Consider the following 56,884-nt stretch of genomic DNA (forward strand, 5'->3'; position numbering starts at 1 on the left):
CACGATCCAGCTGCCCGAAGGCGTCGAAATGGTGACCCCGGGTGACACCGTCACGATCCACGTGAACCTCATCGCCCCGATCGCCATGGAAAAGCAGCTCCGCTTCGCTATCCGCGAAGGTGGCCGTACTGTTGGTGCTGGCTCCGTCACCGAAATCATCAAGTAAGGAATAATCATGGCTGGTGAACGCATCCGTATTCGCTTGAAGAGCTTCGACCATCGTATGATCGACCGCTCCGCTCAAGACATCGTGAATACAGCTAAGCAAACGGGTGCCCGCATTGCGGGACCCATCCCCCTCCCGACGAAAGTCCAGAAGTATACGGTGCTCCGCTCTCCGCATATCGACAAGACTTCTCGTGAACAGTTTGAATCCCGTACGCACAAGCGTCTGATCGACATCCTCGATGCTACGCCGCAAACTGTTGATTCCCTCATGAAACTTGACTTGCCGGCTGGTGTCGAAGTCGAAATTAAGGTCTAATACAATGAACGGTATTCTCGCAAAGAAGTTGGGAATGACCCAAGTGTTCACGGAACAGGGCGAATGCGTCCCTGTAACGGTTCTCGAAGCCGGTCCGTGCGTGGTCGTTTGCCACAAGACAGAAGAAAAGGACGGTTACACTGCCGTCCAGATCGGCTTTGGTCTCAAGAAGGAACAGCGTGCCAACAAGGCTGAAATCGGCCATTTCAAGAAGGCTGACGTTGCTGTTCGTGAACACCTCGCCGAATTTGACGTAGCTGATCTCGAATCCTGGCCGGTTGGCAAGGAATTCGGTGCCGCTGACTTCGCCGATGCAAAGATGGTGAACGTTTCCGGCATTTCCAAGGGTCACGGTTTCTCTGGTGCCATCAAGCGCCACGGTTTCCACAGCGGTCCCCGCTCCCATGGCACGCACAACATGCGTGAACCGGGCGGTACCTCCGCTCACTCCTATCCGGGCCGCGTGTTCCCGGGCAAGCGTATGCCTGGTCAATACGGCAACAAGAAAGTGACCGTCAAGCACCTCCAGGTCGTCAAAGTTGATGGCGACCGCAACCTGATCTTCGTCCGCGGCGCTGTCCCGGGCCCGAAGAACAGCATTATCGTGGTGAGGAAAGACTAATGGCTAGTGCAAAGCTTTTCGCCGCAACAGGCGATTTTAAGAATGATATCCAGCTCCCGGCTATGTTCGACCAGGAAGTCAACAAGGTCTGCATGTACCTTCACATCAAGGCTATCCTGAACAACAACCGCCAGGGCACCGCCAAGACCAAGACCAAGGGTGAAGTTAGCGGCGGTGGCCAGAAGCCGTGGAAGCAGAAGGGTACTGGTCGCGCCCGTGCCGGTCAGAACACCTCCGCCGTGTGGGTGCGTGGTGCGAAGGCTCACGGTCCGAAGTCCCACGACTACTTCGAAAAGGTGAACAAGAAGGTCAAGAAGATCGCGTTCCGTTCCGCCCTCGCCGACAAGGCCAAGGAAGGAAAGGTCCAGGTGTTCGAAGCCCTCAGCTTCGATGCCCCGAAGACCAAGGACCTGCTCGCCGTTCTTACCAAGTCCGGTATCGAACAGCGCAACGTTCTCTTTGTCGTGAGCGTGAAGGATCAGAACCTTTACCTCTCCTCTAACAACATTCCTTGGTGCCGTTGCGCCCGCGTCGAAGATGTCAACACCTACGACATCGTCCGTGCAAACAACGTTGTCATCTCTCAGGCCGCTCTCGCGGAACTTGAAGGAGGCCGCTAATGAAGGAAATTCACGAAATCCTCATTGCTCCGCACGTGACCGAAGAAACCATGAAGAACATGGTGAATCCGCGTAACGATGTGCACAAGTATGTTTTCAAGGTTGCCTTGGACGCTAGCAAGGACGACATCAAGGCCGCTATCGAAAAGCGTTTTGATGTGAAGGTCGCTTCGGTCAACACGTTGATCAACCGCGGCAAGATTGTTCGCAGGCGCATGGCTGCTGGCAAGAAACCCAACTGGAAGAAGGCCTACATCACACTGAAGGCCGGGCAAAAGATTGCCGAGTTCGAAGGAGTATAATCATGGGTCTGAAATCTTATCGCCCGCTTACCCCGACTCTGCGTTACAAGCAGATTGGTGACCGCAAGGAAATCACTGCGGAAAAGCCGTACAAGCCCCTCACTGAGGGCATCAAGAGCAGCTCCGGCCGTAACAACGTCGGTGAAATCACTTCCCGCCGTCGCGGTGGTGGTCACAAGAAGCTGTACCGTATCATCGACTTCAAGCGCAAGTTTGCGGGTATCCCCTGCACTGTCGAGACGATCGAGTACGATCCGAACCGTTCCGCACGTATCGCCCTGGTCAAGTACCAGAACGGCAAGCGCTGCTACATCGTCGCCCCGGCCGACATCAAGGTCGGCGACGTGCTGAACTCCGGCGAAGGTGCCGAGTTCCGCATCGGTAACGCTCTCCCGATCCGCGATATTCCGCTGAACACCATGATCCACAACATTGAGCTCAAGCCCGGCAAGGGTGCACAGCTGGTCCGCTCCGCCGGTGCCGCTGCCGAACTCGTTGCCAAGGATGGCAAGCTCTGCCAGGTCAAGCTTCCGAGCGGTGAAGTTCGCTTCATCTCCGAAGACTGCCTCGCTGTCGTGGGCCAGGTTTCCAACATCGACCACATGAATGAATCCTCGGGCTCTGCCGGTCGTTCCCGCTGGCTCGGCAAGCGTCCCTCCGTCCGCGGTGTCGTGATGAACCCGGTCGACCACCCGCTCGGTGGTGGTGAAGGACGTACCTCTGGTGGTCGTCATCCGTGCTCTCCCTGGGGCAAGAACTCCAAGGGTGCCAAAACTCGTAACAATAAGCGTACCGATAAGTACATCGTGCGCCGTCGTCAGAAGAGGGCCTAATTCATGTCGAGATCCCTTAAGAAAGGTGCGTTCGTGGATTCCCACGTTCTCAGCAAAGCCCAGGCTATGGCTGGCTCCGACAAGAAGCAGCCGATCAAGACCTGGTCCCGTCGTTCCACAATCGTTCCGGACATGGTCGGACTTACGTTCTCCGTGTACAACGGCAAGCAGTTCCTGCCGGTCTATGTCTCCGAAAACATGGTTGGCCATAAGCTCGGCGAATTCGCTATGACTCGTACGTTCCGTGGCCATCGCAAGACCGAAACTGCTGGAGGCAAGAAATAATGCAAGCTGTTGCTAAAGTGAAAAACGTCCGCTACGGCGTTCGCAAGCTCCGTCGCGTTGTCGACCTCGTCCGTGGCAAGTCCGTCGACGAAGCCTTCGCGATGCTCTCCATCCTGCACACGCAGACCAAGGGTGCCCCGCTCGTCGAGAACGCCCTCAAGTCCGCTGTCGCCAACTTCAAGCAGAAGTCTGCCGCCCCGGTTTCCGCCGAGGAACTCGTGGTCAAGACTATCACTGCCGATGGTGGCACCATCATGAAGCGTATCCACCCGCGTTCCCAGGGTCGCGCCTTCCGCATCGAGAAGCCGCTCTCCCACATCACCGTCGTCGTCGCAGACAAGGAGAAATAACAATGGGTCACAAAACTCATCCCAATGGTCTTCGTCTTGGCGTTATCCGCGGTTGGGAATCCAAGTGGTATGCCGAAGACAACTTTGCCGATCTTCTCTATGAAGACATCGTGCTCCGTCGCTACCTGATGAAGCGTTTCGAACATGCCTCCCTCTCCAAGGTCGGCATCGAACGCACCGTCAAGAAGGTGAACGTGAACCTCTTTACCGCCCGCCCGGGTATCGTCATCGGTAAGAAGGGCGAAGAGCTGGAACGCGTCAAGGGCGAACTCCAGTTCCTCACCGGTAAGGAAATCTTTATCAGCGTCCACGAGATCAAGCGCCCGGAAACGGATGCTAAGCTCGTCGCCGAAAACATCGCCCGTCAGCTCGAAAAGCGTATTTCCTTCCGCCGCGCCATGAAGCGCGCCATCCAGAGCGCCATGCGCATGGGTGTGGAAGGCATCAAGGTGCAGTGCGGTGGCCGCCTCGGCGGTGCCGAAATCGCCCGCGTCGAGAAGTATGCCGAAGGCCGCGTGCCTCTGCACACTCTCCGTGCCGACATCGACTACGCGACTTCCATTGCTAAGACCGTCTATGGTGCCATCGGTATCAAGGTGTGGATCATGCACGGCGAAAAGATCGGCAAGGATGTCATGAACGACAACAAGAGAGAGAAGTAATATGCTGAGTCCTAAAAGAACATTACATCGTAAGCAGATGAAAGGCCGCATGAAGGGTGTCGCTTCCCGCGGCAATACCATGGCCTTCGGCGAATTCGGCATTCAGGCTCTTGAAAAGTGCTGGCTGACGGCTCGCCAGATCGAAGCGGCTCGTATCGCCATGACCCGTAAGATCAAGCGCGGCGGTCGCGTGTGGATCCGCGTGTTCCCCGACAAGCCCATCACCCGTCACCCTGCCGAAGCCCGTATGGGTAAGGGTAAGGGCGCCGTGGAATTCTGGGTCGCCGTGATCCTCCCGGGCCGTATCATTTTCGAAATGGGCGGTGTCGAACGCGAACTCGCCATGGAAGCCCTCCATGTCGCCTCGCAGAAGCTCCCCCTCAAATGCAAAATCATCGAAGAATCGGAGATCTAATGAAAGCACGTGAATTGAAGGAACTGGGCGTTGACCAGCTCAAGGAAAAACTGGCTCAGTTGAATCTCGATTTGTTCAATTACCGCATGACTGCGAAGCTCGGTAATTTGGAAAAACCCTCTGTGATCCGTGCGACCCGCAAGGACATCGCCCGTATCAAGACCATCCTCAGCGAAAAGGCCAAGGCATAAGCCGGCAGGAGCAGGAAATGGATAGAAACCTTCGTAAAGTCAAGCAGGGTGTTGTTTCATCTGACAAGATGGACAAGACTATCACGGTTGTGGTCGAAAACCGCAAGCGTCACCCGATGTACAACAAGATCATGACCACCACCAAGAAGCTCAAGGCCCACGACGAAAACAACGAAGCGGGTGAGGGCGACCTGGTGGAAATCATGGAAACCCGTCCGCTGTCCGCGACGAAGCGCTGGCGCCTCGTCCGTATCGTGGAAAAGAAGAAGTAAAATTCTGGAGTAAGGCGAATTATGATTCAAGAAGAAACCAGACTCGTCGTGGCTGACAACAGTGGAGCCAAGGAAGTCGCCTGCATCCGTGTTTTGGGTGGCACCAACCGTCGCTATGCTAGCATCGGTGATGTCATCAAGGTAGCCGTTAAAGACGCTATCCCCCAGAGCAAGGTGAAGAAGGGTTCCGTGGCCGACGCCGTCGTCGTGCGCACACGCAAAGAAATCGCTCGTCCGGACGGAACGTTCATTCGTTTCTCGGACAACGCTGTGGTTCTCATCACCAAGGATGGTGAACCGCGCGGAACCCGTATTTTTGGACCGGTGGCTCGTGAGCTCCGCGAAAAAAATTACATGAAGATCATCTCCCTCGCACCTGAGGTTCTCTAATGGCTAACATCAAGAAGAATGATAACGTCAAGGTGATTTCCGGCGCCCACAAGGGCAAGACCGGCACCGTGATCAGTGTCAAGGATGGCAAGGTGACCGTTTCGGGCGTCAACGTCTGCAAGCGTCACGAGAAGCCGTCCCAGACCAATCAAACTGGCGGCATCATCGAGAAGGAAATGCCTATCGCCATTTCCAACGTGATGCTCCTCGAAGGCAACACGCCTGTCCGTACCCGCATCGTCCGCGAGAAGGGTAAGAAGGGCGTTCGTACCAGTGTCAAGACTGGAAAGGCTGTGTAACCATGAACCAGATGAAGCAATTCTATCTCGAAAAAGTCGTTCCGGCCTTGCAAGCAAAGTTTGCCTACAAGAACGTAATGGAAATCCCGCGTCTCGAAAAGATCGTGGTGAACATGGGCGTGGGCGCCGCTGCCCAGAACCGTAAGATTCTGGACGAAGCTGCCGACACTCTCACTGCCATTACCGGTCAGAAGGCCGTCGTCACCACCGCCAAGAAGGCTATCGCCAACTTCCACCTCCGCGAAGGTCTGGGAATCGGCGCCAAGGTCACCCTCCATGGCGACAACATGTGGGACTTCCTCTTCCGTTTCATCAACATCAACCTCCCGCGCGTCCGCGACTTCCGTGGCCTCGCCCGTCGTGGTTTCGATGGAATGGGCAACTTCACCCTCGGTATCAAGGAACAGACGATCTTCGTCGAAATCGATATCGATAAGGTTTCCCGTACTTTCGGTATGGACATCTCTTTCGTCACCTCCGCCAAGACGGACGACGAAGGCCGTGCCCTTCTCGAAGAACTTGGACTCCCCTTCAGGAAGTAAGGTAATACCATGGCAAGCAGAAGAATGATTGAAAAATGCAAGCGTACCCCGAAGTATACCGTTCGCGGGTATAACCGTTGCAAGCGTTGCGGTAGGCCGCACGCCTTTATGCGCCGCTTTGGCCTTTGCCGTATTTGCTTCCGCGAAATGGCACTCGCCGGCGAAATCCCCGGTATCACAAAGTCGTCCTGGTAAGGAGAGTATAAAATGGCAATGACAGATCCTATCGCCGATATGCTCACCCGCGTGCGCAATGCCTGCAAGGCAAAGCTCCCCGTGGTGGACATCCCTGCCAGCAACCTGAAGCGTGAAATCGCTCGCGTTCTGCAGGAAAAAGGTTTCATCAAGAAGTTCGTCGTCGTTGAAGACGGCAAGCAGGGCATGCTCAAGATCCTGCTCCGCTACACCAACGGCGTTCCCGCAATCCAAGGCATCCAGCGCATTTCGTCGCCTGGTCTCCGTCACTACGTTGACGTGGCCAAGCTTCCGCGCGTCCGCAATGGCCTCGGCTTTGCTATCATCTCCACATCTAAAGGCGTGATGACCGACCACGAAGCCCGCGAACAGAAGGTGGGTGGCGAAGTCGTCGCGAAGGTCTGGTGAGGTAACGATGTCCCGTATCGGAAAAGCTATTATCAATATCCCGGCTGGCGTGAAAGTCGCCGTCAATGGTCAGAACATCAAGGTGGAAGGCCCGAAGGGCAAGCTCGAGACGAACGTCCACGAACTCATTTCCATCAAGCTCGAAGGCAACCAGCTTTCGTTCTCCCGTCCTGATGATCAGAAGTTCACCCGCGCTATCCATGGCACCACCCGCGCCCTCGTCAACAACATGGTCGAAGGCGTCACGAAGGGCTTCCAGAAGACCCTCGAAATCGTGGGCGTTGGTTACCGTGTGGAACAGAAGGGCAAGGACCTGAACCTTGTGCTCGGTTTCTCGCACCCGGTCATTTTCAAGGCTCCGGAAGGCGTCGAACTCAAGGCTGTCGACCCGCTGAAGATTTCCATCTCCGGCATCGACAAGCAGAAGGTCGGCCAGGCTGCAGCTGAAATCCGCAAGTACCGTAAGCCTGAACCGTACAAGGGCAAGGGCATCAAGTACGAAGGCGAAATCATCCGCCGCAAGCAGGGTAAGAAGACAGGTAAATAAGGGTAAACTATGACTGCAATCGCTAAAAAAAGAATCCAGTCCAGAATCGCACGCCACGAACGTGTGCGCAAGTCTGTTGTCGGAACTGCAGAGTGCCCTCGTTTGGCCGTTCGCCGTTCCTTGTCTCACATGGTCGCCCAGATTATCGATGACGCGAACAACAAGTCTCTCGTGCAGGTTGCAACGACTGCGAAGGAATTCCAGAGCAAGTTCGGCAGCATGACGAAGTCGGAGCAGGCTAAGCAGCTCGGTCTCCAGGTCGCTGAAGTCGCTAAGTCCAAGGGCATTGAATCCGTGGTCTTCGACCGCGGCGGTTACATCTATCACGGTCGCGTTCAGGCTCTCGCTGAGGGAGCTCGTGAAGGCGGACTCAAATTCTAGTGAGGTACACTTTGGAACGCGAAGCTCAAGTTTCTGAATTTGAAGACAAGGTTGTACACATCAACCGTTGCGCTAAGACCGTCAAGGGCGGTCGCCGTATGTCCTTCTCCGCTCTCGTTGTCGTTGGCAACAAGAACGGCAAGGTGGGCGTGGGTCTCGGCAAGGCCAAGGAAGTTTCCGAAGCCATCCGCAAGGGCACTGAAGCTGCCCACAGGAACATTGTCGAAGTCCAGCTGCTCGACGGCACCATCCCGCACGACATCGAAGTCAAGAACGGCTCCACCCGCATCCTCCTGATGCCGGCTGCTCCGGGTACTGGCGTTATCGCCGGTGCTGCTGCCCGTGCCGTTCTCGAGCTCGCCGGTGTGCGCAACATCCTCACCAAGATTCACGGTTCTTCCAACCCGAGCACTGTTGTCAGCGCTTGCCTCGAAGGCCTGATGTCCCAGATGAACAAGCAGGACTGCGCCAAGCTGCGCGGTTTTGAAGCCTAAGGAGTAATACACCATGAAGAAAGTTCGTATTACTTTGATCAAGGGTACCGTCCGTCGCCTTCCGGTGCATCGCGCCAACGTGAAGGCCCTCGGTCTCCGCAAGATCGGACAATCTGTTGAACACGTTTTGACCCCCAGCATCCAGGGCATGATCAATGCCGTGCGTGACATGGTGAAGGTCGAGGAGATCTAATAATGGAACTCAATACTCTCAATCCTGGCAAAGCCAAGGTCGTCAAGCGCAAGCGCATTGGCCGTGGCCCGGGTTCCGGTTGGGGCACCACCGCTGGTCGTGGCCAGAAGGGTGCCGGCGCTCGTAAGAGTGCCAAGGCCGGCCGTGTCGCTTTCGAAGGCGGCCAGATGCCGATCCACCGTCGCATCCCGAAGCGTGGCTTCAAGCACGCCGGTATCGAATTCCAGATCGTGAACCTGAAGCGTCTCGCAGCGGTCTCCGCTACCGAATTCGACGCCAAGGTCCTCTTCGACCTCGGATTCATCCGCAACATCGAGAAGCCGGTCAAGGTTCTCGCGTTCGGTGCTATCGACAAGGCTATCAACGTAAAGGTTAACGCCATCAGCGAGAAGGCCAAGGCCCTCATCGAAGCTGCTGGCGGCAAAGTCGAGATCGTCTAATGGAAGCTCTCAAGAAAGCCATAGATGCGTTCATCAATGCGTTCAAGATTGAGGACCTGCGCAAGAAGTTGCTCTTCACGCTCGGTATCCTCATCGTGTACCGCATCGGTGCGCACATCACTATCCCCGGAGTAAACGCCGCGGTCCTCGCGGAGTACTTCAAGAACTCGAACAACTTGTTCGGCATGTACGACTCCTTCACGGGCGGTGCGTTTGCGAAAGCGACGATTTTCGCCCTGGGTATCATGCCCTACATCAGCGCATCCATCATCATCCAGTTGATGGGCTCTGTTATCCCGGCCATCCAGATGCTACAGAAGGAAGGTCAGGAAGGGCGCGCCAAGCTGAACCAGTACACCCGTTACTTTACGGTGGTTCTTGCCGCTTTGCAGGGATGGGGCATTTCCGTATGGCTTTCCTCCCTTAAAGTGGGTTCCGCCGCTGCCGGTACAGGCATTTCCGTCCTCGCGGACGACTTCGCTACCGGTGCGGGGAACATCGGCTTCCGTTTACTTGCTACCCTGACCTTCACCGCAGGTACGGTGCTCGTGATGTACCTGGGCGAACAGATTACTTCGCACGGTGTGGGCAACGGTATTTCGCTTATCATTTTCGCCGGTATCGTCGGAGGCCTTCCGCGGGCTTTCTTTGCCGAACTGGAAATGTTTAGAGAAGAGATCCAGCCGCTCGCCATCGAGATTTTCATCCTGGCGATCGTGGTCGTGATTATCGGCTTTATCGTTTTCGTCGAGCAGGCGAACCGTCGCATTCCACTCCAAAGTCCTCGCAGGACTGTCGGAAACAAGGTCATGGGCGGTCAGTCCAGCTATTTGCCCTTCAAGGTGAACACCGCTGGCGTGATCCCCGTTATCTTCGCTTCGTGCATCATGTTCATTCCGGCCATGATCGCGTCGTGGTTCCCGAACGTCTCCGCGATGCAGTCCTTTGCTGCCATGTTCATCCCGGGTCACATTTCTTACAGTGTGATTGACGCTCTCCTCATCATATTCTTCACCTACTTCTACACGGCAATCCAGTACAACCCTAACGACATTGCCGAAAACCTGAAGAGGTCTGGTGGGTTTATCCCTGGTGTGCGTCCCGGTAAGCAGACGGCAGAGTACATTGACCATGTGTTGACCCGAATTTCTCTTCCGGGCTCGCTGTTCCTCGCTCTAATCAGCGTCGGACCGCTTCACCTGAAAGACGCGCTCAATATGAGTTTCTATATTGGGGGCACCTCGGTACTCATCGTGGTCGGTGTGGCGTTGGACACGCTTCGTCAACTCGAAGCCCAACTGCATACCAAGAATTATGAAGGTTTCTTGAAACATGGCCGCATTCGCGGCAGGATGGCGTCCTAGTGGCTAAAGAAGAAGGAATACAGGTAGAAGGTGTTGTGTTGGAAGCTCTTCCCAACGCGTTCTTCCGTGTGAAACTTGGAAATGACCACGAGATTCTCGCTCACGTTTCAGGAAAGATGCGTCGGCATTTCATCCGAATTTTGCCGGACGACAAAGTGTTGGTAGAAATTTCTCCCTACGACCTCAATCGTGGGAGAATCACTTACCGTTACAAGTAATAGGTATCAAAAGAAGGTCTAACCTATGAAACTCAAAGCCTCCATCAAACCCAGGTGTGAAAACTGCAAGATCATCCGTCGCAAGGGTGTATTGCGTATCATCTGTTCGAAGAACCCCCGTCACAAGCAGAAGCAGGGATAAGGAGATCGTATGGCACGTATAGCTGGTGTCGATTTGCCGAAGAACAAGACTGTCGAGTACGGTCTCACGGCAATCTATGGTGTCGGTCTGTTCACCGCAAACAAGGTCTGTGCTCAGCTGGGCATCGACAAGAACAAGAAGTGCGATGACCTCACCGAAGAAGAACAAGGTAAGATTCGTCATCTCCTCGAAGACGAATATTCCGTGGAAGGTCAGCTCCGCGCGGAAGTTACCCTGAACATCAAGCGTCTCTTGGATATCGGTTGCTACCGTGGTATCCGCCACCGCAAGGGCCTGCCGGTCCGCGGTCAGCGTTCCCGTACCAACGCCCGTACCCGCAAGGGCCCCAAGAAGACTGTGGCTAACAAGAAGAAGTAAGGAGATTCGTCGTGGCTGAAGAAGAAATCAAGGAAACCGCTGCCGCTGCCGAAGCTCCGGCCGCAGCCGCTACTGAAGAAGTTAAGGTCAAGAAGGGCAAGAAGCGTATCGACATCCAGGGTATCGCCTGCGTCAACGCTACCTTCAACAACACAATCGTCTCTATCACCGATGCCCGCGGTAACGTCGTGGCTTGGGGTTCCCCCGGAAACTCCGGTTTCAAGGGTTCCCGCAAGAGCACTCCGTTCGCCGCTCAGCTCGCTGCCGAAACTGCCGCCCACAAGGCTTTCGACCTCGGCATGCGCAAGGTGGACGTCCGCGTGAAGGGTGCCGGTGGTGGCCGTGAGTCCGCCGTCCGCGCTCTCAAGAATGCGGGCCTCGAAGTTCTCTCCATTCGAGACGTGACGGGCATTCCGCACAACGGTTGCCGTCCTAAAAAGAAGAGAAGAGTCTAATCCAAAGAGGTATCGCCAATGATGTGGAAATCACTTCAGATGCCGCGTAGCTTCCAGAAAGTGGAAACTAGCGAAGACGGTCGTAAAGCTAAGTTCGTTGTCGAGGCCTTGGAAAGAGGCTGGGGCATCACGCTTGGCAATGCGCTCCGCCGTGTGCTCCTTTCCTCCCTGCAGGGTGCGGCAATCGTCTCCGTGAAAATCGAAGGCGTTGAAAAGGAAATGTCTACGGTCCCGGGTGTGAAGGAAGATGTCACCGACATCATCCTGAACCTGAAGAGCATCCGCGTGAAGCTCCTTTCCGACCATGACGAAACTTTGCACCTGGATATGTCCGGTGATGGCGAAGTCACGGCCAAGGATTTCATGGACAATCCGAACGTGGTCATCCTGACCCCGGACGTCCATATCGCGACCCTGAACGGGAACGCATCGCTTTCCATGGACGTGAAGGTCTCCTGTGGCCGCGGATTCGTCCGTGCCGACGAATTGAAGGACAAGGACGCTCCGATCGGCGTTATCGCCACGGACGCGAACTTCAACCCGGTGCAGCAGGTGGCTATGCACATCAGCGATACCCGCGTTGGCCAGAAGACGGACTACAACCGTCTGGAGCTGGAAATCACGACTGACGGTTCCATCGATCCCGAAGACGCTCTCGCCTACGCTGCGAAGCTCCTCGTCGATCACCTGGAAATCTTCATCAACTTCGAAGGCGACCTCGAGAGCCCCGAAGAGCTGGAGATGGACGAAGAACGTCAGCGTATTGCCACCCTCCTGCGCACTCGCGTGGACGAACTCGAACTCTCTGTTCGTTCCAGCAACTGCCTCCGTATGGCGAATATCCATACCGTTGGCGAACTTGTGCGCAACAAGGAAAACGATATGCTCAAATACAAGAACTTCGGTCGGAAGTCCTTGGTGGAACTTAACGAGGTGTTGACCTCCATGGGCCTTTCCTTTGGCATGGACGTCGATGACTACTTGAAGGATTAACAATGAGACACGGTGTAAAAAACAAGAAACTGGGTGTTAACGCCCAACACAAGCGTGCCATCCTCCGCGCCCTTACCACCTCCATCATCGAGAAGGGTATGGAAGCGGAGCAGTCCGCCCGCTACGTGCGCACGACGCTTCACAAGGCGAAGATTGTCCGCTCCAACGTGGACCGCATGATTACCTACGCAAAGAAGGGTGACCTTTCTGCACGTCGCGAAGCTGCACGCTTCGTCACGAGCCCGAAGGTTCTCCAGGACCTGTTCGCTACCATCGGACCGCGCTACGCTGGCCGCAACGGTGGCTACACTCGCATCATCAAGCTCGGCCCGAACCGCGCTGGTGACGCTGCCGAAATGGCCCTCATCGGCCTCGTCGAAGACGAGATCGTTGCCAAGGCCAAGAAGGCTGCCGAACCTGCCAAGTCCGATGCCGTGAGCATGGTCGAAGGCGAGAGCAAGTCTGCCAACTAGTCTTTGCTGTGAGAAAAACGGGGCCCGACGTTTGTCGGCCCCGTTTTTTTTGATTTTTCCTTTTTTGGTGGTGTCTATTTTTGTATCTTATGGAAACATGCAACGTCTTATTGCTCTTATACTTCTGACAATCTCGCTTGCGTTTTCTGCAGGTGAGATGGATCTTTTTTCCGGCTCGGCGATTGGTGGGAACCACGGGCCGTCTTCGCGCAGTTCCGTCGCGTTGACCCCGGCCTATGCGGAAGCTACGGTCGATTCCAGCTATATCCTTGGCCCCGGTGATTTTTTGGACCTGATGCTGGAAAATGCCTACTTGTCGGTCCAGGTTTATCCCGACGGTTCTGTCGCCATAGAGGAATGCGGTTCCGTGAATGTCGGCGGAAAGACTTTTGCCGAGGCCCGTGAACTGATTCTGGATCTTGCAGCCAAGCGCTTCAAGCGCGAGGAATGCTTCGTCCAGCTTGCCGCACTGAAAAAATACAAGGTGAATGCGATGGGTGCACTGATGAATGTCGGACAGCACCTCCTGGAGCCCCAGACGCGCCTGAGCTATTTCCTCCGCCAGGTGGGCGGTTTCGTTTCGCGTGCGAATCTTGAGGACGTGATGATTATCCGCCACGGCGACACCCTGCACGTGAACTACAACGACGTCTCGGTGAAGGGTGACTTTGCAAAGGACGTGATGCTGATTCAGGGAGACCAGATCTATGTCCCGTTCGTTCCGATGGGCGAGAACGTCGTCATGGTTTTTCCGGGATTCAGGACGAGCGTCACCTACAAGGAGGGCCGCACCCTGCAGGAGTACTTTGAACTTGCCGGCGGGGAACGCCTGCACAATTTCGGGTACAAGGCCGCCTGCGTGAAGGAACAGGGCAAGACGCCGCGCTGGATTCCGCTTGAAGAAATGAAGAGCACGGTTGTCTCGCCGAATACGGAAGTGGAGTTTTCTGCAGAAGAGATGGCCGTCTATGTCGGCGGCGCGCTCAACCATATCGGGAAGGTGGACTACAATCCTTCCTGGCATGCCATCGACTATATCGCTGCGGCGGGCCTGAATACGATTTCGGGTTCCTGGAACCAGGTCAAGGTGTGGCGTGGGAAATCCCCGGAAGCGCTCAGCCTGAGCGTCACGGAGGATCCGATCAATCCCGGCGACTACATCGAGGTGCCGAAGAGCCGTTACGAGTCCTTCAAGGATTTTACCCTTTTCCTCGCTTCGCTCCTCACGGTGGTATCGTCCGCATTCATCATTTACGTCAATTACAAGTAGCTTCGTATGGAAAAACAGGATTCGGTAGGATTTGTCGAGATTTGCCTTCGTTTGCTGAACGGCGACTTGAAGCATTTCAAGCTGTTCGCCTTTATTGTGCTCTTGCCGACGCTTACGGCCTTTGTCCTGGTGATGTGGGTCATCAAGCCGACGTATGTCGCGCAGGCGGTCGTGACTCCGCCCAAGTCGACACAGGGCTCGCTGGATGGACTGAGTTCCATGATCGGCGGCATGTCCGGGGTCTCCTCGATTCTGGGGCTGTCTTCGAACAACGATGACGCGAACGCGGTGTGGACTATCCTGAATTCGTGGGAGCTGCACAACCAGGTCATCGACGAGTTCAACCTGGCGGAACATTACGAGTTCGACGGCAAGTTCCATGCGGACCTGTTGAAAAAGTTCCGGAAGAATTTCGGGATCGAGATGAACAAGGAAGACATGTTCGCGATTTCGGTCGAGGACGAGGATTACAGGCTCGCGGCGAAGATGGTCTCGTTTATCCTCACGAAGGCGGATTCCGCGTTCAACGTGTTCAAGACGTCCCAGGCGCGGCAGTCCAGGATTTATTTCCAGAGCAGGCTGGATTCTTGCGAACATGCGCTCGATTCGCTGATGAAGGAATTCGTGAAGTTCCAGGTCGAGAACAACTTCTATGATCCCGAGGTGCAGCTGGAATCGACGATCAAGTACCTGAGCGCCTTGCAGGCGAAGCGCGAGGAGGTGTCCATCGAGATGTCCTTCGAGAAGGCTGACCGTGGCAAGAGCAAGCGTTACGAGGAACTTTCCAAGCGCTACCAGGGAATTAACGCGGCGCTGAACGGGACGCTGAAGGGCAAGCACGAGAAGGTGGGCATGGTCGCCTTGCAGAAGTCCTCCGAGCTTGGCGCCGAATACATGCGCCGCGAAAACGAAATCCGTGTGCAGGAAGCCATGTATAAGCTGTTGCGGCAGCAGAGCGAGCAGATGCGGCTCGAGGAGGCCAAGATGCTTACGAACCTGCATGTGCTCGAACCGCCCTGGGAAAACGACAAGAAAGTGTTCCCGAGGCGCGGCATTATCCTCATGTTCACGGCGTTCATGTCCTTTTTGCTGGCGACGCTCCTGTGCAATTTCCTGGAGTTCATGCGTTCCGAGAAGGAGAAGAACACGGGCACTTCCGCGGAATGGGCCAACTTCGTGCATGGAATCTGCTTCTGGCGCAAGTAGCATCCTAGGCGGTCCATCATGGATATCAACTTGGCGGTGTGTCCGGAATCCTGCGTGATGTTCTCGCTGGCCGCTATTGTCCTGCTTGTGCTTTCCACGCGCAGGAGCGACTACTTCCGCCCGGCGGTTCTCTATTTTCTGGTCCAGATGGTGATGCTCGGGGTCGCCTACCTCAAGCTTGTCCCGGCCATGACCGATTTCAGGTATACCACGTGGCTCGTGTGGGGTGGCGGCATGGCTGCCTTTATCGGGGGCGCCGTCCTTGCGGAGATGGCGTGGACATCGAAAGGCGGCGCGCGCATGCCCGAGACGCTGTCGCTGCAGGGGAAGTATAGCTGGCCCACGCATTTCTGTTTAAGCTTCCTTGCCTTTGCCTATTTCTTCATAGGCGTGGCCGGCGTTGTCTCTGTCGCGGGAAACCTTGTGCTCCTGACGGGCAACCCTTCGTTCTGGCTTTCCGGGGATAGCCCGGCGCTCAAGTACGCGGACTATTTTACATCGGGCGCCATGGTGGTCGGGCTTTTCGGTGTCGCATCGTTCAAGTCGATAAACTCGGTGCGGTGGGTCCGCTATGCGTCCAGGGGAATGGTGGCTTTCACGATTGTGCTTAGTTTCTTGACATTCCCGAGCCGCGGCATCAACATGCTCTGTATCGGCTTCATCTTCTTGCTGTATAACTATCTGCACAGGCGGTTTTCGTGGAAGCTGATCATGGTCGCGGTCGCCTTCGTCCTGGTCTTCTTTGTGGCCGTGGCGTCCCTGAAGGGGCAATATGGCGGCTCGTCGACGGACGACCTCATGAATAACGGGATGGTAAAGACGGTGGCGTTGCTCCCGTACATGTACGTGGCGAACAACTATTGGAATCTCGACTATGCGTTCAACAAGCCGGTCGATGCCGCGGAACATGAGTGGACCTACGGCATCGACGCCTTCTACGGCATGACGCACCTGTTGCAGATAGGGGACGGCCTGCAGCAGAGTTTCGGCTGGGATACACCCTTCAACGAGAGCGTGGTCAAGATCAAGAGCCTGAACACGATTCCCTACCTGTGGGATGCCTACAAGGATTTCGGCCTGGTCGGGCTGTTCTTTTTGCCGTTCTTCTTCGGGATCTTTTTCTCGTGGAACTACCGCTACATGGCTACGGCCAAGACTCCCATGCCTGTCCTGTTCATGTGCATGTTCATGATGTGGATTATCCTCTGGAACTTCACGACGGGATACAAGCAGAGCATGTACTGGGTCTGGGGATTCTTCTTTGCGCTGGTGTGCCTGCTTAGCAGGGGGCGTGGCGTGCTACCAGCGAAGAGTTCCCTTGCGGATGTAGTAGCACAGGAGAATGACGGTGATGACGACGTCGCCGGTCAGCGCGAATAGCGGGATGTAACGGTTCGCGAGGAACGCTCCCGCGAGCGAGCATGCGACGACGTTTGTTGCCCCTGCCGCACTCACGATGATGGCGTAGGTCCATGTCGCCTTGTTCTTGAGCAGGGTGGATATCATGGAGAGTCTCGCTGCCTGGAAAAGGAGCGAGAAGGAAAGTATTTTCAGGATCGACGCGCTGCATTCGAGTGAATCGGGAGTCCAGTGGACGGCGAAGAAGAGGATCTGCAGGAACTGGCGGGGGAACAGCCACAGCGGCGAGGAACAGGCGGCGATGAATGCCGTGAATATGGCGATTTCCTTGACATGGACGAACTTGTCGTTGGACATGTGCTGGGCGACCAGGTTCGACGAAATGAAGTGGACCATGATTCCCGAGCAGAGGACGAGTATCTTGTGGCCGAAGTTGTATGAACTCAGGAATTCCGCAGATGCGAATTTGTCTGCAACATAGAGGCCGACGGGCAGGTAGGCGCATGTGGCGAAACTCGAGATCGCGTAGGGGGCTGCGGCTTTGAACATCAGCTTGAAGAAGAGGAAGGTCCGCCTTGTCAGCCTGAGCAGCTTGCTGCTCAGGGCCTGCGTGACGCCGAAGGTGAACGCGGGCAGTGCTGCAAGCACCATGGCAAGCGCGACGAGTTCGATCTGTGAAACCTTGAAGTAGAGGAGCGCAACTCCCATGACGGCGGAATACGAAATCGAATGCAGCAGCTTGGAGATGAACAGCTTTTTCCAGAACTTGCCGCAGATGAAATACCAGTCGAAGAAGGCATGCTGGAAAACAAGCCCGAGGGTCAGAATGAGTTCGCCGTAGAAGATGGGGTGGTGGCGCCTGACCGTAATGGCGAAAATGACCATGGCGATCGCAGCCGCGACGGAACAGGCGATCCTGAGCTGGAAGATACTCTGGAATAGCCTCCCCTTCGTGGCCCGGTTCCCGAAGAAGGCGAGCACCAGGGTGCCCATGCCGAAATCCGCAATCGTGCAGAAGATGGAATAGTCCGTCTGCAGGACTCCGAAAAAGCCGTAGCCGGATGTCCCGAGGTTCCGTGCGATGAAGTTCTGGACAAGGAACGAGATTCCCTGAATCAGGAAGTTGGCGCACGCGATGAACACGCCAATCTTGATGCTTTTTAGAACGCGAGGCACACGATAAAGATAAAAAAAGAAATACTTGTCGGAGTAGGCCTGCGGCAGGCTTTTTTTATATATTTGACCTATGGGAAAACTGCAAGGTCAGAGCGCTTTTTTCGTTCCGGGGCCGCCGGCATTGCCCGGTGAAGCCCACAGGCCGATTGTAGATTTTTTGCTCCGTGAAACCCGCGGAAAGTCCGTCCTCGACATCGGCGGCGGTCGCGGGGCCTATTCGCTGGAACTCTCCAAGGCGGGCTACGATACCGTCGTTGCCGACATCAATTCCGAGTCCCTGAAGGTTGCCGAGGCGAACGGCCTCTCGACGCGGCTTTTGCAGCCGGGCGAGAGCGTTGGCGAAGGCGTCGTGGATACGGTCATGCTGATCGAGGTCCTCGAACATGTTCCCGACCCGAAGGCGTTCCTCGGGTCTGCGATTGCGGCCGCCCGCAAGCGGGTCGTTTTTACGCTCCCGTGTACGGATGATTTTGAGCTGCTGTTCGGTCTTGGGCTTTCGTATGCGCATGTCGCGGTCTCGGACCACCTTTGGCATTTTTCCAACGAAGAAATGAAATCCATGCTGGATTCTTTTGGAAAGCCCTACCGGCTGGAACTGGGCGACCCTTTGTTCCCTTCGCTCGCGCTGTCCCTGCTCGGTCGGTACCTGAAGGGCCCGTTGGGTTACGCGGTACGTTTCCCCTTGCGGGTCGCGAACAGGCTTGGCCTGGTTCCCAAGGCCATTTCTTCGCGTTTTTACGGCGTGATAGAAATCGGTTGATTCCGGTTGACAAAATCGCCCCTGGTGGCGATATATAGAGTGAATGGAGAATTTAGTTGGCTTTTTTTTTCTAACTTTGGGTGCTGAAACGCGAGAGTGGCGGAATTGGCAGACGCGCCAGACTTAGGATCTGGTACTTCGGTGTGTGGGTTCGACTCCCACCCCTCGCAGAATTTTACAAACCAAAACAAGCATATCGGAGTTTTGTATGCCCGTTGAAATCAAAGAAACAAGCGCTACCGTGCGCACCCTCGATGTCACCATTCCCGAATCCGACCTCGCTGCCCCCTTCGAGAAGAAGCTCGCGCAGTACAAGAAGCAGGTCGCCCTCAAGGGTTTCCGCCAGGGCATGGTTCCGAAGGCCATGGTCCTGAAGCAGTTCGGTGACGCCATCCGTCACGAAGTCGTGAACGAGACGGTCGACAAGGTCATTGGCGAAGAACTCAAGAAGGCTAACATCATTCCCGTGGGCCAGCTCAAGGTGACCGAGTTCAAGGAAGACAAGGAATCCGGCATCAAGATGACCGTCGAAGTCGAAATTGACCCGGAAATCGACATCAAGGGCTATGCCGATACCGGTATCACCGTTCCGGCTACCGCCGTGCATGAAGAAGAAGTCCAGGCCGAGTTCGACCGCCTTGTCCAGATGTGGAGCAAGGACGAACACGTGGACCGCGAGGCGAAGAACGGCGACGTCGTGGTGGGCAACTACATCGAAGTCGTTATCGACGGCGAGAAGCAGGAACTTCCGGAGAACAAGGAATTCCGCAGCCTCCTCGGCGAATCCGCTTCCCCGGGATTCGATGCGGGCCTCGTTGGCGTGAAGGCCGGCGACAAGAAGGAAATCAACTTCAAGTACCCGGATGACCACAAGGACGAACGCTACCGCGGCAAGACTGCCCAGTTCAACGTCGAGATTACCGACGTGCGCGAAATCGTGCCGCCGACCTTCGACGAGGAATTCTGCAAGCAGGTGGGCGTGAAGGACGTGGAAGAGCTCAAGAGCAACCTCGCCGAAAGCCTCAGCAACCAGAAGCAGGATGCCGCGAAGACGAAGGCCGTGAACGAGGCCATCGACAAGATTATCGAGGCGAACCCGTTCGAGGTGCCGAATGCACGCGTACGCGACCTCATCAAGTGGAGCCTCAACCGCAACGTGCAGGACGAGAAGGACGCCGTGGAACCCACCGAGGAACAGCTCAAGGAACTCGGCCCCGAGGCCATCCGCGAAATCAAGAAGCACCGCATCCTCGACTTCGTCGCCACGAAGGAAAAGCTCAAGGCGAGCCAGGCCAAGGTGGACGAACGCCTGCAGCAGATGGCGAATGCCTACCACATCGGCTTCGAAGATCTGAAGAACCATTTCCGCCAGAGCGGCAGAATCAACCAGCTGCGTGACGAACTCCGCGTCCAGATGGCAGCGGACTTCATCGTGGGTATCCGCCCTGCCGCCGAAGAATCCAAGTAAAAGAGGTTAGTTAATGATCATCCCTACCGTCATCGAGACCACCGGACGCGGTGAACGCGCCTACGATATCTACTCGCGCCTCCTCAAGGAACGCATCATCTTCTTGGGCACGCCCATCAACGACGAAGTGGCGAACAACGTCATGGCCCAGTTGATTTTCCTTGAATACGAGAACCCGGAGAAGGATATCACGCTGTATATCAACAGCCCCGGTGGTTACGTGTCGGCAGGGCTTGCCATTTACGATACCATGCAGCACGTGCGCCCGAATATCGCTACCATCTGCATCGGAAGCTGCGCCTCCATGGCTGCCGTGCTTCTCGCTGCGGGTACGAAGGGCAAGCGCTATGCGCTCCCGCATTCGCGCATCATGCTGCACCAGCCGTCGGGTGCCGCTACCGGCCAGTCGACTGACATCCAGATTACTGCGAAGGAAATCGTGCGCACGAAGGATACGCTTACCGAAATCGTCGCGAAGCACACGGGCAAGTCGATAGACGAGGTCCGCGCGAAGACCGACCGCGATTTCTACATGGGCCCCGATGAAGCGAAGGCCTTTGGCGTCATCGATGAAATCTTTGTTCCGCGTAAAGAGGGAATTTAATGTATCGTAGCGGGAAAAACCATCCTACTGTGACGTGTAGCTTTTGCGGCAAGCCCGCAGAACGCGTCGAGAAGATGATTACGGGCGCGGGCGTGCATATCTGCAGCGATTGCGTGACGATGTGCTACAGGATTATCGAGGAAGACCGCTCCCGCGCGATGCAGGAGAAGGCGGCTACCGAGGCTGCCGTGCAAAAGCCGCTTCCGCTCCCGACCGAAATCAAGGCGCACCTGGACGAGTTCGTCATTGGACAGGACCAGGCGAAGATGGCCCTTTCCGTTGCGGTCTACAACCATTACAAGCGCCTGCGCTACAGGCAGGCCCATGCGGATTCCAAGGATGATGTGGAAGTCGAAAAGTCGAACCTGCTCCTGGTGGGGCCTACCGGTTCGGGCAAGACGCTTTTGGCGCAGACGATGGCGCGCTTCCTCGATGTCCCCTTTACCATTGCAGACGCGACGGTACTCACCGAGGCGGGCTACGTGGGCGAGGATGTCGAAAACATCATCGTGCGCCTTTTGCAGGCCGCTGATTACGATGTGGCGAAGGCCGAACGCGGCATTATCTTCATCGACGAAATCGACAAGATTGCGCGCAAGACGGCGAACCCCTCCATCACCCGCGACGTGAGCGGTGAAGGCGTGCAGCAGGGCCTCCTGAAGATTTTGGAAGGTACCGTGGCGGCTGTGCCGCCGAAGGGCGGTCGCAAGCACCCGGAACAGGCCCTGGTGCAGGTGAACACGAGAAACATCCTGTTCATTTGCGGTGGCGCCTTCGAGACGCTCGACAAGATTATCGCCCAGCGCGTGAACAAGGGCGGCATGGGTTTCGGTGCGGACATCCGTAGCGAGAAGGACAATACGCTCAGCGAACTCTTCAAGCAGCTCGAACCCGATGACCTTATCAAGTTCGGCCTCATTCCCGAAATCGTGGGCCGCTTGCCGATTGCTGTGGCGCTCGAGGAACTCGACGAGGCTGCCCTCCTGAATATTCTCACGCAGCCGAAGAACGCGCTTGTGAAGCAGTTCAAGAGCCTGTTCGCCATGGACGGGATTGAACTCGAATTTACCGACGAGGCGCTCAAGGAAATCGTGCACGAAACCATGACGCGCAAGACGGGGGCCCGCGGGCTCCGTTCCGTGATGGAGCGGACGCTGCAGAAGGCTATGTTTACGATGCCCGGTTCCGACGTGAAGAAGCTCGTGCTGACTGCCGAGATGGTGAAGAGCGGCCTGAGCTCCGTTGGTGTTGCGGTTTCCGGTGCAGCTAAGAAAACCCGCAAGAAGGCGTCTTAGCGCTATGAATTTTGATTTTTCGAAAACGTATCCGTTGCTCCCGCTTCGGGATGCCGTGGTGTTTCCGCATACGACCCGCCGTATTCTGGTGGGTCGCGAAATGTCGCTCCGTGCCTTGGAATTCGCGGAGAACCACAACAATGTGATTATCCTCGTTGCCCAGAAGGATGTGACGGCTGAAGAAATCCAGAATCCGATGCTCGACCTCTATTCGGTGGGCGTGATTGCGAACGTGAACGGCGTGACGCCTTTCCCGAACGGTTGCGTGAAGGCGGTGCTCGAAGGCGTGCAGATTATCGACCTGCGTTCCATCATGGTGCAGGACGGATTCTTGCATGCGACGGTTTCTCCGCGTCGGCAGCCCTTGAAGGAAAACGCGAAGACGGAATCCTTCGACGAGGTGCTCACGCGCTTCCGCGATTACGCGACAAAGAGGAATATCGCCGAGGGCATGGTCGATGCGTTCTTCGGCATGGAAAGCCAGCTGAACGCCTACTACGGTATCATCCCGTTCTTGCAGGTGTCGCTTGCCGAGAAGCAGAGCTTTCTGGAGATAGCGACGCTCGACGAAATGTCGGCGAAGCTGCTTGCGCTGATGGACGTTTCCGAGGACAACGAGAACGTGCTCGTGCGCGTGCAGCAGAGCGTGCGCCAGAAGATGGCGCAGCAGCAGAAGGAATGGTTTATCTCCGAACAGATCCGCCAGTTGCAGGACGAGCTGGACGGTGATGGCGAAGGGGCTTCGGAACCCGAACAGCTCTTGAAGAAAATCAGGGCGAAGAACTTTACCCCGGCAATCGTGGAAAAGCTCGAGGACGAGATTTCTCGCATGAGGCTCATGCAGCCGACCTCGCCGGAATATGCGGTGAGCCGCAACTACCTCGACTGGTTTTTGAACCTGCCCTACGGCGTGTACACCGACACCGTCCTCAACATGAAGAAGGTGAAGAGCGAGCTCGACTCCAAGCACTTCGGGCTCGACAAGGTGAAGGAACGCATCATGGAATACGTCGCGGTGCTCAAGCTCACCGGGACCGAACGCCGTTCCCCGATTTTGTGCCTTGTGGGGCCTCCCGGCGTGGGCAAGACGACCCTCGTGGAATCGATTGCGAACGCCATGCAGCGTAACTTTGTCCGCATTACGCTTGGCGGCGTGCGTGACGAGGCCGAAATCCGCGGCCACCGCCGCACCTACATCGGGGCGATGCCCGGCCGCTTTATCCAGGCGCTGCGCCGTGCCAAGTGCATGAACCCGATTATTCTGCTCGACGAAATTGACAAGATGGCGAGCGACTTCCGCGGTGACCCCGCGAGCGCGATGCTCGAGGTGCTGGACCCGGAACAGAACCACGACTTTACCGACCACTTTATGGAAGTGGGCCTCGATCTGAGCCGCGTGCTGTTTATCGCGACGGCGAACAGCGAAGGCGAAATCCCCGAGGCGCTGCGCGACCGTCTTGAAATCGTGCGCCTGCCCGGATACTACCCGCACGAGAAGTTGCAGATTGCAAGCAAGTACCTGGTGCCGCGCATTTGCGAACGCACCGGCGTAAAACTCGGCGAGCAGGTTTCGTTTGACGATGCGATTATCAACCAGGTGATGCGCGGCTGGACCCGCGAGGCGGGCGTGCGCGAACTGGAACGCACCCTCGAGAGTGCGGTGCGCCACCGTGCGAAAGAAATCGTGATGGGCAAGAAGATCAAGCCCGCCGTTACCGAGAAGCAGTTGCAGGAATATCTCGGCGCCCCGAGATTCCTCGACAGCCAGCTGCCCGAACCGGGCCGCCCCGGCGTGGTGACGGGCCTTGCGTGGACGAGTGTGGGCGGCGAGATTCTCCCCATCGAGTGCATGCTCCTGAGCGGCAAGGGCCAGATTATCATGACCGGAAAGCTCGGCGACGTGATGAAGGAATCCGCCCAGATTGCGGTGAGCTTGGTGCGCGAACGCCTGCACCGCTTTGGCATCGACCCCGCGATTGTCAAGAAGACGGACATCCACATCCACGTGCCCGAAGGCGCCGTGCCGAAGGACGGGCCCTCCGCGGGTATCGCCCTCACGCTGTGCCTGCTCTCTGCGTTTACCAGGATTCCCGTACCGCCTGACGTCGCGTTTACCGGCGAGGTGAGCCTCACGGGCGCATGCCTTGCGATTGGCGGGCTCAACGAGAAGGCGCTTGCCGCGCTCCAGGCCGGCGTGAAGACGCTTCGCCTGCCTGCCCAGAACAAGAAGGACGTTGACGAACTCCCAGCACCCGCGAAGAAGGGCCTCAAGATCTACACGCACAAGCACATCGATGAAATCGTGAAGATTCTGTTCGTGCAGAAGAAGGCGAAGAAGTAGGTAGCCTGAGTGTCACCCTGGAGCGCGAAGCGCGATAGGTACATTTATTGTCCCCGGTGCGCTCCGGGGATTTTTTGTATTTTGAATAAAGAAATTTGACGGACAAATTATATGTCGAAAGATAAGCCACTATATACGCTTGAAAAAAGAGATGTATTTCCTTTTGCGATTGCGGAATTGGTTCTTTTTCTTTTGCCGACAATTTTAACTGTGGCAGCGTTTGCTTTGGGTTTTTATGTAGATTATGGTACGAGTCCGGAAAAACCGGCATGGCTTCTTTCGATTGTATTCTGGCCTTTTGTTCCATTCGCATTGTGTGCCCCTTTTGTGTGCGTCTATAGAAAACTTTGGTGCGCGCCGCACGATTTCTTTACTATAGCCAAGATTTCGTTTGTTCCGTTTATTCCAGGATGGCTGTATATATTGGGCTGCGCTGTTTGGTTGTCTATCAAGTGGAAATGGGAAATGGTGGGGATTCTTGGTTTACCGTCCTTTATTTTCTTGGCTTGCTATCTCATTGTTTTACTGGGCCTTTTTCTTGCTAGACGATAACTCGTTTTATATATTTGAGCGTTGGAAAATTAGAGGCGTAAAATGGAATTCACTCTCGAAGAAATGCGTGAACACCTTGCTACTCTCGAGGCAAGGATTGCGGAAGCCTGCAAGATTGCGGGCCGTAGCCGTGAATCGGTAAAACTCGTTTGGGTGAGCAAGTTCCACCCGGCAGAAGCCGTGGAAAATGCAATCAGCCTGGGCGCTACCGACTTCGGCGAGAACCGCGTACAGGAAGCCGAACTCAAGTTCTCTGCGCCGCGCATGGCGAAGGACGGGAGCCGCGTGCGTTGCCACGTGATTGGCCCCGTGCAGAGCAACAAGTTAAAGAAGGCGGCGATTGTCGCCGACTGCATCCATTCCATCGCGAGCATCGAGGCGGTGGAAAAGCTGGAACGCGTTTGCGCGGCACTCCCCGGCAACGGCGCCGACGCGCCTCAGGGCAAGATTCTCGATATCCTCTTCCAGGTGAACGCCGGCGAAGAAGAGACGAAGAGCGGTTTGGACGTGCACGAAGCCGAGGCTTTCTTGAACGACCTTGCCGCAAAGGCGGGCGCCGCTTCCGACGGCAAGAGCGAAAACTTCCCGCACCTGCGTTTCCGCGGGCTCATGACCATCGGGAAGAACACGGGTGTCGCCGAAGACAGCCGCGAATGCTTCGCATTCCTACGCACCCTGCAGCAGAAGTTTCTCGCGAAGGGCGGTGCGTTTGCCCACTTCGACCAGCTTTCGATGGGCATGACTGGCGACCTGGAAGTCGCGATTGAAGAAGGCTCCACGATGATTCGCGTGGGCACGGCCCTCTTCGGCGAGCGCGATTACTCCAAACCGGTGAACGACCCGGCGTAGACTTCGGATTATATCGGATATTTGTCTTTGGCAGCTTCGAGTTCGGCGCTGGTCTTTTCCCAGTCTTCGTAAAGCTGGTCGACTTTCTTCTTGTTGTCGTCCATGTCCTTGGCGATGGCGGTGATGGCGTTCCCGTCGCCGCTTTCCGAGGCGGTCACGAGTTTCGCTTCGAGTTCGCCGCCGAGGGCTTCGGCCTTCGCGATATCTTCTTCGATTTTCGCGAGTTTCTTTTCGAGGGGCTTTATGACCTTGCTGCGCTCGGCGATATAGTCGGCACGCGCCTTGCGGTCTTCCTTGGCGCGCGGGGCTGCCGAGGGTGCGTCCGTTTTCACGTCGATGTTCGAAACCTTGATGTTCGCGGATTCAGTGCCGCCGGTTTTCTTTTCGGATGCCCAGCCCACCTTCTCGAGGAAGTCGGCGTACGTGCCTTCGAATATGCGGCACTTGCCGCCGTCGAATACCACGAGCCTTGTGGCGAACGCGTGCAGGAGTTCCTCGTCGTGGGTTACCACCAACGCGGTGCCCTCGTAGTCTTCGAGCGCGTCGATGAGACTCTCGATGCTTTCCATATCCAGGTGGTTCGTGGGTTCGTCGAGCAGCAGCATGTTGCATGCACTTGCGAGAATCTTCCCGAGGAGCACGCGGCTCCTTTCGCCACCGCTTAAAACCTTCACCTTCTTGAGCGCGTTGTCGCCGCTGAACATCATGAGGCCCGCAAGTCCGCGGGCGCGGCTCTTCTGCGATACTTCTTCAATCGCCGAGGCTATTTCTTCTTCGACGGTGTTTTCGAGGTTCAGGCGGTTGATATTCGTCTGTCCGAAATAGTTTATCTGTAAGTTCGGATTGTAGGTGATTTCGCCTGCGGTCGGCTGCAGTTCTTTTGCTATCAGGTTTAAAAGCGTCGTTTTACCGCGTCCGTTCGGGCCGATGACTGCGATGCGGTCGCCCTTGAAGACTTCCATCGTCAAGTCGGTGATGAGCTCGGGGCCCATTCCCTGCACGGTGCCGTCTTCGCCCTTGTTCGGGTACGCGAACGAGAGTCCCTTAATCTGCAGCATTCTCTTGCCGGGGAAACCTGCCTCGGTAAAGCTGAATTCCAAGTTGCGTTCGTGCGTGAGGCGTTCGCCCGTAGCAAGCTTTGCGGCGGCCTTGATCTTGGATTGCACCATTGCGGCCTTTGCTGCCTTGTAGCGGAAACGCTCGATGACCTTCTCGAGCTGTTCCTTCTTTTTCGCCTCGTTTTCTTGCGTGCGTTGCGCGACTTCCTCTTCTTCGGCCACCGTCTCGCGGAGCTTTTCTACGGTGCCCTTCACCTTGCGAATCTTATGGCGGAAAATCCCGGCGGTGTGCGTGCAGACCTCGTCCATAAAGTGGTGGTCGTGCGTAATCAGGAGCACTTCGCCCTTCCAGCTACGCAGAAAACGGCTGAGCCAGCGCATCGACACGATGTCGAGGTAGTTTGTCGGTTCGTCGAGCAATAGCATGTCGGGCTCGCTCGCCAAGACCTTCGCGAGGTTCAGGCGAATCTGGAAACCGCCCGAGAGGAGCGAGGGGCTCTTGTGCATGGATTCTTCGTCGAATCCGAGACCGAACAAAATCGCTTCTACCTTGTGTTCTTCCAGCCAGCCGTCTTCATTGGGCTTCAGGACGCTGCAGGCCTCCTCGTGCACGGTCGCGTGCGTGAAGTTCAGGTGCTGCTGCAGGTAGCCCAGCGTGTATTTCTTGGGAATGTCGATGGAACCGCCGTCAAGGCATTCCTGCCCGAGAATCATCTTGAACAGCGTGGACTTGCCGCAACCGTTACGGCCTACGAGCCCTACGCGCTCATGGTCGCCCACGAGCAGGCTCGCGCCATCAAGCAATACTTGCACGCCGAATGACTTGGAGACGTTCTGAATCTGGATCACGGGAGCAAATTTAGAAAAAACCGCCTGCCGTGCCAAATTCCGCACAAAATTACGAAACTTACGAAAAGTGTTGACGAATGTTTTTTTTTTCTTACATTAAAAAGTAAGAAGATTCTAACCCCTAAAAAAGGAGATAGCATGACTATCAAAAAATGGACATACGCAGTTGGCTTCACGGCGGGATTGGCGCTTGTGGCCTGTTCAGGTGAAAACGGTACGGACGGTGCTCCGGGTGCAGACGGGGCCGATGGCACGAGCTGCGTTGCCGAGGCGCTCGAGGATGGTTCCGGCTTCGACATGATTTGCGGAGGCAAGAGTGTCGGTACCGTGAAGAACGGCGAAGACGGTGCTAACGGTAAAGATGGTACCAACGGCAAGAACGGAGCCGATGGTAAAAATGGCACCAATGGTACGAACGGCACCGACGGTAAGGATGGAACTTCTTGTGTTGTGAAGCCTTTCGATGGCGGTTTCAAGGTGCTTTGCGCCGGCGACTCCGTAGGCGTGCTCGTGAATGGCGTTGATGGCACTAATGGTAAGGATGGTACCAATGGAACGGACGGCACCAACGGTACAAACGGCAAGAGCGCCTACGAACTGGCTGTGGCGGCTGGGTTCGAAGGGACCGAAGCGGAATGGCTCGCCTCGCTGAAGGGTGCTGACGGCACGAACGGTACGAATGGCACCAACGGAACGGACGGCACGAACGGTACGAACGGCAAGAGCGCTTACGAATTGGCTGTCGAGGCCGGCTTCGAGGGTACTGAGGCTGAATGGCTTGCCTCGCTGAAGGGTGCTGACGGCACGAACGGTACGAATGGCACCAACGGAACGGACGGCACCAACGGTACAAACGGCAAGAGTGCCTACGAACTGGCTGTCGAGGCCGGCTTCGAGGGTACTGAGGCGCAGTGGCTCGCCTCGCTGAAGGGTGCTGACGGCACGAACGGTACGAACGGCACCAACGGAACGGACGGCACGAACGGCAAGAGCGCGTATGAACTTGCAGTGGCGGCCGGGTTCGAAGGGACTGAAGCCGAATGGCTCGCGGCCCTGAAGGGCGCCAAGGGCGATGCCGGTGATGACGGCGTGTCTTGCGTGTTGACGGACAACAACGACGGTACCGTGACGGTGACCTGCGGCGCAAGCTCTACGACGCTTTTCAAGGCTGTGTGCGGTACTATGGCATACGACCCTGCGGAACAGTTCTGCGTCGGCGGAAAGACCTACGCCTTGTGCGAAGGAAAAACCAAGGATTATGACCCCACAACCCATGCTTGCGGTGAGAACGACATTGTTGTGCCCCTCTGCGGCGGCAAGCCATACTACGACGATCAGAAGTGCGAAGAAGGCGTAATCCTTACCCTCTGCGGCGATAAGGATGACCCGAAGTGGCATTGGTATTACGATTCAACCAAGGCCCAGTGCCTGCACAGCAAGACGCTTGGTGATAGGGATTTGGTGTTTGACCATATTCCCGTTGGCGATGGCTTTGAAAGGCAGTCGGATGTTGATTCGATGCTGTATGTTTACGTGTCCTCGACTGAAGTCCAGAAGCGCGCTTACTGTGGCTCTGCTAAATATGTTCCGGGTGCTCCTGGCTATCATGGCTTAAGCTCGACTTATGCTTCGAACTCATCTATGGTAATATATTCGTTTATCAATGATGCGGATAGTCTTTTTACCTTTAGCAACGCATCTGGTCATTTCTACAATCCTGAAACGCATTTCTGCGATATTCCTGAAGGTTCCAATCGCCTCTATGGTACAATCGTTGAAAAGTGCAATGGCGAGGAATTCAACACAACGACTCACTTCTGCGACTATAGGGAAAACAAACTTTACAGTTTCAAGAAAATAGGAACACAGATTTGGATGACGCAGAACCTTGCGTATGCTGATTCTGTTGCTACGCCGAACCTGAAGGGGCTTTGGAGTTGCCCAGGTTCTGCCGGAGCGGAAAATTTGCAGAATTGCGAGGAATACGGAATGCTTTACAAGTGGTCGGCAGCGATGGATATCGATGGTACATATCAGTCGACCCTTAATAATCCGACGGAACCCCGTCAAGGAATCTGCCCTGACGGTTGGCATCTGCCTAGCTATGATGAATTGAGCGCCCTCAATGAACATGCGAACTACTTTGCAAGTATCACTGGTGTCTCCGCACAGGAAGCCTTGATGGATGAATCCTGGAGCGGTGTTTCCAACAATCTGGGATTCAATGCGGTTATTCCGTCTACAGGTTCCGGATATACCATGTGGGGGTCTACGGAAAATGCTGCAGCAAGAGCCGCATCTTTGATGATTAATGCGACTAACGGTGTTACTCTGAATGAATCGTTTGGTAAGGGCAGCCCGCTGTATGTCCGTTGCGTCAGGAACTAGTTCCCTGATCTGAAGGCAGATCTAATTTCAAGACGGACCGGTTAACCCCGGCCCGTCTTTTTTTTATTTTTCCTGTACTATGGCAGAGAATGAACGCGGTATTAAAAAAGTTGTTGGCCTGATTGGCGTTGCGTTGGCCGTAATTCTTGTGGCCCTGTTCCATGTCGGATTTGCCAGTGCCGTCGAGAAGGAGGAACGTTCGCTTGATTCCGGTATCAAGGTCGTGCCGAGCGCAGAGACTGTGTGGAATGCTATCAAGGATAGGTCCGTGGATAGCGTGTTGGGCGCGCCGTTCTTTCGATATACGATGTACACGGATGCCGGTGGCGGGAAATCTTTTCACTCGACGCTCATAGAATATCCTTATGGAAGTTCCAAGCGCACGGATTCACTTGCGGCAAAGCCTGCACATGGAATTATCTTGTATGTACACGGGTACAACGACTATTTTTTCCAGAAGGAGCTTGCCGAGAAGGCGGATTCGGCGGGCTACGCCTTCTTTGCGATAGACCTGCACTATTGCGGGCGCTCGCTTATGCCCGGCGATGCTCGTGGCGACATGCGGAACATGCGCGAGTTCTTTGCGGAACTTGACTATGCCGTGGAACTTGCCCGCGTCATAACGAAGGAGCGTGCGGATTCGCTCCCGATGGTCTTGATGGGACATTCGCAGGGCGGCTTGCTGGCGGCATTCTATGCGGACCAGCGTCCTGAAGAGAAATTCGCGGCACTTGTCCTGAACAGTCCGTTTTTCGATTTCAACTTCAATTGGCTCGTGCGCAACCTCGCGATTCCTGTCGTTTCGGAAATAGCGATGTACTTGCCCGATTTCTCGATAGGTTCGAGCGGGAACCCGAATTACGCCTATTCGCTCGACAAGAAATATTACGGCGAGTGGGAATACAATACGGAATGGAAAAGCGAAAGCCGTCCGGAACAGTTCCTGGGTTGGGTACGCGCGATTCACAAGGCGCAACAGGAACTGCACAGGGGATTTCATATAAATTCACCGACGCTCGTGATGCACGGCGACTGCACCGAGAAGGGCGAGGAATGGTCCGAGAACTACATGCACTGCGGCGGTGTGCTCGACGTGGAACATATCGAGAAGTGGGCACCGAAAGTCGGGCCGAACGTGAAGACGGAAACGATAGCGGGCGGCCTGCACGACTTGTTCCTCTCGCGCAAGGCGGTTCGCGATGAGGCGTACGCGAAGGCGTTCCGGTTTATCGACGAGAGCCTGTAATTATTCTATCTCAAGTTTTTAGCCTTGTAGAAACTGCGCGAAAACTTTCTATTATTTGGCAGGAAAGTTTTAGCAAGGGCTCAAGATGATTATCGACCTGAAAGGCATGGAAACGACGGTGCTGCCGAACTTCAAGGGTGGCGAGAAAGAATACAAGGCAAAGATGTACTTTGACGGGACGACCCGCATTATGCACGGGACGCTCGAACAGGGAGCATCCATCGGCTACCACAAGCACGAGACCAACAGCGAAATCATGTTCTTCGTCGCGGGCAAGGGCAAGGTGCTCTTTGACGACGGTGTGGAATATGTCGAGGCTGGCCAGTGCCACTTTTGCCCGAAGGGCCATAGCCACAGTCTGATTAACGAGAATCCTGAGCCGCTCGTGTTCTACGCGTGCGTTCCGGAACTGGGATAAAAAAACGGAGTATACAAGATGTCTAAACTGATGCGTTCTATTTCGGGTATCCGCGGTATCGTTGGCGATACCCTCACCCCGCAAGTCTTGAAGAGCCACGTGCGCGCCTTCCTCGAGATTACGAAGGCGAAACGTGTGGTCATCGGGCGTGACAGCCGCCCCACCGGCGATGCCATCGTGCAGTTTGTCGCAGGTATCTGCCGCCTTTCCGGCGTGGACGTGGTGGATGTTGGCCTCTCGACGACGCCCTCGGTGGAACTCTTGACGGTGCACTTCAAGGCGGATGCGGGTATCATCATTACCGCAAGCCACAACCCGCTCGAATGGAACGCGCTCAAGTTCCTCAACAGCAAGGGACTCTTCCTCGGGCCCGATGACGTGAAGAAGCTTTTCGAACTCGCCGATGCGGACAACTTCAGCTATCCCGACTACCGCACGATGGGCAAGTACGAGGTGGCGCCGGATGCCGACGGCATCCATATCGACGGGACGCTCAAGATTCCGTTCGTGGACGTGGAGGCGATTCGCGCGAAGAAGTTCAAGGTGGCCGTAGATGCCGTGAACGGTGCGGGCAGCTACATTGTGCCGCGCCTGCTGGAACAGCTCGGCTGCGAGGTGGTGCGCGTGCATTGCGAACCCGACGGCACGTTCCCGCGCGGTGCGGAACCGATTCCGGAGAACCTGGGCGACCTGCGCGATGCCGTAAAGAAGAACGGTTGCGCGCTCGGATTTGCAGTGGACCCGGATGCCGACCGCTGCGCCCTCGTGGACGGTTTAGGACAAAGTATCGGTGAAGAATACACGCTCGCGATTGCGACTGAAGAAGTGCTTAGCCAGAAGAAGGGAAGCGTTTGCGTGAACCTTTCTACGAGCCGCATGAACGAAGATGTTGCCACGAAGTACGGCTGCGAATTCAGCCGCGCGAAGGTGGGCGAGATTAACGTGAGCCTGCAGATGATCGAGAAAGGCTGCATTATCGGCGGTGAAGGCAACGGCGGCGTGATTCTGCCGGCGCTCCACTACGGGCGTGATTCCCTTGTGGCGGCGGCGCTGGTGCTCAGCTGGATGGCGCGCCATGACGGCGGCCCCGAGAAGTTCGTTGCCGAAAACCCCGCCTACGTGATGCCGAAGAAGAAGTTCGAACTCGGCGACAAGAAGGTGGCGGATATCCTCCCGAAGGTGAAGGCGGAATTTGCCGGCTGGAAGAGCGACGAGCGCGACGGCCTGTGGCTCGGGAGCGAAAAGTCCTGGGTGCATGTGCGTGCGAGCAATACCGAGCCGGTGATTCGCGTGATTGCGGAGGCGCCGACTGCCGCGGAGGCCGAAGAACTCTGCGCGAAGGTCGAAAAACTCATCTAACCGTCGCTATGCTGCGGACTGTTTTTGAAAAAAAGAGTGCTCGTTCGGCGCTCTTTTTTATAGTTCGATTCCCGTATCGCGTTCGATGACCGTCTCGCAGGCGGCCTTGAACGTTTCGGGAGTCGCGACGATGGTCACGGTTTTCTTGGCGCGGGTGATGCCCGTGTAAAGAATCTGGCGATTTAGCAGGGGGTGCCCCAGTCGGGTCGGCAGGAACATCAGCACATGATTGTATTCGGACCCTTGGGCCTTGTGGACGGTCGAGGCGTAGGCGAGTTCGAATACGTCTTTCGGGAAAAGGTATGTGGGGTAAAAGACAAAGTCGTTCCCCTTCTTGAACATCAGATAGCCTTCGCCCGATTTATCGTAACAGAGAATGCACATGTCGCCGTTGTAGAGTCGGAAGGTTTTCTGGTTCTTGACGAGCATGAGCATCTTGCATGTTCTTTTGCTGCGGCATTTTTCGAGGACAAGGCGTTCCATGAATTGATTGATGAAGTCCGTACCGATGCCACCCTGTCTTTCGGCAGAAAGAATTTTTGATTGCGTGCAAAATTCCCACACCTTCTGACAATTTGCGTACTCCGCATCTTGCGGCGTGCACTGCTTTTGCGGATTGATTCGGCTTGCCGCATCTACAAAGCCCGAAAGGTAATTTTCAAACCAGCAGGTAAGCAGGTTCTCGACTTCGCCACGGCAATTTTCGGCGGGCAAACCCAGCATCTGCACGGCACTTCCTAGAACCCACGAGTTCAAATCCTTGAAGCCAAAAAGGGTATCGGCTTTTTCGAGGGAGGCGAGTTTCCCGATTTGGGAATTCTTGTCGAAGCGTCTCGAGACTGTCAATTTGACGGTAGAATTCGTCTTTACGCCGAGCAGGTCGCCAAGCACGGCGCCCGCATCTACAGGCGGCAACTGGTCCGCGTCGCCCAGCAGGAACAGCCGCACGCTCTTGGGAACCGCCTTCAGGAATGCCCCGAAAAGCGAGATGTCCACCATACTCGTCTCGTCGATGACAATAATCGCATTTTCGGGGAACGGGTTCTGTTCGTCGTGAAAGAACTTGTTCTCGTTCGGTTTGTAACCTAGCAGGCGGTGAATGGTATACGTTTCCGCATTCGCAATCTTGTTGTAAATTTCAAGATGGTTTTCGAATTCCTCGGAGCCGACCAGGTTCATGGAATTGACGATACTTTCCTTCATGCGGTCGGCGGCCTTGCCGCTCGGGGCGGCCAGATACAGCGGGAAGGCAAGCCTGTCCGGGTGCTCGCAGTAAAGTTCCCGAAGCAAGAAGAAGATGACGGTCGTCTTGCCCGTGCCCGGGCCACCCGTGACAATCAAGTTTTCGTTGACACCGCGCACAATCGCTTCGGCCTGTTCCGTTTCGAGCCGCACCGGATTTCCGTTAGCGTCTTTTGTGAACGAGGCGACATTCTCGATGCATTTTTCCGCAGCACCTTTTACCGGAGCGTGCGCCACAAAGAGCTCGCGGACTTTCTGTTCGACGGTAAGCTTGGAATAGAAATACTTGGTCGGGTAAAGGTAATTGTCCTTCAGCGTAAAGGGCTTCTTGAAAAAGGAATGTTCGTGCGCGTCTGTACCGACAATTCCTTCGTAACCGCCGTCGTTGATTTTTCTTGCCGCTTTCTGCAGGGATTCCTTATAGCAGGGCTCGCAAGGAATGCCGAAATTTTCGAGCGTCTTCGAAAGCCTGGCTTCCAGTTTGCCAGAATCCAGCGGAATGCGCGTATCGCCAAAATTCTGCCTGCAGAGCAAAAGGGCAAGCAAATCAAACAATTCAGGGTCCGCATCGGTGCAGAAGGTAGGAATCGCATCTAAAAGACGCCTTTGCAGCGGGGTTACGGCGCCACAGTCGACTAACGTATTCATCAAGTTTTCGTTACTCTTGTCCATGGCTAGATAATCCCTTTGTAAAGGCTATTTAGTTCTTCGTAAGAAGCGAACGTACTCGACATGATGCCGGAGGTTTCACCTTCGCTACAGCCCCGGAAGAATACGTAATAGATCCCGCCAAAATACTTTTCGAAAATCTGCTGTTCCGTCAAATCCCGGTAGAATCCTTTGAGCCAGCGAATAAGCACGTAAGAATAGAGAATCTGCTGTACATCGTAGTGCCTGAACACCATGTGTTCTTTCATCGATTCGTTCCCGTAATCGCCCAGCACGTCGGATTTCCAGTCAAGAATGCAGTAGCGGCCATCGCGGACAAACAGAAGGTCTATAAAGCCCTTGCAGTATCGGTCCAGAAGTTCCGTCCCCTTTACGCCTTCCAGCGCCATGTGGAACGGAAGTTCGCTGCGGCGGTTTGCAAACGAGACTTCGTTCAGGGTAAACGATTCGCCCGTCTTTTGCGCACCTTCGATTGTTTCCAGGTTGCCGTTCAGGGTATGCCAAACCATCTCGACTGTTCTTGCGAGCCAATGCGGGTGATGCTCGATATCCAGATTCTCGTCAATGAAGGACTTGCGAACCAGTTCCTGCAACGGCTTGAATTCGAGGGCCTCTGCGAGCGCGAGCTTGCCGACTTCTTCAAAATCGACCAGTTCGAAAATCTTGTGGATGGCGTTACCGAGTTCGGCGCCGCGAGGGTATTTATCTTCGGCCGTTGGCGCTGCGTTTTCCGTTTTGGCCTTCGTGCTGTCGACTTCGTCTTTTTGCAGGCGGCCTTCGTCTGTTTCTTGCTCCTGCGTGCCGTGGGCAATTTGCGAATACGAGGTAGAATGCGGGAACTTGCGCCACACATCAAGCGACTTGAGCGTTTGTGCGGCCGATTCGACACTTGCCGCCGAAATCGTTTCGGAATCCTTCTGCATCTGCTTCAAAATCGTGCGTACGGATTCCTTACGGTCCTTAAACTTTTTGTCTTCGATAAAATTAAAGAACTTGGCATTCTCGGCTTTTTTGCAAAATCCCTCAAGAATGTCTACGTACCAGTCCATCGCCTTGCAGCGGGCGCGCATTTTCCCGCTTTTGTCAGGCTTGAATTTCGGGAACCAGGGCAAAATCATCAAGTACGAGGCCCTGGTGAATGCGACATAGAAAAGCCTGCGCCATTCTTCTTCGGTTTCATGCTGGCAAATCTCTTTTCCGCCTTTTTCAAAAGTCATTACGCGGGAAAGGTCGCCCGATGGATTGTTGAAAACGTATGGCCCCGAAGACCCGACATGCCCGCGCTCGCTCGCGACCGAAATCACCACCGGGAATTCCAAGCCCTTGGAGGCGTGAATGGTCATGGTCTGCACCACGTCGAGGTCGGTGCCTTTCGCCACGATGTTTGAATTTTCGAGAGCGTCTTCGCTACCGATAGCGAGGCCGTCCAAATGCCGAATCAGTTCTTCGAGCGAGGCGTTGGCGGTATACAAGTATTCGATGGCGTAATCGCCCACTTGGCGAATCTTGTTCAGGCTCTGGAGTTGGTCCGGAGCGTTGAGCGACACAAGATTGCTCGCATCGCTGTAAATACATTCCTGCAGTTCCGCCCAGCGGCGCTGTTCTGCCAACGCATGCCACCGCGAGAAGATGGTAATAAACTGTGCGCCGTCTTCGTCGGGCTTGAACGCATTGATGTAGTCCATGTCCTTGCCGAAAAAGTCCGTCATGAGTGCCGCGTAAAGCAGGCTGCGGTTCCTGTCGGAATAATCTTCGGCGTCGATGGCCCTGAAAAGCGCTGTCCATTCGGCGCATTCACGACTCCGGAACAAGTTCGCGTCCATGTACCGCAAGAACGGGATGCCGGCCTTTTTCATGCCGTATTCGATATTGTCAAGTTCGGTACGCGTTCTTGCCAAGACGGCAAAATCCGAGAACCTGACGTTGCGAAGTTCACCCGTTTCCTTATCCGGAATCTGAAGGTTCGTCTTGCCGCCTTTGAAAGAGCATAGGTCTACAATGTTGTTGACCACGATTTCAGCGTAATCTTTCGGATCTACATTCGGTTTGCTTACAAGGAACGGCTTGATGACTTTTCCCTTGTAGGTCGCATCTTTTTTAGCATCGGTGGGGCTCTTCGACGGTTTGAATTTAAAACCGAATGGCGGGAAAAGTTCGTTGCAGGCTTCAATCATCGCCTTGGAAGAACGCCAGTTTGTCGAAAGCACCTTGCCGTTTGCAATCTGGTCAACGGCATTTTCGTAAACCTTGACGTTTGCGCCCTGGAAACTGTAGATTGATTGCTTGGGGTCGCCCACCACCAGAATATGGTGCAGTCCGTCGTCGGCATCAAAGAATACGCGCTTGAAAATTTCCCATTGCAGCAAGTTCGTGTCCTGGAATTCGTCGATGATGGCGAACAGGTATTTTTGCCGCAACGAATCTACCAGCGGAGAATCTTCATCAAGGACCGCCTTGTAGACGTTTCGAATCATGTCGTTGAAGGACTGGATCTTGCTTGTATTCTTGTGGAGTTGCCAAGCATCGAAAAGTCTGGGCGTGTATTCGTAAAGGCATTTGTGCAAAAGCAGCGTTTCTATACCGCCCGATTTTTCGTCGAGCAAAGCCTTCAAATCCTTGATGATACTGAGGGCCGAATCCAGTTCCGAGCCATCATTCAAGACATTGAACTTGAACGACGCGCCATTATATAGGGCGAAGCCCTTTGTCCACGACGACACTGCCTTAAGCATGTCGCCCGCCGTCTTGGATTTTGTAATGAGTTCGTCTTGGTGAATCTTGAGGATGTCGCAGGCGGCATCTACACAGGGGATTTCCCTCAAGTGCGTAAAGTCTTCCGCTTCGGCCATGCAGCCGACATCATCGAAGTCAATGTCCTTTGTGCCGAGGCGAAGTTCCATGTTTCCTGCGAAGTGCACCGTTTCGGGAATATAGCTTGCGATGGCGCCTTTCAGCAAGTCCGTAAAGCTTTCCAAGTCGCCGTTGTATTTCACAAAGCACTTGAAAAGTTCTTCGTGCGCCCATACGTCGCGTATCGATTTTTGAATCAGTTCTTCTACGGCGCTTTCGTCAATCAGTTCCTGCTTCAAAGGCACATCGGCTTCGTAGGCGAATTCCTGCGTCACCTTCTGGCAGAACGAATGGATGGTGCCGATGGGGGCGCCCTGGACATCGTGCAATGCCTGCTGCAAGTAAATGTTCCCGCTGTCCTTCTTGAATTCTTCTTCGATTTTTTTGCGGATGCGGTCCTTGAGTTCGCCGGCGGCCTTCTCGGTATAGGTCACAATCAGAATCTGGTTCAGATTCATTCCCTGGGCCACCAGCTTGCCCACTACCTGCTGAATGGTGTAAGTCTTGCCCGTGCCTGCGGAGGCCGCGATAAAAAGGTTCTCGTTGCCGGTAAACGATTCTATGTCAAAAACATTATTCATCGTCATCCCTCCAAATCGGGTCCAGCAAACGGGTTTGTTCCATCACGGCGATTTCCCAGTCCTTCGAGAAATCCTCGTGCGAAAATCCGGAGAACTTTTCGGGGTCGAATAGATTTTTTCCGTCGAAATAAGACCACGGGCCATATTTGCCCGCCAGTTTCAGGCGGTAATTGGAGAATGTCTGCATGTCGCCTTCGGTGTACATTTTTGCGGGCACACACTTGCGGTAATTTTCGACATAGCAGCGGTGGTATATGATTTTCAGGCGCTGCATGGCGCCGCGACGGTCTATCGAGAATTTCTTTTCGGCGACTTTGTTCTTGCTCGAGAACACCCTCAGCTCAAAAGGGATTCCGTCAGCATCGTTCGAGTCTGCGGCAGCAATCAGCAAGGCGTCCAAAAACAGCTTGGTGAAATCTGTATTGGAAATATCGCCGGACTTGACGCTGAATAGCACATGCGTTCCATTCGCAAGTTCACTGTGCCAGTCAAGCTTGCTGCGCAATGTCCAGCTGTGTGCGCCTTCCGACAAAGAAACTTCCAGCTGTTCCTGGTATTTCGCATTCCTGCAGCCAACGCTTTCAGAAACCAGGTTGTAAATAACTTCCGATTCCTTGTTGATGTCGTCAAGGGCGACGTCGCCAAAAACTCCACGCGGAATTTTCTTCTTTAAAATCCATTCCTCTTCTGTCTTGGAATCCTTGATGCGTTCGGAATCCATGACAGATTGCACAAAATCCTTGAGCAAAATAGAGCGGTCGAGATTGTTCAAGGAGACTGGTTCGAAAAGTTCCTTTTCGGGGTCGTTTTCTACCGACGGCAACGTCACCTTTCGCGCCAGCTGGAACTGGAACGGATCATCGAAGAACCGCCTGAAGTCGCGGGTATTCACCGTATCGGGCAAGGCAACCTGAACTTCTTCCGGTTCGTTTTCGCTTGAATTTTCGGTGCGGGTTTCCAGAATGCGGTTCAACTTGTTGCGAATGGAGCGGAGCGTAAACAGTTCTTCGTCCGGCCGGGTTTCGTCCAGCGGAATCTTGCGTTCCCTAAAAACAGCACTGTTCGGGCAAGCGCTTTCGGCAATAAAGAATTGCAAATCCCGAATCACCGAAGACGGGAAAAGTTCTTCGTCTTTTTTCAGGTTCCTGTTGATATAACTGATATGGAACCCGTCGGCAGCGCTCATCAGCTGGCACAAGAAGGTATAGCAGTTCTTGTCGACCGGAGTGTCGTCACCCGGCCAGCGCGTTGTCTGGGTGCGCAAATCCATGGTGTTCGCTTTCTTTTGTCCCGGGAATACGCTTGCGTTTGCGCCGAGGAAAAAGATATGCCTAGCCGGGACAACCCTGTTGACAGCGAAGCGCATAAAGGTGAGGCCACCGCTGAAAAGCCGCGTGTTTCCGGTATGGGAATCCTGGCAGGCGCTCGAAAGCATCTGGCCCGCGATTTTCCACGAAATCCGAGCCGCGCCCGCATCGAACTGGAATTCCATCAGGTCGATTGCATCTTGCACCCTCTGCCAAATCTTCTTTTCGACGGCAAACCGGTCTTCCTTGGCGTTCAACGCCACCCAATGCGCCAAATGCGATTTCAGGGTCGCAAGCGAATTCGGCTGGTGTGGCTCGATGCCCTCCGGCGCAAAACGGATCCAGCGGTTCAGTTCGTCGATGCAGGCGATAAACTTCATGGTGAGCCCGTCGTCCGAAGATTCGATATCTTCGTAGGGCAAGTAACGCTTGTGGGCCGAGGCAAACGGCGCGTCGGTCACCTGCGAAAAAAGCATCTGGTTTATGCAACGGCTCCAGTCGTCTTCGGAACCCTCGGCACTGTGGCGGTAAACGTTCATGTTCACCACCCACTTTTCCCAGGCGGCCACGTCGCTGTCGGTAATCTGCAGCGTAGACTGGACTACCGGATTCTTGACAAGGTCAAAGAATGCCGGCCTCGAAATCGAACGTTGCTGGTGAATGTCCAGAAGATTCACAATGGCCTTGCCAATCAGGGAATCCTTTTCCGGGTAGTCCGTAATCGTGTAGGGAATGTAAAACTCGCTGTCGCGCGGGGCCGCGTTGAACACCTGCTCAATCGGTGTGCGGTACGCATCCAGCTCGGGCGCAATCACTACCATCTCGTCCAGGCGCACGCCCTGCTTTAAAAGCAGGCAAACCTGCGTATGCAAATTCTCGACTTCGCGCAGAGATGACGGCGCCGCGGTAAGGGTCAGCGAACGGTCTGCTTTAGGCGAAATGGATTTAGGCGCCGCTTCGGAATCGTCAAAACGGTTCAGACGGTGCGAAACAAGATACTGCACCTGGTGCAACAACGAATCCGGAGAGTATTCGTAACCGACAAAATCAAAAGTATAGTCCGACGCCAAGCACCACAGGCGAATGTTTTCGCGGCCGGTGCGGCCCCAGTTTTTAAGAAGCAAGTTCTCGTTTTGGGCAAGCCCCTCTTCGGTAGCGGAATCCTGAACGGCCGGGAGCGCAATTCGCGACGGCTCGTCTTTCTTGCTCCAGCGCGTCACGGCGCGGTTGCCCACATCTTCCCAGAATTCCATACACGGATTCTGGATAAAGGCGAAAATGTCATGTTCCTGCGCAAACCTCTGCAAGATTACGCGGTAAAACTGCCCCATACCCGAAAGGCTGAAAATGAAGACCGGCTTTTTCCATTGCGACGAATCTTTCTGCTGCGAAAACAGGTAGGGAATCGTGAGGTATTCCGTATCGCTGCCCGTGCGCTTGTGCGTCGCCTCGAACACGCGAGTCAGCAGGGACTTGCCGCCCGCATTGTGGAACAGCTGCGCATACACGTCGCGCTGCCACTTTTCCTTGGGCAATACACGGCCCTTGTCCGAGAAGAAATCCCGCAACTCGCCCTCTTTCCAGTAAGCGAGCAAGCCCTCGTGATGCTTGTTCTGCAAAGGCGAAATAAAACCGCCCGGGCGGCTCGTTTCGTATTCCAAAAAGAGACCCGCCAACGTGCGTGCAAAATCGAACAACTTGGATTCGTCGATTTCACCAGAAAAATTTTCACCGGACTTTTTATAAAGGTACTTCTTGATTTCTTTCGGAATCGCTTTCGACTTTGCGGAATAGGTCTCGTTCAAGTAGGCGATTAGCACGTTGCACAGGATATCTGCAGTCAACTTCTGCTTGGACGTGTCCCCTTGCGTCAAATACCTGAACAGGAATTTATCGAGTGTGATAATCTCCAAATTCGCAAGGACGCCGCACTTGGCAATATAGCGCAGCCTGAACCACTGCTCGATTTTCGGGTCCGGGAAAATCACGATGGGCGAATCGAAAGGGTCCGTCCAACACTTGCCGAGAGCGTCAATCATCTCGTCGGCCAGATTTTCCAGGTTCAGTGCAAATTTCAGGTGCAGCATAGTAAGAATATAGTTATAAGTTACAGCCCTTCGGCTTCGCGGGACCACTGTTCGTCCAAGTCGGGGTGTTCCTTGCGGAATCGCCTTAATGCCTTGTGGACTTCCCAGAAGTGGTTCAAGCCTTCCGCTTCGCACTTTGGCTTCAGCTCGTTATACAGTTCCTTTACCTTTTCTTCGAGTGTCATGGTTTGCTCCTTTCCTGCTGTTTAAATTTAATCAATAATTGTGACAAATACTGACATTTATGTTTGTGAGTGTACGGATTCGTCATATTCCTTAATTTTCAGCTCGTTGATCATGGTTTCGAGATTGCATGGCTTGCCGTCGCCGTGGAGATCGTCGCCTGGTCTGGGGTCTCTGTATATCCCCTCGGCGACCTTCTTTTCGTGTTCTGTTTCGGCGAGCGTCCATTTGGCGATAAAATCCCTCGCGACGGCCTCGACGTCTTCGGAAAGGCTTGCCTGCAAATACCAGAAATACTGGCCAAAACTGCGGTTTGCGACGCGGGTTTCTTTTTTGCAACTGGGGCAAATCGCCGTCGCCTGCGAACCTCCCGAAAGGGGCGATCCCGTAAACGAGCGGATGACAGCTGTGCCGCCGCACTCGCATTCCACCTTGAACTGATCGGTTTCCCAGATGCGCAGGAGTGTCGCGAGCCTGAAGCCGACCCTGACGATGCTGCCTGCGATGTTGAATGCCCTTGAGGTTTGCAGGGGGCCTACGTAGAGCCCACCGCCCTTGATGGCGTAGTGGACGTCTATGTTGGCGTAGCGCGGTGTCGCAAGAATTTCGTCCTTGTGGCGCATGATGAGATCGAGGTTGTCGAACAGCAGTTTCTTCTTGCGCTCAACGCTCCTTTCCTGGAATTTGTGCAATTCCTCCTGCTCCCTGTTTTCTTGTTCAATTTCGTCGCTGATTAGTTTTAGTCCAGACGCCTGCCGTTTGCAGAAATCCGCGAAAGTTTCGCGCTTGTTGTTCGGCTCCGCCGGGATGTACGGGAAGGGTTTCGAGTCGTCGATGTGAATTGTTGCCATAATTGAGCTCCTGTCAATGGCGTTGTGTTTGCGCAGCAAAGCTCCATGCCTGTTGCAATATATTATCGTTTATTTATGCATAAATGTGAATACATGCATAAATCTAAAGCGTAATATACAAAATCCATGCGATCCGGAACTTCCCTATGACACCATAAGTAGCGTTTCTGACAGAACCAAACTTGCGGCGTTTTGGCAGTCGACTGAACGCAGCTCTAGAAAAACTTCCGCCTATCCTGTTATATTTAACAAGTCTTCTGCACTCAATTTTGGTGATTATATGGATAAAAAAGCCTTGAATCCTGTTCGTTGCATTAAGGATGATTAAAGGAGCGCTAGACCATGGATACTACATCAGGTACATACCGCCGTATTTTTGTGCTGGGCTCCGGCTTCAGCAAGTCTTTCTGCCCGCAGATGCCCACGCTCCGCGACCTGAACGAGCGCATTCCCTTCGGCATTCCGGACGAGTTTCCGCATCTGCGCGAATACTGCACGCGTTTTTTAGAACTGTGTAACGGCCAGCCGGATTACCTGGACATCGAGCGGCTTTCGACTTCGATTCTTTCGGCGCAGATTTTCCCGGGGGTGCGGGAGAGCCTGTACCATTCTAGCCTGCGGTTCGAGCTTTTGCGGTTTATTGCGAGCGAAATCCGGCACGACAAGGGTGTGGATGCGGAATCGGCCGCGGTGCTCCGCAAGTTCCTTGGGGGGTGCGAGAACTGCCCGGGCGAGGGCGTGCGCGATACGCTGTTGCTCACGTTTAACTACGATACGCTTGTCGAGGATGTGATTGCTGCCGACCCGGAGATGAGTTCGCGCGTGGCGGTGGATTACGGCGTGCGTATTGACCCTGCGGACCGGAGTGCGGTTCGTGCCCCGCGGACGCTCACGGTCGACCTCATCAAGCTGCACGGTTCACTCAACTGGTACCCGGTGAAGGGAGCCTCCGACCCGCTTGACCTCAAGAACGTGTGCCAGGTGGAGCCCTGCGACCGGAGTTTCCCCATCTACCGCGAAGACACGCCCATCTACATCCCGATGGCACATGCGAAGGAATCCTTTTTGCGCGGGAGTCTCTTTAACCTGCTCTGGAGCAAGGCGGATTACTACTTGAAAAATGCGCAGGAGATATATTTTCTGGGTTATGGTTTCCCGAAGACGGACATGAACAACCTGGAATTCTTGCTCCGGCACCGTGAACGCTTCAAGAAGGTGGTGGTTTTCGAGCCGGAAAATTCCCCAGTGCTTGGACGCTTGCAACGCCTGCTTGGTAGCCTGGTCGTGAGCTGCGACGCGAAGGATTTTTTGGAACGCTGGGTATAAAAAGATAAGGGAGGGCGGTTGCCTTCCCTTATCCATGTTGGATCGGAATGAAAAGCCGGTTATTTGGTAATGTTTATCGGACGCGCCTCGTGGTAGCTGCCGGTCGATACCTTCACGATGTAGGTGCCCGCGGGCATCTCGCTCATGTCGAAGGTATGCACGTGCCCGCCTGCGTTCTGGATTCCCGTCACCTTCTGGTCGATTAGCGCGCCGAATCCGGTAAACAGGCTTATCTTCACGTTGTCGCGGTTCGGGAGCGAGTAGCGCACGCTGAGGTTCCTGCGGGCAAGGGAGAGTTCCATGTGCGTCGCGATTCCCTTGAGGCCGTACATCAGTGCTGTGGTCGATTCGCCGGCTCCGCTGCCCTGCTCGTTCGTGAGGGTGACTGTCACCTTGAAGAGGACCGTTTTCCCGTTGTACTCGAGTCCCTGCGTGAACTTGTATGTATCGCCGTTATTCACGCGGTTCGGGTAGTGCCCGATGGAGAGGGTTCCCTTCGCAATATCCGCTTCGCTGAATACATAGGCGTTTTCGCCCCATTCCACCACGTTGCCCGCCATGCCGAACCAGTGGCCGGGAGCGTTCGCGGTAGATTCGGTTACCTTGTTCCCGTCCGGTTCCTGCGCGAAGAAGGTCGCCTTCGAGAGGCTTGCCGCGGTGAGCCCGAGCTTGTCTGCGACTTCGGCGACGTCGAAGGTGGCGGTGACCGGAGCGTAGTTGTCGTCGATGGGGAGGGTTACCTTGATTTCGTATGTCGCTGCGACCGTCGCCGGCGCGATGCTGCTCGAACTGCTCGATGTCGGCGTAACGGAGCTACTGGAGGACGTCGGAGTAACGGAACTGCTCGATGCAACGGGCGCGTCGCCGATTTCGGGCCACTTGTAGTCGAGCTTGAAGTCGTTGTAGTATTTCGTATTCGCGTCGCCTGCGCCGTTGATTCCTTCCTCGGGCTTGAGGCGGTAATCGTAGTGGTAGGTGCGCATATCGGGATTTTTCGAGTAGTTGTAGTCGGTATTCACCACGATGGCGAAGGCCATCTTGCTTCCGCCCGTGGTGCTCGGGGTCTTCGCGATTTTAAGGATGGCTGTCTGGTTGCCCTTCACGGGTTCGCTGTACACCGGCGTGCCGTCCGTGGCGCGGTAGGCGAGCACCAGTCGCATGTTGTCGTTCGTGGAATGCGAGCCGTTCGGGTAGAGCGTCATGCTGATTTGCGTCGCGCCGTCCTTGAGCTTGAGCGGTATTACGTTCGAGCCCGACCATCCCGGAGTCAAGTCCTGGTTCGGCACCCAGTCGCCGTTGCTCGTGGTGACGCTCTGGTACGGAGTCATTTTCCAGGTGTAGCTTTTCCTGTTGTTGTCCCACATGTCCTGTTCCCAGTAGGTATCGCTCCCGAAATTCTGGTTCAGCAGGTTCTTGATTTCGTTCGACCATTTTTTCATGTCGAGCATGGCGAGCCTTGCGCGGAATTCTGTGATGAGCCTGCGCACGCCCTCGTCGCCGAGGCCGATGTCGAGCCCGTAGGTTTCGAGCAGGTAGGTAGTCTTACCGTAGGCGTGCCCGTACACCCAGCGCACGGACCCCGTGCCGAGCCATGTGCCCATGAACGTGGGGAATATGTTGCTGTACTGCGCGCCGCCCAGAAGGTAGCGCTGGTTCTTGCCGGTGACGCCCTGGGCGCCGGGGCCGCCGAAGGTGCCGTCGATGAGCCAGCCCGAGTAGCATTCGATGGGCATGAAGGGCGCGATGACCGTCGCCGCGTTCAGGAATCCCATGCCGCTATAGACGCCTTCGCGGTGGCTGAACATGTCCTGCTGGATCCACGTGTTGCCCGCTTCCTGGAACCAGTGCGCCTCCTTGGCGCCGGGGTAGCCGTTCGTCATCGAGTGGATGCCCTCGTGGATCATCGCGTCCATCTGTGCCACGCGATCGCGGTAGGGGCAGCTCGTGTTGAAACTGTACAGCGGGTAGAACGATGCCGCGACGGCCGTGTAGCCCGCGACCCATGTCTGCCATCCGCCGGTGGTGTCGGTCTTTGCGCCGCCCGCGCACGTGCCCGAGCCGTAGTAGTACACGGCGCTGTACTGGCCGTCCTGTGCCTGTGCGTCAGGGGCCCAGCCCATCTCGTTATAGAGGTACTCGAAGTCGGTATCGTATTTCTTGAGGATGCTGTCGATAGTCACGTCGGTAATGCGGCTGTCGCGATCCTTGCCCCAGTAGAAGGCCCACCACTTGCCGGCCTTCTTGCCGGTCACGCCCGAGCAGTTGTTGTTGAACTTGGTGGGCGGTTTGATTTCGCCCAGGTTCGACTTGGTGTCGTAATCGAGGTCAGAGCGGTAGGCGGGCCATGTGTAGGCGTCCCCTTCCGCTGCGGAGGCCGTTGCCCCCATCCCTGCCGCGAGCGCTGCCGCGGCTATCCATCCCATACACTTTTTCTGCATAACACACTCCAGTTTTGATGCTATGCTAGAAATAGGTTTTTGCGCCCGGAAATCCTAGGTTTTGCCCCTCCCGGCGTGCTGTTTCCGTGTTGAAAGTGTGTAAAAGTAATTCTATGAATGCGCTAAAATATGTTTAAATGTTGTATTTTAGCGTATTTTTGTGTAAAAATTATTTATTTCTCGGCCTGTTTCTTTTCTCTTTTTATCTGCTTCAGCTGCGCGAGCCGCTCGCCCAGAGCCTTTTCCTTGCCGTAGGGCTTGGGCTGGTAAATCTCGGTGCCTTCGAGTTGCTTGGGCAAATGCTCCTGCGCGGAGTATGCGCCCGGGCTGTCGTGGTCGTACTGGTAGTCTACGCCGTAGCCCAGCTTTTCGCCGACCTTCGTCACCGAATTGCGGAATGCGCGCGGTACGGGCAGTGTCCCGGTTTGCTTCACGATGGAGTCTGCCTTCATTCCGGCAAGTTCCAGGCTGTTGCTCTTGGGCGCAAGCGAGAGGTAAACCGCAAGTTCGTCGAGCGCGATGAGGCCCTCGGGTATGCCCATGAAGTCGTATGCCTCTCGGGCGGCGGTCGCGAGCAAGAGTGCGTTCGGGTCTGCAAGCCCGATGTCTTCCATGCTCATGCGCATCAGCCTGCGCAGTATGAACCGCGGGTCTTCGCCACCCTGCAGCATGCGGTGCAGCCAGTAGAGGGCCGCATCCGGGTCAGATCCGCGCACCGACTTGTGGAGCGCCGAAATCAGGTTGTAGTGCTCCTCGCCGCTCTTGTCGTAGCGCAGGGGCTTCTTGTACTGGAATTCTTCCAGCAGTTTCTCGTCGATGATTTTGCGATCGCCGAGGTTCTTGCCAATCCATTCAATCTGGTTCAGCAAAAAGCGTGCGTCGCCGTCGGACTGTGCGATTAGTTTGTCTACAACCGCCTCTTCGACTTCCACGTCCTTGAGCTGCAGGCCCCGCGGGTGGTCGCGCAGTGCGCTGAAAATCAGCGTGCGCAAATCTTCTTTGCTTAAGGGCGCAAAGAGAATCAGCTGGCAGCGGCTAAGCAAGGCGCTGTTGACCTCGAACCCCGGGTTCTCGGTGGTGGCGCCGATAAGCGTCACCGTGCCGTCCTCGACGGCACCCAACAGCGCATCTTGCTGGCCCTTGTTAAAGCGGTGGATTTCGTCGATGAAGAGAATCGTGTCCATGAACGCGTTCTTCATCGTGCGCGCGTCGGCGAGGACTTCCTTCACTTCCTTCACGCCGCTCGCGACTGCCGAAAGGGCGACGAAGCGCTTTTTGGTATGTTGCCGAATCACGTGGGCGAGGCTCGTCTTTCCGCAGCCGGGCGGGCCCCAGAAAATCATGCTCGGCACATTGTCGTTCTCGAGACTTTTTCGCAAAAGGCTCTGCTCGCCCAGAATCTTGTTCTGGCCAAGGAATTCGTCCAGGTTCTGCGGACGTAGTCTTTCGGCGAGCGGCTGGTCCATATCTTATTCCACGGGTTCCACTTCGATGGAGTAGCCGATTTCGCGGCTCGTTTCTTCGACTTTCTTGTAGTGGATGATTATCTTGATTTTATCGCCATCAGAAATCGTCGCGATTCCGTGATAGTCGTTGCCGTCGTGGCTGGATACCTTGACGCTCTGGCAAGAAAGGTTGTCTTCTGCAAGGGCTTCGCTGATGATTTCCTTCGCTTCGCTTTCCATCCAGTGGTAGCGACCGGCAACGGGGCCCGGAATGGCGATGGCCGCGATACCGAGGGCGATGACTGCGGCAGAAATCATGAACTTCTTGGGTGCGGGCAGGTACGAACCCACGTGCATCTTGTGGAGGGTTACCAGCACGTAGAATCCGGCGCCGAGCCCGAGCAAAAGCGGGATGTAGACATTCCATGACTGAATCATGCGGAGGTCTACGAACAGGTAACTCGAAATAAAGTAGGAGCACGCGCCAAGCACGATGAGGCATGCGAGGCAAATCAGGATTGTCTTTGCCGGTTTCTTCTGGAATTCTTCGCAGAACTGGCGGGCTTGGAGAAACTCGATTGTCTTTGCCTCGGAGATGGTTCCTTCGCCCTTGCAGATGTTGCACTTGAGGCCGTTTTCAATCTGCTTCGTGCCGTTGCAGCGGATGCAGTCGAGCATCTTGATGCTGCCGGAACCGCAACATATCGGGCAAGCCTTCTTGTCCTTTATTCCGGTGCCCTTGCATTTCTTGCACGGGCTGGAACTCCTTACAGGGAAGTCTACGGTCTTGTCCAGTGACTTGATGTGAATCTGGACGGTCTCTTCCTGGTTTTCCATGTATCTATTTCTCCTCGCTAACGAATTCAAACTTGGCAAAACTTGCGGGCAGTTCGCGTGTGGGGCGCCCGTTCTTGAGCATGCAGTGGAGCGTGGAGCCCGTGGTGCAAAGTTTGCCGTTCACGCTCGCCCTGTACTCGAATCGGATGCGCAGCTTGTCTACGCGAATCATGGTGGTCTCGATATCCACGAATTCGCCGTAGTGCGTGGGCGCCTTGAACTGCACGTTCAGTTCGAGCACCGGGCTCGAGAACCCCTCGGCCTCCATGTCGGCGTAGCTCGCGCCCGCCTCGCGGAAGTATTCGGTACGTGCCTGCTCGAACCACACGGCGTAAACGGAGTGGTGGACGATTCCCATCTGGTCGGTTTCCGCATAGCGCACTTCGACGCGGGCGGTGTGTTTGAAGGTGCAAGTTTCCATAAACTAAATATACAAACAAATTTTTGCGAAGTCCGGCCTATTTATTCGGGAAAAGCTTGCCTTCTACCTTCTTGAAGCATTCGGGCTTTTCCATGGTCGGGACTCCGCCTTTGGTGAAGGCATGCAGGGTGGATGCCGTGGCGCAGAGCGTCTCGCCAACGAACAGCCTGTACTGGAATTTCCATTTCAGCGTGTTTACCTTGTAAATGGTCGTTTCGATGTCTACGGTGTCGCCGAACTTGCAGGGTTGCCTGTAGCGGACAACCAATTCGAGTACCGGACTCTGGAATCCCTCTTTTTCGATGGCCGTGTAGGGGGCTCCGATGGACTTGAAAAAATCGATGCGCGCCTGTTCGAACCAGATAGGGTAGGATCCGTGGTGCACGACTCCCATGGCGTCGGTTTCGGCGTAGCGGACCTCGATATGGCTCGTATAACTCAAACCTTTTACTAGCATGGGCAAAATATAGTTATTGGACGCACCGCTACACCTGTCAACCAATTTTTACATGGCTGCCGCATATCTCGAAACCCTATTTAGTCCTTTTTTCCCGTTTTTCGCCCAAATTCGCATTGTAACGCTTGACAACGCGAAAGCACGCTTGCGTCTTCACAAAACAGCAATAAAAAAGCAGTTTGTATGTTAGGAAACTATAATCAGGAGTTACAAAGATGTCCAGGATCCAGGGATTTCTTTTTTGCGCATCGTTTGCGCTTTTTTGCGTATTTGCGGGGGCGGTGACAGTCACCCCCAAGACGCCCGAACTGAAGGATGGTTGCTACCAGATTTCGAGCACTGCAGAACTCTACGGTTTTGCCGCTATCGCGAACGGAACCGACGGCTTTGTGAAGGATTCGCTCGCCTGCGGAAAACTCGCGAAGGATATCGTGGTGAACGAGAACGTCCTCGACGCGGAAGGGAACCTCAACGTGGCGGATACGGCAAATTTTGCGACCTGGACGCCGCTTATCGCGTTTACCGGGAGTATCGACGGGCAGGGGCATTCCATCACGGGCCTCTATTTTAACGATTCCTTGCAGTCTCCGGTCGGCCTTATCGGTTCGACGAATGCCCCGTACAATTCCGCTAACAGGGAAGGATTCAATTATCCCGAAGTGACCGTCAAGAATCTACGTGTGCAGGGCTCCTATTTCCGCGGAAAATTCGAAGTGGGCGGCATTGTCGGCCATGCGTATTCGAATGTGGCCACGGTTCTCGACAACGTCTCTTTTGATGGCGTGGTCGTGAGCGGGCGCTTTGCGGGGGGCCTGATTGGTGGCTCTACGGGCGGTGATGGCGGTTACGTTGTCAGGAACAGCTTCAACGAGGGCTCCGTCTTTGCGGGGAGCGGTGCAGGCGGCATTGTCGGTGGCGTTTACTACATGAACAGGGCGTGGATTGTCAACTCCTACAACCTGGGGACTGTCACGTCGGATTCTTCGTCCGGCGGTATCGTGGGCGAACACTGGAGCTATGGAGGCGCGCTTGTTAACGTGATGAACCTGGGCGAGGTCAAGCTCGACAAACAGGAAACTTCCATCGATGTCAAGTCCATTGTCGGCGAGAAGGGCTATGCCCTGGAAATGATCGACAACGTATTCTATGTCGCTCCCGGCCGCAACGAGCATTACGGTACGGCAGTCACGGCGGCACAACTCGCGGATGGCTCTGTTGCAAGCCTCATGCATGCCTATGACTATGCGGGTTTCGAGGGCTCCGTCTGGGGCCAGGACGTGGGTACGGATTCCCATCCCGTGCTTACGGGCGAGGTGAAGAATGCGACCTTCGAGGCAAGGACGGTTACTTTCGATACGCACGGTGGCGAGAATATTGAAATTGCGGCCCCGAAGGGCTTCGCGGTCAGGATTCCCGATATCGAGCGCGCGGGTTACGAGAACCTCGGCTGGTTCGGCAATCCCGAGTTCAAGGGCGATACGCTCTCGCATGTCGCCGCAGCAGATACCGACGCTACGGTCTGGGGCAAGTTCATGGCGGTCGCTTCCATTACGCTCAATACGAACGGCGGCACGGTCGATTCCGGCATGGTCGAAAAATATACGGAAGGCTTGGGCGCGAAACTCCCGAAGAAGGTTTCCCGCGATGGCTACGTCTTTGTGGGCTGGTACGCCGAGGAGGACTTTAGCGGGAACAGGGTGCAGGCCGTGGGCCCGGATGCGATGGGCGCACAGGTATTCTATGCCCGCTGGTACAAGATGGAAACTCCTGCGAAGGACGATGCGGGCTGCTACGTCATCAAGACCGCTCCGGAACTCTACGGCTTTGCCGCCATCGTGAACGGAACCGCCGGCTATACTCGGGAAAGGTCGGCCTGTGCGGGTCTCGCGAACGACATCGTGGTGAATAGCGACGTGCTGAACGAGGATGGCACGCTCAAGGATGCTGAAGCCGCGCTGAATTATATCCCGTGGAACCCGATAGATAGTTTCGCCGGTGTGTTCGATGGCAACGGGCATGTGGTTTCGGGCCTCTTCTACGCCGATTCTACGTATTACGAAAGTTTCGGTTTCTTCGCGGGCATCGGCGGCACTGCGGACAAGTTTGCCGAGCTCAAGAATTTCGGGCTCGTGGATTCGTACTTTGCGGTCAAGGCCGACTATTTTGGCGCGATTGCTGGCAGGGTAGTCGGTGTCCCGTTCAGTGTAAATTACGGCTCGGGTTACTGTGCCAAGTTTTCGGGCGTATACAACGAATCGACGCTCCTGCCTTACGCGGATGCGCAGGGCGTCGCGGGCATCCTGGGGAGTATCAACTACAGGAGTACCGCCCATTTCGAGAACACCTACAACCGCGGCCTTATCCTGGGGCGCAGTTACAATATCGCCGGTATCCTGGCTCACCTGTCTTCGAACACCACGCTGTATATGGTCAACTGCTATAGCGTATGGAAGTCGAAGTCCCTCATGTACAAGGAAAGCAAGGCGTTTATTGCCGGTAATCTAGGCGCATCGACGGTGAGCATTGACAACTGTTACTACCTGAACACGCAGGCATACAGGGAAATTGCCGGCATCCCGGCTGCCGATAGCCTGTTCAAAAACGGCACGGTGACGCTTGTCCTGCGGAAGGGCGAGAATGGCTCCGTCTGGGGCCAGAACGTGGGTACAGATGCCTACCCGAACCTTTCGGGCGAACTTGAAAATTCGCGGGCGGCAGAATACAAGGTGACGTTCCATACCTTCGATGGCAATAATGCCACGTATTTCGACAACTACGTCGCAGGCTTCCCGAAGGCGCTTCCCGAGGATGTCTACATGGAAAACGCCTCGTTCATGGGCTGGTACGACAATCCCGAATTCGAGGGCGAAAGAGTTTATGCCATTACCAACATGGATTCGGGTGACAAGGAATACTGGGCAAAACTGCAGAGGACCTTCGGCGTAACCTACGAGACGAACGGCGGCATCATCTATTCCGGCGGTGCGGTTTTCTATACGGAAGGCGTAGGCCTTGCCCTCCCCAGCGACGTGCGGCTCGACAGCAACCTGTTCGCGGGCTGGTACGACAACGCCGAACTCGAGGGCACGCCCGTGACGGCGATTACCCCGGACGATTCCGGCGACAAGACGTATTATGCGGCCTGGTTCAAGCTCAAGATGCCGGAACTTGACGAAACGGACAACTGCTACGCGATTTCGAATGCGGCAGAACTCTACGGCTTTGCGGCATACGTGAACGGGTCGCACGGCATGTCGTATTGGAACCATCCCGAAATATGCGGCAAGCTTACTGCAGATATCGTGGTGAACGAGAACGTGCTCAAGGAAGACGGCACGCTCGACAGTGCGAACGTGGCGAAGTTCCTGCCTTGGGAAATTATAGAGTCGTTCTCGGGCAAGTTTGACGGCCAGGGCCACAAGATATCCGGCCTTTACGGTGTTGCCGCACCCAAGAAACCTATGGCCTTCTTCAATGAAATCTACGAAGGGAACTACGACCCGGCCTTGCAGGCCGATGGGCCTGTCGTCATCAAGAAAGTTACCCTCGAGGATACCTACTTTAGCGGTGTGAAGAATGGAGTGGCCGGCTTTGTGGCATCTATCAAGGGCGCGCGAACCGCAAGAGGGGTCAGTTATCCGGGAGCGAAACTTGAGATGGACAGCTGCCATTTCAAGGGCTTCCTGAAATCCGATTCGAACGTCGTTGGCGGTTTTGTTGCCAACAGTAGCGGTACGCTCTCCATTACCAATTCCACGTCGGATGGCGTGATACAGGGGTACTCCAATGCGGGTGGCTTTGGTGGCTACCTGTACGGGACAATCAGCATCACCAATAGCGTCAACAGTGCGAAAATTGTAGGCGGCTATTCTTCGACGGGAGGCATTGTAGGCGGTGTTTCGGGAACGACGACCATCATGAATTGTGAAAACAACGGCGAGGTGGTCGCCCGAATCTTCAACAACAATGCGGGCCTGGTCGCAGGAATCCTGGGTCAGTCCTATGGCAAGCTCACGTTCGTCCAGAACCACAACGCCGGTGAAATCAGCGGGCCTTCCGCCTATATGGCGGGTCTCATTTCGGATATATCTGGCAGTGGGGAAGTTGCAATCGCGAACAACTACAATACGGGTGCAGTGCGCAGTACGAGCCCGAATAACACGTATGTCGCGGGCCTTATTTCGCGTGTCTACTATAGCGATGTTTTCGGTATTGTCGCTAACAACTACAGCATTGGCGAAATCTCCAGGACAAACGAGAGGTATGGCGCCATCGATTATGTGATGGCGCTGTCCTACAGCACGAATCTTGTCTTCGAGAACAACTTCGTTGCGCCGACTGTCGAAGGTCTCGATACCACGTTGCTCGGAATTATTCTCCCGATGGAAAAGTTTAGGGACGGCACGGTCGCGGATTCGCTCCACAACTATGTACAGAAGGACGGTGAAGGAGTCGCTGTCGAAAACGGCATTACCGGTACGGCCTGGACGCAGGGCGACGAATACCCGGTTCTCGTGACGAAGTCCGAATTTGCCCTCGTACTCAACCTGAACGGTGGCAAGCTCGAGAACGCTCCCACGACATACACGTACGGCGAAGGGCTTGTGCTCCCCGAACCCACGCGCACGGGCTACGATTTCAAGGGCTGGTTCAGGTCGGCCAACTTCCAGGGCAGCGTCGTCACCAAAATTTCTGGTAAGGATGCGGGCGACAAGATTTTCTACGCCAAGTGGGAACCGAAGGAATACAAGGTGACCGTGAAGGTGAACAACGGGAACTGGGGCGTAGTGAGGGGCCTCAAGGAAAATGGAATCTACAAGTATGGCGAAGAGGCTGAACTTGTCGCCGTCGCGGATAACGGCTACGTGCTGAGCAACTGGCAAGACGACGTGCGCCTCGTGAGCACGCAGTACCGCCTCACGGTCGTTTCCGATACTACGGTCACGGCGAACTTCGCGCCGGTCAATCCCGAAAGTTCCAGTTCCAGCGCAGAAAGCAGCTCTTCTGCCGTCTCCTCGAGCAGCGAGAAATCTAGTTCCAGCTCCAGCAAGGAACCGGAATCCAGTAGCTCCGAATGCAAGGGCAAGGATTGCAAGGACGCCATCCCGGCAATCGCCATGGCACCCTCGTTCCGTGTGACGGCGATGAACCGCGAACTCCAGGTTTCCGGAGCCCGTCCTGGTGCGGCCTTCGCCCTGTTCGACATGCAGGGCCGCGTGCTTAGTTCCGGCAGGGTAGGGGAGTCGAATTTCTCCATTCCGGTCAGCCGCGCAGGCAATTACCTTGTCCGCATTGGCCGCGCAACCCGGCGTGTTTCCGTGCGATAGGCTTGTGCGTGCCCGTTAGGCGTGGCCCATTAAGAGTCTATAGATCTACAGAAAAAAAGTTCCCGGCATCAGCCGGGAACTTTTTCTGTCAAGAGTCTAATTCTAGATTAGAAGCTGAACACGGTTTCTGCACCGAAGCGCAGACCGACATCGTTGTCGTTGTCGCCGACCGGAATGTCAACCATGCCCAGGAGGGTGATATCGAGATGTTCGACCGGGGTGAGGTAGAGGCGGCCGCCAACGTCGATCGTCTTGGTGTCATCCACATCGGTGTCAAGCGTATTGGTGTGGAATTCGACCGGGATACCGAACTTCATGAAGCCACCGACCTTGAGGGCGGGTTCAGCATAGATGAACATGTATTCCGGGATTTCGAAGTCGTTGCCAGCGAGACGGTTGAAGGTAGAAATGTTCTGGCCTTCGATTTCGTTTGCGTCGTTTTCGCCGATGAAGGCGAAGAAGAAGCTCGTCTTGATCTGGAACATGGCCACGTCGAAGGTGGGTTCAGCCAAGATGGTGTGGGCGACAGAGGTCAGGTCGGTATTCGGTACGACATCTTCGTCATCGCCCAGGAAGTCGGCGTGGAAGCCGTACACAGCGCGGAAGCCGAAGCCGCCGATGTTGATACCGGCATCGATACCGGCATGCAGTTCGTTGTGTTCTTCGGTCTGGTAGCTCTTGTAGTCGAAGAACGGACGCAGGTGCTGACCGGCGTAGTCGAATTCGTAAGCCAAATGGGCGTTGTAGACCTTGCCGTTTGCGCAGGCGCCGAGGACATCGCAAGACACGTCGTTTGCGTTACGGCCAAAGCCGATGCCGAGTTCGAGTCCGGCGAGTTCGATTTGGAGACCGCGGATATCGTGTTCCACCATGCCGGCGGCGTTGTAGGTCGGGTCGTCGTAGCCGTAGTAGGCCTTGAACGCGCCTTCCGTGAAGGTGAGGTCACCGAATTTCACGGCAAAGAAGTCGGCAGGCTTGTACTGCACGAAAGCGCCGTTGTAGCCGATGCCCGGAGCTTCGACGGGACCGTCAGCTTCGACACCCACGTGTGCGGACCACTTCTCGTTGAACTTCACGTCGATATTGAAGTCGAAGGTGGTCCAGTAGTTGTGATTGACGTCGTCTTCGTTGATGAGGTCGCCCGTGTAGGCGTCAAATTCGACTTCGCCGGAGAACTTCACTTCCATGTTGGCGGCGGAAGTTCCTTCGCTCATGCTGGCCTTGAGCATGCTGAAAGCATTGCCGGCAGCGTTCGCGACTTCACCCGGGTTGGTATTTTCGGCCGGCTTGGAGTCTTCGGCCTTGGCTTCTTCGGCGGCCTTGGCCTCTTCAGCCTTCTTGGCTTCTTCGGCAGCCTTGGCCTCTTCAGCCTTTTTGGCTTCTTCGGCAGCCTTGGCCTCTTCAGCCTTCTTGGCTTCTTCGGCGGCCTTGGCCTCTTCGGCCTTCTTGGCTTCTTCGGCGGCCTTGGCTTCTTCGGCCTTCTTAGCCTCTTCGGCGGCCTTCACGGAGTCAGCCGGGGCGGCAGCCTGTTCTGCGGGAGCCGCAGCCGGAGCGGCGGCAGGAGCCTGGGCAAACGCGCCAGCGGCGGCAAAGCCGAGCACGATTGCGGAAAGTTTGATCTTGTTCATTTCAATCTCCTTGGGATTGGTTTCACGATTGTGTTGCGAGGAAATATAGTTACGGATATTTGGCATCGCTAGGGTAAAGGCCGCTTTTT

The 56,884-nt window shown here is 55.3% G+C and carries 56 protein-coding genes, 1 tRNA gene and 2 pseudogenes; 46 read left to right on the plus strand and 13 right to left on the minus strand.

Annotation, left to right across the window (positions count from 1 at the left end; translation table 11 throughout):
• From tuf to B4A77_RS06085, 32 genes and pseudogenes are all read left to right on the plus strand, one after another.
• Positions 1-166 (plus strand): annotated as a pseudogene (gene tuf / locus B4A77_RS05930) (elongation factor Tu); the annotation flags it as partial.
• A 9-nt stretch (positions 167-175) separates the two neighbouring features.
• Entirely contained in the window at positions 176-484 is a 309-nt protein-coding gene (gene rpsJ / locus B4A77_RS05935) for a 30S ribosomal protein S10 (protein WP_173798279.1), read from the plus strand.
• A 4-nt stretch (positions 485-488) separates the two neighbouring features.
• Positions 489-1,106 carry a 50S ribosomal protein L3 gene (rplC, locus tag B4A77_RS05940; protein WP_290722797.1) on the plus strand — a complete coding sequence of 206 codons (618 nt, stop codon included), beginning with the start codon at positions 489-491 and terminating at the stop codon, positions 1,104-1,106.
• Entirely contained in the window at positions 1,106-1,726 is a 621-nt protein-coding gene (rplD, locus tag B4A77_RS05945; protein WP_290722795.1) for a 50S ribosomal protein L4, read from the plus strand. The genes rplC and rplD overlap by 1 nt, the downstream gene beginning before the upstream one ends.
• Positions 1,726-2,028 carry a 50S ribosomal protein L23 gene (gene rplW, locus B4A77_RS05950; RefSeq protein ID WP_290722793.1) on the plus strand — a complete coding sequence of 101 codons (303 nt, stop codon included), beginning with the start codon at positions 1,726-1,728 and terminating at the stop codon, positions 2,026-2,028. Before rplD ends, rplW begins: the two co-directional genes overlap by 1 nt.
• A gap of 2 nt (positions 2,029-2,030) precedes the next feature.
• Entirely contained in the window at positions 2,031-2,861 is an 831-nt protein-coding gene (gene rplB, locus B4A77_RS05955) for a 50S ribosomal protein L2 (RefSeq protein WP_290722792.1), read from the plus strand.
• A 3-nt stretch (positions 2,862-2,864) separates the two neighbouring features.
• Positions 2,865-3,146 carry a 30S ribosomal protein S19 gene (gene rpsS / locus B4A77_RS05960; protein WP_088638998.1) on the plus strand — a complete coding sequence of 94 codons (282 nt, stop codon included), beginning with the start codon at positions 2,865-2,867 and terminating at the stop codon, positions 3,144-3,146.
• Positions 3,146-3,496 carry a 50S ribosomal protein L22 gene (gene rplV / locus B4A77_RS05965; protein ID WP_290722789.1) on the plus strand — a complete coding sequence of 117 codons (351 nt, stop codon included), beginning with the start codon at positions 3,146-3,148 and terminating at the stop codon, positions 3,494-3,496. The genes rpsS and rplV overlap by 1 nt, the downstream gene beginning before the upstream one ends.
• Before the next feature lie 2 nt (positions 3,497-3,498).
• A complete protein-coding gene (gene rpsC / locus B4A77_RS05970; protein ID WP_290722787.1) occupies positions 3,499-4,158 on the plus strand; it encodes a 30S ribosomal protein S3 in 660 nt (219 codons plus the stop codon).
• Position 4,159: 1 nt separating this feature from the next.
• Positions 4,160-4,573 (plus strand): 50S ribosomal protein L16, encoded by a 414-nt coding sequence (rplP, locus tag B4A77_RS05975; RefSeq protein WP_290722785.1) that lies wholly within the window; start codon positions 4,160-4,162, stop codon positions 4,571-4,573.
• A complete protein-coding gene (gene rpmC, locus B4A77_RS05980) occupies positions 4,573-4,764 on the plus strand; it encodes a 50S ribosomal protein L29 (RefSeq protein WP_290722783.1) in 192 nt (63 codons plus the stop codon). Before rplP ends, rpmC begins: the two co-directional genes overlap by 1 nt.
• 17 nt (positions 4,765-4,781) lie before the next feature.
• Positions 4,782-5,036, plus strand: a complete 255-nt coding sequence (gene rpsQ, locus B4A77_RS05985) for a 30S ribosomal protein S17 (RefSeq protein WP_173340348.1) — start codon at positions 4,782-4,784, stop codon at positions 5,034-5,036.
• 21 nt (positions 5,037-5,057) lie between these two features.
• Positions 5,058-5,426, plus strand: coding sequence for a 50S ribosomal protein L14 (rplN, locus tag B4A77_RS05990; protein WP_290722778.1), 369 nt, complete (start codon positions 5,058-5,060; stop codon positions 5,424-5,426).
• Entirely contained in the window at positions 5,426-5,725 is a 300-nt protein-coding gene (gene rplX / locus B4A77_RS05995) for a 50S ribosomal protein L24 (protein WP_290730388.1), read from the plus strand. Before rplN ends, rplX begins: the two co-directional genes overlap by 1 nt.
• A 2-nt stretch (positions 5,726-5,727) precedes the next feature.
• Positions 5,728-6,267, plus strand: coding sequence for a 50S ribosomal protein L5 (gene rplE / locus B4A77_RS06000; protein WP_290722773.1), 540 nt, complete (start codon positions 5,728-5,730; stop codon positions 6,265-6,267).
• Positions 6,268-6,276: 9 nt separating this feature from the next.
• Entirely contained in the window at positions 6,277-6,462 is a 186-nt protein-coding gene (locus B4A77_RS06005; RefSeq protein WP_014546106.1) for a type Z 30S ribosomal protein S14, read from the plus strand.
• A 12-nt stretch (positions 6,463-6,474) separates the two neighbouring features.
• Positions 6,475-6,870 carry a 30S ribosomal protein S8 gene (gene rpsH / locus B4A77_RS06010; protein ID WP_173382628.1) on the plus strand — a complete coding sequence of 132 codons (396 nt, stop codon included), beginning with the start codon at positions 6,475-6,477 and terminating at the stop codon, positions 6,868-6,870.
• A gap of 7 nt (positions 6,871-6,877) precedes the next feature.
• Positions 6,878-7,417, plus strand: coding sequence for a 50S ribosomal protein L6 (gene rplF, locus B4A77_RS06015; RefSeq protein WP_173382629.1), 540 nt, complete (start codon positions 6,878-6,880; stop codon positions 7,415-7,417).
• Between the two features lie 9 nt (positions 7,418-7,426).
• The gene (rplR, locus tag B4A77_RS06020) at positions 7,427-7,798 is read left to right on the plus strand and encodes a 50S ribosomal protein L18 (protein WP_290722760.1); all 372 of its coding nucleotides are present in this window, start codon (positions 7,427-7,429) and stop codon (positions 7,796-7,798) included.
• Between the two features lie 11 nt (positions 7,799-7,809).
• Positions 7,810-8,292 carry a 30S ribosomal protein S5 gene (gene rpsE, locus B4A77_RS06025; protein ID WP_290722758.1) on the plus strand — a complete coding sequence of 161 codons (483 nt, stop codon included), beginning with the start codon at positions 7,810-7,812 and terminating at the stop codon, positions 8,290-8,292.
• A gap of 13 nt (positions 8,293-8,305) precedes the next feature.
• Positions 8,306-8,485, plus strand: a complete 180-nt coding sequence (gene rpmD / locus B4A77_RS06030) for a 50S ribosomal protein L30 (RefSeq protein ID WP_173382631.1) — start codon at positions 8,306-8,308, stop codon at positions 8,483-8,485.
• Between the two features lie 2 nt (positions 8,486-8,487).
• A complete protein-coding gene (gene rplO / locus B4A77_RS06035) occupies positions 8,488-8,925 on the plus strand; it encodes a 50S ribosomal protein L15 (protein ID WP_173382632.1) in 438 nt (145 codons plus the stop codon).
• Complete coding sequence (gene secY / locus B4A77_RS06040; RefSeq protein ID WP_173382633.1) at positions 8,925-10,289, plus strand: preprotein translocase subunit SecY; 1,365 nt, start codon at positions 8,925-8,927, stop codon at positions 10,287-10,289. Before rplO ends, secY begins: the two co-directional genes overlap by 1 nt.
• Entirely contained in the window at positions 10,289-10,507 is a 219-nt protein-coding gene (infA, locus tag B4A77_RS06045; protein WP_173382634.1) for a translation initiation factor IF-1, read from the plus strand. The genes secY and infA overlap by 1 nt, the downstream gene beginning before the upstream one ends.
• Positions 10,508-10,532: 25 nt before the next feature.
• On the plus strand, positions 10,533-10,649 hold the full coding sequence (rpmJ, locus tag B4A77_RS06050; RefSeq protein ID WP_088639011.1) for a 50S ribosomal protein L36: 117 nt from the start codon (positions 10,533-10,535) through the stop codon (positions 10,647-10,649).
• A 9-nt stretch (positions 10,650-10,658) separates the two neighbouring features.
• Positions 10,659-11,027 carry a 30S ribosomal protein S13 gene (gene rpsM / locus B4A77_RS06055; protein ID WP_072807559.1) on the plus strand — a complete coding sequence of 123 codons (369 nt, stop codon included), beginning with the start codon at positions 10,659-10,661 and terminating at the stop codon, positions 11,025-11,027.
• Between the two features lie 26 nt (positions 11,028-11,053).
• Positions 11,054-11,482 (plus strand): 30S ribosomal protein S11, encoded by a 429-nt coding sequence (rpsK, locus tag B4A77_RS06060; RefSeq protein ID WP_173304119.1) that lies wholly within the window; start codon positions 11,054-11,056, stop codon positions 11,480-11,482.
• A gap of 18 nt (positions 11,483-11,500) precedes the next feature.
• Positions 11,501-12,475: a DNA-directed RNA polymerase subunit alpha gene (locus tag B4A77_RS06065; RefSeq protein WP_290722747.1), complete on the plus strand. Its 975-nt coding sequence runs from the start codon at positions 11,501-11,503 to the stop codon at positions 12,473-12,475.
• Between the two features lie 2 nt (positions 12,476-12,477).
• A pseudogene (gene rplQ / locus B4A77_RS06070) lies at positions 12,478-12,852 on the plus strand (50S ribosomal protein L17); the annotation flags it as partial.
• A gap of 193 nt (positions 12,853-13,045) precedes the next feature.
• Positions 13,046-14,218, plus strand: a complete 1,173-nt coding sequence (locus tag B4A77_RS06075; protein ID WP_173382636.1) for a polysaccharide biosynthesis/export family protein — start codon at positions 13,046-13,048, stop codon at positions 14,216-14,218.
• A gap of 6 nt (positions 14,219-14,224) precedes the next feature.
• Positions 14,225-15,424, plus strand: a complete 1,200-nt coding sequence (locus tag B4A77_RS06080) for a GumC family protein (protein ID WP_173382637.1) — start codon at positions 14,225-14,227, stop codon at positions 15,422-15,424.
• An 18-nt stretch (positions 15,425-15,442) separates the two neighbouring features.
• On the plus strand, positions 15,443-16,804 hold the full coding sequence (locus B4A77_RS06085; protein ID WP_290739188.1) for an O-antigen polymerase: 1,362 nt from the start codon (positions 15,443-15,445) through the stop codon (positions 16,802-16,804).
• Here B4A77_RS06085 and B4A77_RS06090 read toward each other — a convergent pair.
• Positions 16,724-17,959, minus strand: a complete 1,236-nt coding sequence (locus B4A77_RS06090; RefSeq protein ID WP_290739191.1) for an oligosaccharide flippase family protein — start codon at positions 17,957-17,959, stop codon at positions 16,724-16,726. The two genes, B4A77_RS06085 and B4A77_RS06090, sit on opposite strands and share 81 nt — an antisense overlap.
• Positions 17,960-18,029: 70 nt before the next feature.
• Here B4A77_RS06090 and B4A77_RS06095 point away from each other — a divergent pair, with 70 nt between their 5' ends.
• The 8 genes from B4A77_RS06095 to B4A77_RS06130 all read left to right on the plus strand — a co-directional run bounded on the left by B4A77_RS06095 (position 18,030) and on the right by B4A77_RS06130 (position 25,828).
• Positions 18,030-18,719, plus strand: coding sequence for a class I SAM-dependent methyltransferase (locus B4A77_RS06095; protein WP_290739194.1), 690 nt, complete (start codon positions 18,030-18,032; stop codon positions 18,717-18,719).
• A 90-nt stretch (positions 18,720-18,809) separates the two neighbouring features.
• A tRNA-Leu gene (locus B4A77_RS06100) sits at positions 18,810-18,889 on the plus strand.
• 38 nt (positions 18,890-18,927) lie between these two features.
• Positions 18,928-20,187 carry a trigger factor gene (tig, locus tag B4A77_RS06105; RefSeq protein WP_173366176.1) on the plus strand — a complete coding sequence of 420 codons (1,260 nt, stop codon included), beginning with the start codon at positions 18,928-18,930 and terminating at the stop codon, positions 20,185-20,187.
• A 13-nt stretch (positions 20,188-20,200) separates the two neighbouring features.
• Positions 20,201-20,791, plus strand: a complete 591-nt coding sequence (locus B4A77_RS06110; RefSeq protein WP_173366177.1) for an ATP-dependent Clp protease proteolytic subunit — start codon at positions 20,201-20,203, stop codon at positions 20,789-20,791.
• A complete protein-coding gene (clpX, locus tag B4A77_RS06115; RefSeq protein ID WP_173366178.1) occupies positions 20,791-22,086 on the plus strand; it encodes an ATP-dependent Clp protease ATP-binding subunit ClpX in 1,296 nt (431 codons plus the stop codon). Before B4A77_RS06110 ends, clpX begins: the two co-directional genes overlap by 1 nt.
• 4 nt (positions 22,087-22,090) lie before the next feature.
• Positions 22,091-24,427, plus strand: a complete 2,337-nt coding sequence (gene lon / locus B4A77_RS06120; RefSeq protein WP_290739197.1) for an endopeptidase La — start codon at positions 22,091-22,093, stop codon at positions 24,425-24,427.
• A 111-nt stretch (positions 24,428-24,538) separates the two neighbouring features.
• Positions 24,539-24,979 (plus strand): hypothetical protein, encoded by a 441-nt coding sequence (locus B4A77_RS06125; protein WP_290739200.1) that lies wholly within the window; start codon positions 24,539-24,541, stop codon positions 24,977-24,979.
• Positions 24,980-25,021: 42 nt separating this feature from the next.
• Positions 25,022-25,828 carry a YggS family pyridoxal phosphate-dependent enzyme gene (locus tag B4A77_RS06130; protein ID WP_290739203.1) on the plus strand — a complete coding sequence of 269 codons (807 nt, stop codon included), beginning with the start codon at positions 25,022-25,024 and terminating at the stop codon, positions 25,826-25,828.
• A gap of 8 nt (positions 25,829-25,836) precedes the next feature.
• On the opposite strand, the gene B4A77_RS06135 is transcribed toward B4A77_RS06130, so the two are convergent.
• Positions 25,837-27,735, minus strand: coding sequence for an ABC-F family ATP-binding cassette domain-containing protein (locus B4A77_RS06135; RefSeq protein ID WP_290739206.1), 1,899 nt, complete (start codon positions 27,733-27,735; stop codon positions 25,837-25,839).
• Between the two features lie 138 nt (positions 27,736-27,873).
• On the opposite strand from B4A77_RS06135, the gene B4A77_RS06140 reads away from it, so the two are divergent.
• The 4 genes from B4A77_RS06140 to glmM all read left to right on the plus strand — a co-directional run bounded on the left by B4A77_RS06140 (position 27,874) and on the right by glmM (position 33,146).
• A complete protein-coding gene (locus B4A77_RS06140) occupies positions 27,874-30,123 on the plus strand; it encodes an FISUMP domain-containing protein (protein WP_290739209.1) in 2,250 nt (749 codons plus the stop codon).
• 79 nt (positions 30,124-30,202) lie between these two features.
• The gene (locus tag B4A77_RS06145; protein WP_290739212.1) at positions 30,203-31,369 is read left to right on the plus strand and encodes an alpha/beta hydrolase; all 1,167 of its coding nucleotides are present in this window, start codon (positions 30,203-30,205) and stop codon (positions 31,367-31,369) included.
• An 85-nt stretch (positions 31,370-31,454) separates the two neighbouring features.
• On the plus strand, positions 31,455-31,787 hold the full coding sequence (locus tag B4A77_RS06150) for a cupin domain-containing protein (protein ID WP_290739215.1): 333 nt from the start codon (positions 31,455-31,457) through the stop codon (positions 31,785-31,787).
• An 18-nt stretch (positions 31,788-31,805) separates the two neighbouring features.
• Positions 31,806-33,146 (plus strand): phosphoglucosamine mutase, encoded by a 1,341-nt coding sequence (glmM, locus tag B4A77_RS06155; protein ID WP_290739218.1) that lies wholly within the window; start codon positions 31,806-31,808, stop codon positions 33,144-33,146.
• A 57-nt stretch (positions 33,147-33,203) separates the two neighbouring features.
• Here the strand turns inward: glmM and B4A77_RS06160 are convergent, their stop codons facing one another.
• From B4A77_RS06160 to B4A77_RS06180, 5 genes are read right to left on the minus strand one after another with little or no spacing between them, the layout of a single operon-like run.
• Positions 33,204-35,036 (minus strand): ATP-dependent DNA helicase, encoded by a 1,833-nt coding sequence (locus B4A77_RS06160; RefSeq protein ID WP_290739221.1) that lies wholly within the window; start codon positions 35,034-35,036, stop codon positions 33,204-33,206.
• A gap of 26 nt (positions 35,037-35,062) precedes the next feature.
• Entirely contained in the window at positions 35,063-38,488 is a 3,426-nt protein-coding gene (locus B4A77_RS06165; RefSeq protein WP_290739224.1) for a UvrD-helicase domain-containing protein, read from the minus strand.
• Positions 38,481-41,882 carry an exodeoxyribonuclease V subunit gamma gene (locus B4A77_RS06170; RefSeq protein WP_290739227.1) on the minus strand — a complete coding sequence of 1,134 codons (3,402 nt, stop codon included), beginning with the start codon at positions 41,880-41,882 and terminating at the stop codon, positions 38,481-38,483. The genes B4A77_RS06165 and B4A77_RS06170 overlap by 8 nt, the downstream gene beginning before the upstream one ends.
• A 20-nt stretch (positions 41,883-41,902) precedes the next feature.
• The gene (locus B4A77_RS06175; RefSeq protein ID WP_173382651.1) at positions 41,903-42,067 is read right to left on the minus strand and encodes a hypothetical protein; all 165 of its coding nucleotides are present in this window, start codon (positions 42,065-42,067) and stop codon (positions 41,903-41,905) included.
• A gap of 57 nt (positions 42,068-42,124) precedes the next feature.
• Entirely contained in the window at positions 42,125-42,916 is a 792-nt protein-coding gene (locus B4A77_RS06180) for a hypothetical protein (protein WP_290739230.1), read from the minus strand.
• A gap of 342 nt (positions 42,917-43,258) precedes the next feature.
• Between B4A77_RS06180 and B4A77_RS06185 the strand changes: the two genes are divergently transcribed.
• On the plus strand, positions 43,259-44,242 hold the full coding sequence (locus tag B4A77_RS06185) for an SIR2 family protein (RefSeq protein ID WP_290739233.1): 984 nt from the start codon (positions 43,259-43,261) through the stop codon (positions 44,240-44,242).
• 59 nt (positions 44,243-44,301) lie between these two features.
• On the opposite strand, the gene B4A77_RS06190 is transcribed toward B4A77_RS06185, so the two are convergent.
• The 5 genes from B4A77_RS06190 to B4A77_RS06210 all read right to left on the minus strand — a co-directional run bounded on the left by B4A77_RS06190 (position 44,302) and on the right by B4A77_RS06210 (position 49,840).
• Positions 44,302-46,680, minus strand: coding sequence for a DUF4859 domain-containing protein (locus B4A77_RS06190; RefSeq protein WP_290739236.1), 2,379 nt, complete (start codon positions 46,678-46,680; stop codon positions 44,302-44,304).
• Between the two features lie 173 nt (positions 46,681-46,853).
• Entirely contained in the window at positions 46,854-48,146 is a 1,293-nt protein-coding gene (locus B4A77_RS06195; RefSeq protein WP_290739239.1) for a replication-associated recombination protein A, read from the minus strand.
• A gap of 3 nt (positions 48,147-48,149) precedes the next feature.
• Complete coding sequence (locus B4A77_RS06200) at positions 48,150-48,962, minus strand: hypothetical protein (protein WP_290739242.1); 813 nt, start codon at positions 48,960-48,962, stop codon at positions 48,150-48,152.
• Between the two features lie 4 nt (positions 48,963-48,966).
• Positions 48,967-49,383, minus strand: coding sequence for an acyl-CoA thioesterase (locus tag B4A77_RS06205; RefSeq protein ID WP_173366123.1), 417 nt, complete (start codon positions 49,381-49,383; stop codon positions 48,967-48,969).
• A 37-nt stretch (positions 49,384-49,420) separates the two neighbouring features.
• Entirely contained in the window at positions 49,421-49,840 is a 420-nt protein-coding gene (locus B4A77_RS06210; protein ID WP_290739245.1) for an acyl-CoA thioesterase, read from the minus strand.
• Positions 49,841-50,055: 215 nt separating this feature from the next.
• On the opposite strand from B4A77_RS06210, the gene B4A77_RS06215 reads away from it, so the two are divergent.
• Positions 50,056-55,167: an InlB B-repeat-containing protein gene (locus B4A77_RS06215; RefSeq protein WP_290739247.1), complete on the plus strand. Its 5,112-nt coding sequence runs from the start codon at positions 50,056-50,058 to the stop codon at positions 55,165-55,167.
• A gap of 107 nt (positions 55,168-55,274) precedes the next feature.
• Here the strand turns inward: B4A77_RS06215 and B4A77_RS06220 are convergent, their stop codons facing one another.
• Positions 55,275-56,795 (minus strand): hypothetical protein, encoded by a 1,521-nt coding sequence (locus B4A77_RS06220; RefSeq protein ID WP_290739250.1) that lies wholly within the window; start codon positions 56,793-56,795, stop codon positions 55,275-55,277.
• Between the last annotated feature and the right edge of the window lie 89 nt (positions 56,796-56,884).

Origin of the sequence: Fibrobacter sp. UBA3718, assembly GCF_002371935.1 — a bacterium.
Taxonomy (GTDB): domain Bacteria; phylum Fibrobacterota; class Fibrobacteria; order Fibrobacterales; family Fibrobacteraceae; genus Fibrobacter.

Coding starts and splice junctions, on each gene's coding strand:
- rpsJ (WP_173798279.1), top strand. CDS start 176: ATGGCTGGTGAACGCATCCGTATTCGCTTGAAGAGCTTCGACCATCGT.
- rplC (WP_290722797.1), top strand. CDS start 489: ATGAACGGTATTCTCGCAAAGAAGTTGGGAATGACCCAAGTGTTCACG.
- rplD (WP_290722795.1), top strand. CDS start 1,106: ATGGCTAGTGCAAAGCTTTTCGCCGCAACAGGCGATTTTAAGAATGAT.
- rplW (WP_290722793.1), top strand. CDS start 1,726: ATGAAGGAAATTCACGAAATCCTCATTGCTCCGCACGTGACCGAAGAA.
- rplB (WP_290722792.1), top strand. CDS start 2,031: ATGGGTCTGAAATCTTATCGCCCGCTTACCCCGACTCTGCGTTACAAG.
- rpsS (WP_088638998.1), top strand. CDS start 2,865: ATGTCGAGATCCCTTAAGAAAGGTGCGTTCGTGGATTCCCACGTTCTC.
- rplV (WP_290722789.1), top strand. CDS start 3,146: ATGCAAGCTGTTGCTAAAGTGAAAAACGTCCGCTACGGCGTTCGCAAG.
- rpsC (WP_290722787.1), top strand. CDS start 3,499: ATGGGTCACAAAACTCATCCCAATGGTCTTCGTCTTGGCGTTATCCGC.
- rplP (WP_290722785.1), top strand. CDS start 4,160: ATGCTGAGTCCTAAAAGAACATTACATCGTAAGCAGATGAAAGGCCGC.
- rpmC (WP_290722783.1), top strand. CDS start 4,573: ATGAAAGCACGTGAATTGAAGGAACTGGGCGTTGACCAGCTCAAGGAA.
- rpsQ (WP_173340348.1), top strand. CDS start 4,782: ATGGATAGAAACCTTCGTAAAGTCAAGCAGGGTGTTGTTTCATCTGAC.
- rplN (WP_290722778.1), top strand. CDS start 5,058: ATGATTCAAGAAGAAACCAGACTCGTCGTGGCTGACAACAGTGGAGCC.
- rplX (WP_290730388.1), top strand. CDS start 5,426: ATGGCTAACATCAAGAAGAATGATAACGTCAAGGTGATTTCCGGCGCC.
- rplE (WP_290722773.1), top strand. CDS start 5,728: ATGAACCAGATGAAGCAATTCTATCTCGAAAAAGTCGTTCCGGCCTTG.
- B4A77_RS06005 (WP_014546106.1), top strand. CDS start 6,277: ATGGCAAGCAGAAGAATGATTGAAAAATGCAAGCGTACCCCGAAGTAT.
- rpsH (WP_173382628.1), top strand. CDS start 6,475: ATGGCAATGACAGATCCTATCGCCGATATGCTCACCCGCGTGCGCAAT.
- rplF (WP_173382629.1), top strand. CDS start 6,878: ATGTCCCGTATCGGAAAAGCTATTATCAATATCCCGGCTGGCGTGAAA.
- rplR (WP_290722760.1), top strand. CDS start 7,427: ATGACTGCAATCGCTAAAAAAAGAATCCAGTCCAGAATCGCACGCCAC.
- rpmD (WP_173382631.1), top strand. CDS start 8,306: ATGAAGAAAGTTCGTATTACTTTGATCAAGGGTACCGTCCGTCGCCTT.
- rplO (WP_173382632.1), top strand. CDS start 8,488: ATGGAACTCAATACTCTCAATCCTGGCAAAGCCAAGGTCGTCAAGCGC.
- secY (WP_173382633.1), top strand. CDS start 8,925: ATGGAAGCTCTCAAGAAAGCCATAGATGCGTTCATCAATGCGTTCAAG.
- rpmJ (WP_088639011.1), top strand. CDS start 10,533: ATGAAACTCAAAGCCTCCATCAAACCCAGGTGTGAAAACTGCAAGATC.
- rpsM (WP_072807559.1), top strand. CDS start 10,659: ATGGCACGTATAGCTGGTGTCGATTTGCCGAAGAACAAGACTGTCGAG.
- B4A77_RS06065 (WP_290722747.1), top strand. CDS start 11,501: ATGATGTGGAAATCACTTCAGATGCCGCGTAGCTTCCAGAAAGTGGAA.
- B4A77_RS06075 (WP_173382636.1), top strand. CDS start 13,046: ATGCAACGTCTTATTGCTCTTATACTTCTGACAATCTCGCTTGCGTTT.
- B4A77_RS06080 (WP_173382637.1), top strand. CDS start 14,225: ATGGAAAAACAGGATTCGGTAGGATTTGTCGAGATTTGCCTTCGTTTG.
- B4A77_RS06085 (WP_290739188.1), top strand. CDS start 15,443: ATGGATATCAACTTGGCGGTGTGTCCGGAATCCTGCGTGATGTTCTCG.
- B4A77_RS06095 (WP_290739194.1), top strand. CDS start 18,030: ATGGGAAAACTGCAAGGTCAGAGCGCTTTTTTCGTTCCGGGGCCGCCG.
- tig (WP_173366176.1), top strand. CDS start 18,928: ATGCCCGTTGAAATCAAAGAAACAAGCGCTACCGTGCGCACCCTCGAT.
- B4A77_RS06110 (WP_173366177.1), top strand. CDS start 20,201: ATGATCATCCCTACCGTCATCGAGACCACCGGACGCGGTGAACGCGCC.
- clpX (WP_173366178.1), top strand. CDS start 20,791: ATGTATCGTAGCGGGAAAAACCATCCTACTGTGACGTGTAGCTTTTGC.
- lon (WP_290739197.1), top strand. CDS start 22,091: ATGAATTTTGATTTTTCGAAAACGTATCCGTTGCTCCCGCTTCGGGAT.
- B4A77_RS06125 (WP_290739200.1), top strand. CDS start 24,539: ATGTCGAAAGATAAGCCACTATATACGCTTGAAAAAAGAGATGTATTT.
- B4A77_RS06130 (WP_290739203.1), top strand. CDS start 25,022: ATGGAATTCACTCTCGAAGAAATGCGTGAACACCTTGCTACTCTCGAG.
- B4A77_RS06140 (WP_290739209.1), top strand. CDS start 27,874: ATGACTATCAAAAAATGGACATACGCAGTTGGCTTCACGGCGGGATTG.
- B4A77_RS06145 (WP_290739212.1), top strand. CDS start 30,203: ATGGCAGAGAATGAACGCGGTATTAAAAAAGTTGTTGGCCTGATTGGC.
- B4A77_RS06150 (WP_290739215.1), top strand. CDS start 31,455: ATGATTATCGACCTGAAAGGCATGGAAACGACGGTGCTGCCGAACTTC.
- glmM (WP_290739218.1), top strand. CDS start 31,806: ATGTCTAAACTGATGCGTTCTATTTCGGGTATCCGCGGTATCGTTGGC.
- B4A77_RS06160 (WP_290739221.1), bottom strand. CDS start 35,036: ATGAATACGTTAGTCGACTGTGGCGCCGTAACCCCGCTGCAAAGGCGT.
- B4A77_RS06165 (WP_290739224.1), bottom strand. CDS start 38,488: ATGAATAATGTTTTTGACATAGAATCGTTTACCGGCAACGAGAACCTT.
- B4A77_RS06170 (WP_290739227.1), bottom strand. CDS start 41,882: ATGCTGCACCTGAAATTTGCACTGAACCTGGAAAATCTGGCCGACGAG.
- B4A77_RS06175 (WP_173382651.1), bottom strand. CDS start 42,067: ATGACACTCGAAGAAAAGGTAAAGGAACTGTATAACGAGCTGAAGCCA.
- B4A77_RS06180 (WP_290739230.1), bottom strand. CDS start 42,916: ATGGCAACAATTCACATCGACGACTCGAAACCCTTCCCGTACATCCCG.
- B4A77_RS06185 (WP_290739233.1), top strand. CDS start 43,259: ATGGATACTACATCAGGTACATACCGCCGTATTTTTGTGCTGGGCTCC.
- B4A77_RS06190 (WP_290739236.1), bottom strand. CDS start 46,680: ATGCAGAAAAAGTGTATGGGATGGATAGCCGCGGCAGCGCTCGCGGCA.
- B4A77_RS06195 (WP_290739239.1), bottom strand. CDS start 48,146: ATGGACCAGCCGCTCGCCGAAAGACTACGTCCGCAGAACCTGGACGAA.
- B4A77_RS06200 (WP_290739242.1), bottom strand. CDS start 48,962: ATGGAAAACCAGGAAGAGACCGTCCAGATTCACATCAAGTCACTGGAC.
- B4A77_RS06205 (WP_173366123.1), bottom strand. CDS start 49,383: ATGGAAACTTGCACCTTCAAACACACCGCCCGCGTCGAAGTGCGCTAT.
- B4A77_RS06210 (WP_290739245.1), bottom strand. CDS start 49,840: ATGCTAGTAAAAGGTTTGAGTTATACGAGCCATATCGAGGTCCGCTAC.
- B4A77_RS06215 (WP_290739247.1), top strand. CDS start 50,056: ATGTCCAGGATCCAGGGATTTCTTTTTTGCGCATCGTTTGCGCTTTTT.
- B4A77_RS06220 (WP_290739250.1), bottom strand. CDS start 56,795: ATGAACAAGATCAAACTTTCCGCAATCGTGCTCGGCTTTGCCGCCGCT.